Origin of the sequence: Peptoniphilus rachelemmaiella (assembly GCF_943169845.1) — a bacterium.
Taxonomy (GTDB): domain Bacteria; phylum Bacillota; class Clostridia; order Tissierellales; family Peptoniphilaceae; genus Aedoeadaptatus; species Aedoeadaptatus rachelemmaiella.
The window spans coordinates 1-41,271 of record NZ_CALPBW010000016.1 but is presented as its reverse complement, the minus strand read 5'-3'; the positions used below and the strand labels follow the sequence as shown (position 1 = coordinate 41,271).

General features: G+C 53.2%; 46 protein-coding genes, 1 rRNA gene and 1 riboswitch. Of the genes, 8 read left to right on the top strand and 39 right to left on the bottom strand.

The window, feature by feature from the left end:
- On the top strand, window positions 1–267 hold a 267-nt coding region (locus KO087_RS07560; protein ID WP_215508667.1), incomplete at its 5' end, for a transposase.
- A 71-nt stretch (window positions 268–338) separates the two neighbouring features.
- On the opposite strand, the gene KO087_RS07555 is transcribed toward KO087_RS07560, so the two are convergent.
- The 14 genes from KO087_RS07555 to KO087_RS07490 all read right to left on the bottom strand — a co-directional run bounded on the left by KO087_RS07555 (window position 339) and on the right by KO087_RS07490 (window position 12,813).
- On the bottom strand, window positions 339–1,019 hold the full coding sequence (locus KO087_RS07555) for a TMEM165/GDT1 family protein (protein ID WP_215508666.1): 681 nt from the start codon (window positions 1,017–1,019) through the stop codon (window positions 339–341).
- A 30-nt stretch (window positions 1,020–1,049) separates the two neighbouring features.
- Complete coding sequence (locus KO087_RS07550) at window positions 1,050–2,795, bottom strand: DUF4153 domain-containing protein (RefSeq protein WP_215508665.1); 1,746 nt, start codon at window positions 2,793–2,795, stop codon at window positions 1,050–1,052.
- Between the two features lie 9 nt (window positions 2,796–2,804).
- Window positions 2,805–4,379: a cardiolipin synthase gene (gene cls / locus KO087_RS07545; protein ID WP_215508664.1), complete on the bottom strand. Its 1,575-nt coding sequence runs from the start codon at window positions 4,377–4,379 to the stop codon at window positions 2,805–2,807.
- Window positions 4,380–4,570: 191 nt separating this feature from the next.
- Window positions 4,571–4,981, bottom strand: a complete 411-nt coding sequence (locus KO087_RS07540) for a F0F1 ATP synthase subunit delta/epsilon (RefSeq protein WP_215508663.1) — start codon at window positions 4,979–4,981, stop codon at window positions 4,571–4,573.
- On the bottom strand, window positions 4,978–6,435 hold the full coding sequence (gene atpD / locus KO087_RS07535; RefSeq protein WP_215508662.1) for a F0F1 ATP synthase subunit beta: 1,458 nt from the start codon (window positions 6,433–6,435) through the stop codon (window positions 4,978–4,980). Before atpD ends, KO087_RS07540 begins: the two co-directional genes overlap by 4 nt.
- A gap of 14 nt (window positions 6,436–6,449) precedes the next feature.
- A complete protein-coding gene (atpG, locus tag KO087_RS07530; protein WP_215508661.1) occupies window positions 6,450–7,307 on the bottom strand; it encodes an ATP synthase F1 subunit gamma in 858 nt (285 codons plus the stop codon).
- 9 nt (window positions 7,308–7,316) lie between these two features.
- Window positions 7,317–8,816: a F0F1 ATP synthase subunit alpha gene (gene atpA, locus KO087_RS07525; protein ID WP_215508660.1), complete on the bottom strand. Its 1,500-nt coding sequence runs from the start codon at window positions 8,814–8,816 to the stop codon at window positions 7,317–7,319.
- Window positions 8,817–8,827: 11 nt separating this feature from the next.
- Complete coding sequence (gene atpH, locus KO087_RS07520; protein ID WP_215508659.1) at window positions 8,828–9,358, bottom strand: ATP synthase F1 subunit delta; 531 nt, start codon at window positions 9,356–9,358, stop codon at window positions 8,828–8,830.
- A complete protein-coding gene (gene atpF / locus KO087_RS07515; RefSeq protein WP_215508658.1) occupies window positions 9,351–9,851 on the bottom strand; it encodes a F0F1 ATP synthase subunit B in 501 nt (166 codons plus the stop codon). The genes atpH and atpF overlap by 8 nt, the downstream gene beginning before the upstream one ends.
- 34 nt (window positions 9,852–9,885) lie before the next feature.
- Complete coding sequence (gene atpE / locus KO087_RS07510) at window positions 9,886–10,143, bottom strand: ATP synthase F0 subunit C (RefSeq protein WP_108831996.1); 258 nt, start codon at window positions 10,141–10,143, stop codon at window positions 9,886–9,888.
- Window positions 10,144–10,173: 30 nt separating this feature from the next.
- Window positions 10,174–10,899 carry a F0F1 ATP synthase subunit A gene (gene atpB / locus KO087_RS07505; RefSeq protein WP_215508657.1) on the bottom strand — a complete coding sequence of 242 codons (726 nt, stop codon included), beginning with the start codon at window positions 10,897–10,899 and terminating at the stop codon, window positions 10,174–10,176.
- Entirely contained in the window at window positions 10,896–11,282 is a 387-nt protein-coding gene (locus KO087_RS07500) for an ATP synthase subunit I (RefSeq protein ID WP_215508656.1), read from the bottom strand. The genes atpB and KO087_RS07500 overlap by 4 nt, the downstream gene beginning before the upstream one ends.
- Window positions 11,279–11,479, bottom strand: coding sequence for an AtpZ/AtpI family protein (locus KO087_RS07495; protein WP_251374965.1), 201 nt, complete (start codon window positions 11,477–11,479; stop codon window positions 11,279–11,281). The genes KO087_RS07500 and KO087_RS07495 overlap by 4 nt, the downstream gene beginning before the upstream one ends.
- Window positions 11,480–11,574: 95 nt before the next feature.
- Window positions 11,575–12,813 (bottom strand): DNA polymerase Y family protein, encoded by a 1,239-nt coding sequence (locus tag KO087_RS07490; protein ID WP_215508655.1) that lies wholly within the window; start codon window positions 12,811–12,813, stop codon window positions 11,575–11,577.
- A gap of 154 nt (window positions 12,814–12,967) precedes the next feature.
- On the opposite strand from KO087_RS07490, the gene KO087_RS07485 reads away from it, so the two are divergent.
- The 3 genes from KO087_RS07485 to KO087_RS07475 all read left to right on the top strand — a co-directional run bounded on the left by KO087_RS07485 (window position 12,968) and on the right by KO087_RS07475 (window position 16,089).
- Window positions 12,968–13,381, top strand: a complete 414-nt coding sequence (locus KO087_RS07485; RefSeq protein ID WP_215508654.1) for a helix-turn-helix domain-containing protein — start codon at window positions 12,968–12,970, stop codon at window positions 13,379–13,381.
- On the top strand, window positions 13,365–13,919 hold the full coding sequence (locus KO087_RS07480; RefSeq protein ID WP_215508653.1) for an ImmA/IrrE family metallo-endopeptidase: 555 nt from the start codon (window positions 13,365–13,367) through the stop codon (window positions 13,917–13,919). The genes KO087_RS07485 and KO087_RS07480 overlap by 17 nt, the downstream gene beginning before the upstream one ends.
- A gap of 64 nt (window positions 13,920–13,983) precedes the next feature.
- Entirely contained in the window at window positions 13,984–16,089 is a 2,106-nt protein-coding gene (locus tag KO087_RS07475) for a stalk domain-containing protein (RefSeq protein ID WP_215508652.1), read from the top strand.
- 127 nt (window positions 16,090–16,216) lie between these two features.
- On the opposite strand, the gene KO087_RS07470 is transcribed toward KO087_RS07475, so the two are convergent.
- The 21 genes from KO087_RS07470 to KO087_RS07370 all read right to left on the bottom strand — a co-directional run bounded on the left by KO087_RS07470 (window position 16,217) and on the right by KO087_RS07370 (window position 36,753).
- On the bottom strand, window positions 16,217–17,002 hold the full coding sequence (locus KO087_RS07470; RefSeq protein WP_215508651.1) for a hypothetical protein: 786 nt from the start codon (window positions 17,000–17,002) through the stop codon (window positions 16,217–16,219).
- A gap of 83 nt (window positions 17,003–17,085) precedes the next feature.
- The gene (gene pepI, locus KO087_RS07465; protein ID WP_251374964.1) at window positions 17,086–17,976 is read right to left on the bottom strand and encodes a proline iminopeptidase; all 891 of its coding nucleotides are present in this window, start codon (window positions 17,974–17,976) and stop codon (window positions 17,086–17,088) included.
- Window positions 17,960–19,060 carry a M24 family metallopeptidase gene (locus KO087_RS07460; RefSeq protein WP_215508650.1) on the bottom strand — a complete coding sequence of 367 codons (1,101 nt, stop codon included), beginning with the start codon at window positions 19,058–19,060 and terminating at the stop codon, window positions 17,960–17,962. Before KO087_RS07460 ends, pepI begins: the two co-directional genes overlap by 17 nt.
- Before the next feature lie 12 nt (window positions 19,061–19,072).
- On the bottom strand, window positions 19,073–20,428 hold the full coding sequence (locus KO087_RS07455; RefSeq protein ID WP_215508649.1) for a peptide MFS transporter: 1,356 nt from the start codon (window positions 20,426–20,428) through the stop codon (window positions 19,073–19,075).
- Window positions 20,398–22,182: an aminopeptidase P family protein gene (locus tag KO087_RS07450; RefSeq protein WP_215508648.1), complete on the bottom strand. Its 1,785-nt coding sequence runs from the start codon at window positions 22,180–22,182 to the stop codon at window positions 20,398–20,400. The genes KO087_RS07455 and KO087_RS07450 overlap by 31 nt, the downstream gene beginning before the upstream one ends.
- 146 nt (window positions 22,183–22,328) lie before the next feature.
- Window positions 22,329–23,078 (bottom strand): ABC transporter ATP-binding protein, encoded by a 750-nt coding sequence (locus KO087_RS07445; RefSeq protein WP_215508647.1) that lies wholly within the window; start codon window positions 23,076–23,078, stop codon window positions 22,329–22,331.
- Window positions 23,075–24,091 (bottom strand): FecCD family ABC transporter permease, encoded by a 1,017-nt coding sequence (locus KO087_RS07440; RefSeq protein ID WP_215508646.1) that lies wholly within the window; start codon window positions 24,089–24,091, stop codon window positions 23,075–23,077. Before KO087_RS07440 ends, KO087_RS07445 begins: the two co-directional genes overlap by 4 nt.
- A complete protein-coding gene (locus KO087_RS07435; RefSeq protein ID WP_215508645.1) occupies window positions 24,088–25,095 on the bottom strand; it encodes an ABC transporter substrate-binding protein in 1,008 nt (335 codons plus the stop codon). Before KO087_RS07435 ends, KO087_RS07440 begins: the two co-directional genes overlap by 4 nt.
- Window positions 25,096–25,135: 40 nt before the next feature.
- A riboswitch (cobalamin riboswitch) is annotated at window positions 25,136–25,295 on the bottom strand.
- Between the two features lie 142 nt (window positions 25,296–25,437).
- Window positions 25,438–25,641 (bottom strand): hypothetical protein, encoded by a 204-nt coding sequence (locus KO087_RS07430; RefSeq protein ID WP_215508644.1) that lies wholly within the window; start codon window positions 25,639–25,641, stop codon window positions 25,438–25,440.
- Window positions 25,642–25,705: 64 nt separating this feature from the next.
- Window positions 25,706–26,437 (bottom strand): TraX family protein, encoded by a 732-nt coding sequence (locus KO087_RS07425; protein WP_215508643.1) that lies wholly within the window; start codon window positions 26,435–26,437, stop codon window positions 25,706–25,708.
- 137 nt (window positions 26,438–26,574) lie between these two features.
- Complete coding sequence (locus KO087_RS07420; RefSeq protein WP_215508642.1) at window positions 26,575–28,311, bottom strand: S-layer homology domain-containing protein; 1,737 nt, start codon at window positions 28,309–28,311, stop codon at window positions 26,575–26,577.
- A 158-nt stretch (window positions 28,312–28,469) separates the two neighbouring features.
- A complete protein-coding gene (locus KO087_RS07415; RefSeq protein WP_215508641.1) occupies window positions 28,470–29,228 on the bottom strand; it encodes an S-layer homology domain-containing protein in 759 nt (252 codons plus the stop codon).
- A gap of 73 nt (window positions 29,229–29,301) precedes the next feature.
- Entirely contained in the window at window positions 29,302–29,676 is a 375-nt protein-coding gene (locus tag KO087_RS07410) for an SdpI family protein (RefSeq protein WP_215508640.1), read from the bottom strand.
- 95 nt (window positions 29,677–29,771) lie between these two features.
- The gene (locus KO087_RS07405) at window positions 29,772–30,539 is read right to left on the bottom strand and encodes a hypothetical protein (RefSeq protein ID WP_215508639.1); all 768 of its coding nucleotides are present in this window, start codon (window positions 30,537–30,539) and stop codon (window positions 29,772–29,774) included.
- On the bottom strand, window positions 30,532–31,227 hold the full coding sequence (locus KO087_RS07400) for an ABC transporter ATP-binding protein (RefSeq protein ID WP_215508638.1): 696 nt from the start codon (window positions 31,225–31,227) through the stop codon (window positions 30,532–30,534). The genes KO087_RS07405 and KO087_RS07400 overlap by 8 nt, the downstream gene beginning before the upstream one ends.
- Entirely contained in the window at window positions 31,214–31,591 is a 378-nt protein-coding gene (locus tag KO087_RS07395; RefSeq protein ID WP_215508637.1) for a GntR family transcriptional regulator, read from the bottom strand. Before KO087_RS07395 ends, KO087_RS07400 begins: the two co-directional genes overlap by 14 nt.
- Before the next feature lie 29 nt (window positions 31,592–31,620).
- Window positions 31,621–32,373 (bottom strand): ABC transporter permease subunit, encoded by a 753-nt coding sequence (locus KO087_RS07390; protein WP_215508636.1) that lies wholly within the window; start codon window positions 32,371–32,373, stop codon window positions 31,621–31,623.
- The gene (locus KO087_RS07385) at window positions 32,342–33,229 is read right to left on the bottom strand and encodes an ABC transporter ATP-binding protein (RefSeq protein WP_215508635.1); all 888 of its coding nucleotides are present in this window, start codon (window positions 33,227–33,229) and stop codon (window positions 32,342–32,344) included. Before KO087_RS07385 ends, KO087_RS07390 begins: the two co-directional genes overlap by 32 nt.
- Before the next feature lie 163 nt (window positions 33,230–33,392).
- Complete coding sequence (locus tag KO087_RS07380; protein ID WP_108832057.1) at window positions 33,393–33,848, bottom strand: MaoC/PaaZ C-terminal domain-containing protein; 456 nt, start codon at window positions 33,846–33,848, stop codon at window positions 33,393–33,395.
- 10 nt (window positions 33,849–33,858) lie between these two features.
- Window positions 33,859–35,418: an acyl CoA:acetate/3-ketoacid CoA transferase gene (locus KO087_RS07375; RefSeq protein WP_215508634.1), complete on the bottom strand. Its 1,560-nt coding sequence runs from the start codon at window positions 35,416–35,418 to the stop codon at window positions 33,859–33,861.
- 27 nt (window positions 35,419–35,445) lie between these two features.
- The gene (locus KO087_RS07370; protein ID WP_215508633.1) at window positions 35,446–36,753 is read right to left on the bottom strand and encodes a GntP family permease; all 1,308 of its coding nucleotides are present in this window, start codon (window positions 36,751–36,753) and stop codon (window positions 35,446–35,448) included.
- Between the two features lie 233 nt (window positions 36,754–36,986).
- Between KO087_RS07370 and KO087_RS07365 the strand changes: the two genes are divergently transcribed.
- Window positions 36,987–37,901: a LysR family transcriptional regulator gene (locus tag KO087_RS07365; RefSeq protein ID WP_215508632.1), complete on the top strand. Its 915-nt coding sequence runs from the start codon at window positions 36,987–36,989 to the stop codon at window positions 37,899–37,901.
- A 107-nt stretch (window positions 37,902–38,008) separates the two neighbouring features.
- On the opposite strand, the gene KO087_RS07360 is transcribed toward KO087_RS07365, so the two are convergent.
- The 3 genes from KO087_RS07360 to KO087_RS07350 all read right to left on the bottom strand — a co-directional run bounded on the left by KO087_RS07360 (window position 38,009) and on the right by KO087_RS07350 (window position 39,328).
- Entirely contained in the window at window positions 38,009–38,587 is a 579-nt protein-coding gene (locus KO087_RS07360; RefSeq protein WP_215508631.1) for a DUF3793 family protein, read from the bottom strand.
- Entirely contained in the window at window positions 38,577–38,996 is a 420-nt protein-coding gene (locus tag KO087_RS07355; protein ID WP_215508630.1) for a flavodoxin domain-containing protein, read from the bottom strand. The genes KO087_RS07360 and KO087_RS07355 overlap by 11 nt, the downstream gene beginning before the upstream one ends.
- Before the next feature lie 119 nt (window positions 38,997–39,115).
- Window positions 39,116–39,328, bottom strand: a complete 213-nt coding sequence (locus KO087_RS07350; protein ID WP_215508629.1) for a hypothetical protein — start codon at window positions 39,326–39,328, stop codon at window positions 39,116–39,118.
- Window positions 39,329–39,572: 244 nt separating this feature from the next.
- Between KO087_RS07350 and KO087_RS07345 the strand changes: the two genes are divergently transcribed.
- The 3 genes from KO087_RS07345 to KO087_RS07335 are packed head-to-tail and all read left to right on the top strand — an operon-like array spanning window position 39,573 to window position 40,757.
- Window positions 39,573–40,055: a DUF2975 domain-containing protein gene (locus KO087_RS07345; protein ID WP_215508628.1), complete on the top strand. Its 483-nt coding sequence runs from the start codon at window positions 39,573–39,575 to the stop codon at window positions 40,053–40,055.
- 8 nt (window positions 40,056–40,063) lie between these two features.
- Window positions 40,064–40,285 (top strand): helix-turn-helix domain-containing protein, encoded by a 222-nt coding sequence (locus KO087_RS07340; RefSeq protein ID WP_215508627.1) that lies wholly within the window; start codon window positions 40,064–40,066, stop codon window positions 40,283–40,285.
- Window positions 40,272–40,757 carry a hypothetical protein gene (locus tag KO087_RS07335; protein WP_215508626.1) on the top strand — a complete coding sequence of 162 codons (486 nt, stop codon included), beginning with the start codon at window positions 40,272–40,274 and terminating at the stop codon, window positions 40,755–40,757. The genes KO087_RS07340 and KO087_RS07335 overlap by 14 nt, the downstream gene beginning before the upstream one ends.
- A 385-nt stretch (window positions 40,758–41,142) precedes the next feature.
- Here the strand turns inward: KO087_RS07335 and rrf are convergent.
- Window positions 41,143–41,259, bottom strand: a 5S ribosomal RNA gene (rrf, locus tag KO087_RS07330).
- Window positions 41,260–41,271 lie beyond the last annotated feature (12 nt).

The window sequence follows — 41,271 nt, the reverse complement described above, 5'->3', positions numbered from 1 at the left end:
CAGAACGACAAAGAAACCGCCGCCACCGCCCTTTCAAAGTGGATGGAAGAGGCAAAGAAAGGCGGGCAAAAGGAATGGCGTTACTGCTTGCGCGCCTACAACAACTGGTTCGAGGAGATCACCAACATCTTTGATTACCCGTGGAGTAACGGCTACGTGGAAGGAACGCACAACAAGATCAAGACGGTGAAGCGCGTGGCCTTTGGAATGCGTAACTTTCATCATTTCCGCACGAAACTGCTTTTTGTTTGTTCAAAAGATAAGTGAGTGAGGGTGTGTAGGAAAACAAAAAGGAGCCTAGTTTTTACTAGACTCCCCAATGGTTGACATAGAACCTTTTATTTCCGTTCTTTTCGCCCTGTTCTCGCCCTTTTGTTTTGAATCAAGGTGTAAATAATGAGCCCCGCCAGCGCGGCGGCGTAGATGCCTATCCAAATGGGCGTTTTAAAGCCGTCGTTTACGGCGCCGTAAAGTTTCATGGTGCCGAAGAGGAGAAAGAGAAAGGCCGCCAGATAGCTCAGCGCCCTGTGGGGAATTTTCTTGCCCAGGTATTTTCCCACGAGGATGCCGAAAAGGGACACGAGGATCATGGAGGAGACGGTGGCGAGAAAAATCACCGCCGGACGAGGGCTGTTCATGGCCAAGGTCATGGCCATAAGCTGGGTCTTGTCGCCTAATTCGCCGACGAAAAAGGCCGATGCCACGGTAAGGAGAGGCCCCATGGTGGTGGCCTTTGCCTTCTCCTCTTCCTCCGCCTCCTCCGTTTTAAGGGCGGACAGGCCGAAGAATAAAAACAAAAAGCCGGCGACGAGTTGCAAAAAGACCATGTCGCCGACAAAACCGGCGATGAAGACGGCGGCCAAAATGGCCAGGCCGTGGTTTAATCCGATCCCCAAGCCGACGCCGCCGAGCACCGTCTTCGTGGGGTAGGTGGTGGCGAAGGCCAGGGCTAAAAATTGCGACTTGTCCCCCATTTCGCCGATAAACACCATGACAAAGGCTTCGATAAATTCACGCAAAACAATGCTTCCCTTCCCCTATTCTGAAACTTACTTTCCTTCCTTCTCCTTGAGCAGGACGCACAGGGAAATCCCCGCATCGGGATCCACTTTCCCTTGGGCGGAGAAAAATACCGTGCCCGTAATGTAGATCTTGTAGGCGGAGCGTTCCTTTTCCCCTTCCAAGGTCAGGTCTTCGGGCTCGATTTCTTCTTTCGTTTCGCGCAAGATGCGGATCTTTTCGCGAACGTCTTTTAAATCCACGCTGATCGATTCGGTGTCGTTTAAATGAATCACGACGCTTCCGCGGATGCGCTCTGTCTTCAGGCCTTCCGAGACCGTCGGATCCATTTCCCCATAGGAGTCGACGAAGTAGATCTTGTCGTAGCCGGAAATATCCATGCCCTTCGCCATATCCATGGAGTAATTCAGATCTGTCACCGGGCCGCCGTTATCCGGAAGAAAGCCGTAGATCCGCTCCATGGCCTCGGAGGAATTGGCATCCCGCAAATAGGCCACGTGGGACACGTCGTGGTTGCGGGTCAGGTACTCGACGATTTCCTGAATCTCCCGCTTTTCTTTCACGGAGAGGTTTCCGGAAGGCACCACTTCCCCGCCTTTTAACATATGATTGGCCGCGAGAATGCGGTCCAGCCGCATTTTCTGAGAGCGATAGGCCACGCTATCGGCGCTGATGGGCCCGCCGAAGACGGATACCAAAAGCACTGCCGCCAAGGTCATGGGGAGAATCATGTGCAGCTCCCGCTTCTGAACGATGAAGTGGACCATGGCAAAGGCCACCCACAAACCCAGGGCGAAAATCATGTAGCGATTTTCCGTGAGGCCGTATTGATGCACCCGCAAAAACCAGGCGTAGTACATGAGGCCCAAAAGGGGCAGGGCCGCCGAGGGCATCGCCTTGCGGAAGTAATAGGCGGCGGTGCGGTCCCGATTGTGGTCCACCATAAAGAGCACGAAGACGGCGAGGGCCATGGGCCAAAGAATGAGGTTCACCACGCTGGTGGTGGGCAGCTCCTGCAAAATAATAATCTTCGCCATGTACAAATAAAGGAGCAGGACGTAAAGGCCCAGGACCGGCGCAAGAATATTGTTAAATAAATTGTTGATCACGTGGATCCCGGCGCCGTAATGGCTTCGGCCTTCTTCCACGACGCTGAGGCGAGAGAGAAAAATTGCCGCCATAAAGGGCATAAAGCAAATGGTGACGAGATAGGTAACCGTCGTGGAGAAATCGACGACGCCGAAGAGGACGTCCGCCCCCACGAGCAAAAGGCACATGGCCGCAAAGAGGACAAAGGCGTAGAGATAGGATACGGCGATTTCCATGATAATAATGAGGACATAGGTGGGAAAGCGGCGTTCGTCGCGAATCTTTCCGCCGCAAAAGACCATGAGCCCGGAGGCGGCGAAGAGAATCAAGGTGGGCATGGCGAAGTAGATGTCTACCCCTTCTTTTCTCATGGACGCCATGCGAAAGGTGCTTATGACGAGAAAAAGCAAAACACCCATCCAGGTGCCCAGCAAAAGGGAATGGAAGTTTTCACGATCCCTGGCGGTTTCTAAGTACAAATAGGCCGCCGTGGTAAGGAAAAAGCCGATGACACAGAGGGCAGCCAGAAGATAGGGCGAGGTTTTAAAGGCCGTTGCATCGCCCTTATGAAGCCACAAACATTGAAAGATCGCCGCCAAAAAAGCAAAGGCCATGGACAGGGGGAAGCGGCGAAAGGCCTCCTTCCCCTGTTTAAGCTCCTGAGCGATCAAGTGAAGCAATTTCATAGCTACCTCCTACATAATGGGGGCGAAGATGCGGAGCACGCGGCCGGCGGCTCGTTGGAAGTAATTGAATTCCATACACATATCCATGGTAAAGGGCGTGCATTCCTTGAGGGTTTCCTGAAAGTCCGCCTCCACCTTTCGGGCCATAGCCTGATCGTAAAAGTAGGCGCCGCATTCGAAGTGGAGAAACAGGGAGCGGTAGTCGCAGTTAATGGTGCCCACCACGGCCTTCCGATCGTCGGAGACGAAGCTCTTGGCGTGGATAAAGCCCGGCGTGTATTCGTAGATCTCGACGCCGTTTCGGATCAGCTCCTTGTAGTAGCTGCGGGTTACACGAAAGACGATTTTCTTGTCAGGAATGTGGGGCGTAATGATTTTTACATCGGTCCCCGTGTGGGCCAGGTGAATCAAATCGCTCTTGGTCTCGTCGTCGAGAATCAAATAAGGCGTCATAATGTGCAGATAATTCACCGCCTGATTCACCATGTCGTTGTAGACTTCTTTTCCCACTCGGTTCTTGCCGTAGGGGTCGTCGCCAAAGGGAATCACATAGCCCGTCTTCTTGCCTTTGTATTCTTCTTCCGGAGGCATAATGTAGGGCCGGAAGCTTTCCGGATCGTCGGCGTTTACATCCCACATGGACAAAAACATATTGGTGAAGGAGCGCACCGCCGCGCCGTAGATCGTGACCCCGGTGTCCTTCCACCGGCCGAAGGGGGCCGTGAGGTTAACGTATTCGTCGGCTAAATTGATCCCGCCGGTAAAGGCCACCTTGTTATCGATGACCAAAATTTTTCGGTGGTCCCGGTGGTTTTGGTACAGACTCAACACCGGCACGATGGGCTTAAAGACCCTGGTCTTAATGCCCAATTTTTCCATGGCCTGGGGATAGTTAATGGGCAGCTTCGTAAGTACCGCCGTGCCGTCGTACATAAGGCGCACTTCCACGCCCGCTTCCGCTTTGCGTTTTAAAATGTCTAAGATGCTGTCCCACATGTCCCCTTGTTGGACGATGAAGTATTCCATGAAGATAAATTTTTCCGCCTTCTCCAATTCTTCCAGCATGCGGTGCCAGTAGTCTTCGCCCAGAGGGTAATAATCGCATGCCCCGTTGCGATAAATGGGGAAATCCTCCTGATTCCACAAAAAGCGGGCCGTGTTGTAAAAGAGGGGATCCGCCTGACGTGTCTCTTCCATGATTTCGGGATCTTGGTGGTAGTAAGTAAAGTTTTTCTTCTTCGATGTTTCGAATTTTTCGGAAAACCAGCGGCGCATAATGTCCCACTTGCTCAAAATATAGAGAAAGGCGCCGAACAGGGGCAGGACGATCATGGTAAAGAGAAAGGCCACTTTGTACACCGGGTCGTTCCGTCGGTCGTTGACGATGTGCAGCCCCACCCCTAAATCCACGACGAAAAAGACCCATTGAAGCAGGTCTTCGTGCTCTTTTAAAAAATGCCCCACGGCATAAATGACGGCAAACTGTATGAAAAATAAAAAGCCGTAAAGAAATAGGGTGGTCAACACCCCGGGCAGAGAATTTTTTATTCTGAAGTGATTGGTAAAATCCGCGAAATCTTTCATCTTGTCCTCTTCTCTAAATTCCGCACGGTATCGGCGTCTTTGTGCATTTATTATAACACGCCTTGAAAAGGCATACTAGAAGCCCTGAAGCGAGGAAGATTAAAAGACTTCATTGACTTTTCTACGTTTTCGGCCGATTGTCCGGGTCTTATTCCATAAAAATAACCGCCGGATGACTCCGGCGGCTCAAATTAGTTTTCCGCATTGTTTAAGCGGTTAATGGCTCTCAACAGGGAAAGCTTGGCTTCTTTATAGCTTTGGCGATTCACATCTTCCCCCTTGGTGCGGGCTTCTTGAATCCATGCCTCGGCACGGTCTTTGGCCTTTTGCGCCCGGGTGGCGTCGATGTCGTAGGTCCACTCGAAGGCAGTGGTGGCAATGGTGACCACATTGTCTTTCATGGACACGTAACCGCCGTGCACGACGCCGATTTTTACGCCGCCGTCCATATAAACCTTCATGGTGTTGTAGGCCAGGGGCGTGACGATAGGCGCCGTATTTTCCATGAGCATCATATCGCCTAAGATCCCGCGAACGATGACTTTGTCCACCTGCTTTTCAAAGCCGTCGGCGTGGGGGGTCACCAGGCGCAGGTCGATCATTGTTCATCCCCTTCTTTCGCTTCTTCCCCTTCGGCCTGAACCGGGGCGGCTTGTGCTTCTTTTTCGGCTGCCGCGGCTTTTTCTAAAACTTCGTCGATGCCTCCGACAAAGAGGAAGGCGGATTCGGGCACGTCGTCGTGTTTGCCTTCTAAGATTTCCTTAAATCCCCGCACCGTTTCTTCGATGGGCACATACTTGCCGTCGATGCCGGTGAATTGGCTGGCGACGCTAAAGGGTTGGGACAGGAACCGTTGCACTTTCCGCGCCCGGGCCACGGTGATCCGTTGGTCTTCGGACAATTCTTCCAAGCCCAAAACGGCGATAATGTCTTGCAGGTCTTTGTACTCTTGAAGCACTTCCTGTACCTGACGGGCCACGGCGTAGTGTTCTTCGCCGACCACATTGGGATCGAGAATGCGGCTGGTGGAGTCCAAGGGATCCACGGCGGGGTAGAGGCCCATGCCGGCGATGTTTCTCGAAAGAACGGTGGTGGCATCCAAGTGGTTAAAGGTGGTGGCAGGCGCCGGGTCGGTTAAGTCGTCGGCGGGAACGTAGACGGCTTGTACCGAGGTGATGGAGCCTTTTTTCGTGGAAGTGATCCGCTCTTGAAGGGCGCCCATTTCCGTGGCCAGGGTGGGCTGATAGCCTACCGCCGAGGGCATGCGGCCTAACAGGGCGGAGACTTCACTCCCCGCTTGGGTAAAGCGGTAGATGTTGTCGATAAAGAGCAGCACGTCTTGGCCGGCTTCGTCGCGGAAGTATTCCGCCATGGTAAGACCCGTTAAGGCGACGCGCATCCGGCTTCCCGGCGGTTCGTTCATTTGACCGAAGACCAGGGCGGTTTTGTCGATAACCCCGGAGTCGATCATTTCGTAGTACAAGTCGTTCCCTTCGCGGGTACGCTCGCCGACGCCGGTAAAGACGGATATCCCCCCGTGTTCCTGAGCGATGTTGTGAATCAGCTCTTGAATCAACACGGTTTTGCCGACGCCGGCCCCGCCGAAGAGGCCGACCTTGCCGCCCTTGGCGTAGGGGCAAAGAAGGTCGATGACCTTGATCCCCGTTTCGTACACTTCATTGGACGTGTCCTGATCTTCGAAGGTGGGGGCCTTTCTGTGAATGGGCATGGTTTCATCGCCCTTTAAGGCGTCTTTGCCGTCGATGGGCTCGCCCAATACATTGAACATGCGGCCCAGGGTTTCCTTGCCTACGGGCACGGAAATCGCCGCGCCGGTATCTTTCGCGTCCATCCCCCGCTTCAGGCCGTCGGTGGCGCCCAGTGCGATGCAACGCACCACGTCGTCGCCGATGTGTTGGGCCACTTCCACGGTAAGGACTTCCTCGTCGTTTTGAATTTTAATGGCGTTTAACAGATCGGGCAGGTGATCCTGCTCGAATTGGATGTCTACAACAGGCCCGATGACCTGGCAGATCGTTCCTATATTCTCATGCATACCGATACCTCTTCCTATTGCACAGCATCCGCAGCCGAGACGATTTCGGTGATTTCATTGGTAATCGCCGCTTGTCTGGCTCGGTTGTAATTGGTTTGCAGTTCGTCGATCATGTCGTGGGCATTGTCCGACGCATTTTCCATGGATACCCGTCGGGATCCTTGTTCCGAAGCCGCCGCTTCGATGAGGGCGCCGAAGATCGCCGTCTCCACATACATGGGGATCAGGTAATCCAGCACCGATTGGGGCGAGGGCTCGAATTCGATTTGCGTCCGAGGGGCGGGCGCATCGTCCTTCGCTTTTAAATCCTCGGAGGGCAAAACGGAGGAGACGCCGGCTTTGTAGCTGATGGTGGAAATAAATTTCGTGTAGACGATTCGAATGGCGTCCACTTCTTTATTTTCGTAAAGCTCCATGGCTACGGCAGCCAAGTCTCGGGCGTGGGAATAGCTTGGGTCTTCACTGAGGCCGGTGTAGGATTTCACGATGTCGTAGTTGCGACGTTCGAAATAATCCTTGGCCTTGTTGCCCACCACCAATAGCTTCGATCGACAGCCGTCGTCTTTTATGGCGCTTTCGGTAAGCCGCAGCACATTGGCATTGTAGCCGCCTGCCAGCCCCTTGTCCGAGGTAAGCACGATGTAGAGGATGGTTTCTTTTTCCCGCTTCGCCAGAAGGGGATGATCATCACCTACAATGGCCAAAATGCCTTGAATGTCGTCGACGACGGTTTGGAAGTAAGGTCTGGTTTTGGCAAGTCGAATGCGGGCGCGACGAAGCTTGGCCGTGGAGACCATCTCCATGGCCTTGGTAATTTGTAAAATACTGTTGATGCCCCGAATGCGCCGTTTAATTTCTCTCGTAGATGCCATAAAAACCTCCTATCGCGTCTGTTTAAACTCGACGAGGCTTGCTTTTATGGCGTCTTCGATGGCATCGGTCATGGTCTTTTGCTCACGCAAGTCTTTGATGAGTTCGGGATGGTGATTTTCCACATAGAGCAGGTACTCTTCTTCGAAATTCAACACATCGTCCACTTCCACATCCAAGAGGTAGCCCTTGGTGACGGCGTAGAGGATCAAGACTTGATGCTCCAGCTTCATGGGGCGGTATTGGGGTTGACGCAAAATGCGCATCATCCGTTCCCCTTGAGCCAATGTCCGTTGGGTTTCCTTGTCCAGTTCACTGCCGAATTGGGCGAAGGATGCCAGGTCTCTGTATTGGGCCAGATCCAATTTCATGGTGGAAGACACATTTTTAATGGCCTTCGTTTGGGCGGCGCCCCCGACCCGGGAGACGGAAAGGCCCGTGTTAATGGCCGGTCTCTGCCCTGCGAAGAACAGGTCCGTTTCCAGGAAGATTTGGCCGTCGGTAATGGAAATGACATTGGTTGGAATGTAGGCGGAAATGTCGCCTGCTTGGGTTTCGATAATGGGCAGAGCCGTAATGGATCCGCCGCCGCAAGCGTCGCTCATGCGGGCCGCCCGCTCCAGTAATCTGGAGTGGAGGTAGAAGACGTCGCCGGGGAATGCTTCCCGTCCCGGCGGACGACGTAAAAGAAGACTCATGGTCCGGTAGGCGACGGCGTGTTTCGACAGGTCGTCGTAGACGATGAGCACGTCTTTTCCCTGTGCCATAAATTCTTCCGCCATGGTGACTCCGGCGTAGGGGGCGATGTATTGAATCGGCGAAAGTTCCGCCGCCGTGGCCGCCACGACGATGGTGTGATCCATGGCGCCGTGTTGTTCCAATGTGTCGACGATTTGTGCCACGGTGGAGGTCTTTTGACCGATGGCCACGTAGATGCAAATCACATCGGTGTCTTTTTGGTTAATGATGGCGTCGATGGCAATGGCGGTTTTGCCCGTTTGCCTGTCGCCGATAATCAGCTCCCGTTGGCCGCGGCCGATGGGGAACAGGGCGTCGATGGCCTTGGTGCCCGTTTGCAGGGGCTCGGTGACGGATTGCCTGGTAATGACCCCGGGGGCGATTTTTTCGATGGGCATGGTTTTTTCGTAGGGGTAGTCGCCTTTGCCGTCGATGGGTGCGCCCAGGGCGTTGACCACCCGGCCCAGAAGGCCTTCGCCGACGGGCACTTGCACGACTTTACCCGTGGCCTTAACTTCGTCCCCTTCTTTAATGTCGCCGTCGCCTAATAAAACGACGCCCACATTGTTTGCTTCCAGGTTTTGGACCATGCCGTAAATGCCGCCGGGAAATTCGATAAGCTCGCCGGCCTTGGCGTTTTCCAGGCCCCAAATGCGGGCGATGCCGTCGCCGACTTCGATGACGGTGCCCACATCTTCCATGACCAAGTCTACATTATAATTTTTGATCTGCTCCCGTATGACGGCGCCGATCTCTTTTGATCTTAGATTCATGTCTCACCTCTCTATGGGTTCTTTCTCAAGCTGCGCCCTAAATCCTCAAGCTGCCTCGAGACGCTGCGGTCGATGACGCCGTCTTCGGTGATGATTTTCACACCGCCGATTAGGCTCGGATCGATTTTAACCTTCACTTCCACTTGGCCCGGGCGGTTTTTGCCGTAGGCTTTGCGAATGGCTTCCGCTTTTTCATCGGACAGGGACATGGGCGCGACGACGACGATCCGCTCGATGTTTTTGGCTTCGTAGCACAAATCTTCGTAAGCATCTAAAATGCGTACCAAGCGATTCGAGCGGCCGTGATCGGCCACGACGTAGAGCAAATTAAACAAGGGCTCGGGCAATGTGTCGCCAAACACTTTTTTAATTAACGCGTGTTTTTGTTCCGGGCGAATTTTCGGATGGGACAGGGCCATGAGGAAGGTTTCGTCTTTGTATACCTCCCGCACATCGTCCAGCTTATCCAACATATCCTCGCCGGATGCTTCCTGCACCTCATAGAGAGCGATGCTGTATTTGCTCAGGCCTTCGTCATACATGGTTCTTCTCCAAGTCTTCGATCAGGCCGTCTACCAATGCGTCTTGATTTTTTTCGTTGATATTGTCTTTTAACAGTTTTTCCGCGATCATCACGGCGAGGTCGGCGGTTTCATCGCGCACGTCTTTTAAGGCTTGGGCCTTTTCCAGGGCGATGTCTTTTTCCGCTTTATCGATGATCTTTGCCGCATGGGCCTTGGCTTCTTCCTCGGCGGATTTTTCCAAGTCGCGGCCCCGTTCTCTGGAGGCTTCGATGATTTCCGCCCCCTCTTTGCGGGCCTGTTGTAATTTATCCTTGTATTTGGCGCGAAGATCTTCCGCTTCACGCAACAGTTCCTCCGCCTCTTCGATTTCGGAGACGACGCTGTTTTGCCTTTTTGTCAGAAATTCGTTCATCGGCTCATAGACAAAGTGGCGAATGACGAGAAACAGGATAAGTGTGGCGCCCCATTGTGCCAACACATTCCATATGTCCGGCACGACAAAAATTTCCATAGGGACAACTCCTTTCGGTTCTCTGCGCCTTTAATCAGCCTAATAAGGGTTTGACGAATAATAAGATGATGGCGATGACCAGGCCGTAGATACCCGTGGTTTCCGCAACGGCTTGACCGAGAAGCATGGTTTGTACGATGTCCGCTTTCGCTTCCGGTTGACGTCCGACGGCGGCTGCCGCTTGACCTGCCGCATACCCTTGACCGACACCGGGGCCGATACCTGCAATAACTGCTAAACCGGCGCCGATGGCCGAGCAACCTAAGATGAACGCTTCACTGGTGATTTGCATAGTGTTTTCCTCCCTACACTTTTTATATGGTTACGACTGCTTTTTTGCTTTTCTCTCTGCGATTTCTTCCGGGGACGCCATGTCCGAGTTAATGTAAGTCATGGACAGCATGAGGAAGATGAAGGTTTGCAACATGCCGCTGAATACGTCGAAATAGCCGTGTAAGGGCCACGCGACGAGGGGAATAATAAATTTTGAGATCAACCCTATTCCCTGATAGACCAGACTCATAATTAACATGCCGCTTAATATGTTACCGAACAAACGGAAACTGAGTGAGATGGGATTAGCCAACTCCCCTAAAATATTAATGGGCGTTAAAATGGCGATGGGCTCGGTGTATTGCTTTAAGTAGCCTCCGATCCCCTTGGTCTTTACGGAGAAGAAGTGGATCATGGCAAAGGTAATTAAAGCGAGTGCCAAGGTGACATTGTAGTCGCTCGTCGGCGGTACAAAGCCCAAAAGCCCGGACAGATTGGCGCACACTAAGAACGCGCCCAAGGAGAGCATGTAGGGGGCAAATCCCTTGTTGTGCTCGCCCATGGTCTGCACGGTCAGACTGTTGACCGCCTCGACGAGAATCTCGACGATGTGCAGAAATCCCGTGGGTTTTTCCTTGAAGTCGGCTTTTTTTATTTTCGAGTGAATATATAAGCTGAGAATCCCGAGCACGAGCACGATGACGAAGGTCGTGAACAAGGATTCGTGGAGCCATATGGTCTTATCACCTGCGTGAAAGACGATGCCTCGTTTCAAAAGCCCCCTCCTTTCTTACTGCGAAGATAGTCGAACATGTTTCTGAAAAGTATCACGTACTTGACGGATAATAGACCGAAAAACGTCCCCACAAGGCTCAAATACTCCGCCTTGGCCGCCACCACCAGTACCGCGGCGTAAAGGGCGAAGCGAAACAGGTAGTGCATACCTGCATAGCGCGACGCCTGCGCCTCGGGTTTGTCCACGGCGCGGAGCAAGGTAAAGTACATGAGCTTAAACATAGCCATGGCAATCAGCGAGCCGAAGATCCAGCCCAAAACAGCGGGCTTCGGATCTTTCAAGGCCATAAGAAGCACCCCCGATACCACGAGGGAAAACCCCGCAGTGAGGGCGATGTATTCGTTGGTGAAACGATCTTTCATAGCTTCTTGCCTAAGCGAAGAATGTTCATGACGCCGGCGGCGATGCCCAGAAGGGTGAAAAGCAGAAGAAACAATCCGCTTCCCCCCGTTTTTTTGTCCAGCCACGCACCTGCGAGCATACAGCCTAATATAGGCAGAAGGACATTCAGCCCCACCTGTGTAATTAAAGCCAAGCCGGTGTAAGGCGACTTTTTCACGGACACCACCTCCTCTTCCTGTCTATCTCCTTATTTTATCGGATCTTCATGTCCTATTCAATCTATTTACCCTGTTTTCAGGAGTTTTTAAACGCTTATCGAAAGACGGGATGGGGCAAGGTGATGACATCATGGGTATGAATGGGCATTTTCGTATCGTTCAGGAGCCCTAAAAAAGTTATGGCATCCTCCCCGTAACGGCGACGAATTGTGTAAATGGCCCGGTCTAAATCCTCTTCTTTTTTCTTTTTTTCGCTATTTGAGAAAAAATCTAATTGCACCGCCGCCTTCCTCGGCACGAGATTCGTGGCCCTGAGGGTGACGGCGCGAATGGAACGTTTGGGATCCACCTTCTCCCAATAAAGATCGAAGGCGCTGTCTCTCAGCAAGAAAGAAGAGGCGCCGTCGGTGGGAAGCATGCGCTGAAAGGTCATGCTTCTTAAATCTTTATCCCGCAAATGAATTTCGACGCCTCGGGCCATAAGCTCCCCTTCCCTGAGCCTGCGCGCCACATTCAGGGCGAGAATCTGAAAGATCCGCCGCACCTCCACGGGGCTTTTTAAATCTTCCCGAAGGGTGATGCCGTTGCCCACGCTTTTTACGGGGAGAAGGTCGTCCCGATCCCGCACCGGATCCTCCTCCATGCCTCGGGCCTTCTTCCAAAGCTTCTCGCCGTTGATCCCCAGGCGACTTTTCAAAAGGGCCACGTCCGCCGCGGCCAAATCCCCCAAGGTGTGGATCCCCACGGCCCGCAGCTTCTCCTTCGTCTTGCGGCCGATGCCGATCATGGCGTCGGCGGGAAGGGGATAGACCTTCCGCGCCACGTCCGCCTCGCCGATGACCGTGACGGCGTCGGGCTTTTTCATGTCGCTTCCCAGCTTCGCGAAGGTCTTTGTAAAGCTCACGCCTACGGAGACCGTAATGCCCAATTCTTTTTTCATGCGCCGGCGAATGGCGTGGGCCATGGCTTCCCCTGTACCGAAGAGATGCACACTCCCCGTCACATCCAGCCAGCACTCGTCGAGGCCGAAGGGCTCCACCTGATTGGTGTAGTCGTAGTAAATGGCCCGGGCCCTTCTGGAAAAATCCAAATACACTTCGTAGTGAGGCGCCACCACGATGAGGTTCGGGCATTTGTTTTTCGCCTGCCACAGGGCCTCGCCGGTTTTGATGCCCAAAGCCTTCGCCTCCACGGACTTGGCCAGCACGATGCCGTGGCGATCTTCCACAGAGCCGCCCACCACCAGGGGCTTGCCCCGAAGGGCAGGGTTTCTCTGAATTTCAATGGAGGCATAGCAATTGTTCATGTCCGAATGTAAAATAACCCGTTTCATGGCGATCCTTTCTTGACAAAAGGCGCAATTCATTCTATGATTTACGCAATTCGATTTCCTATTTATTTCCATAATACGAAACTGTATTGCATATTTCAAGGTGCTTTTTCGCAAACACGCAATTTAATTGCGTTTATCTATTTCGAGGTGACCTATGACATTCGGAGAAAAAATTAAAACTCTGCGCAAAGCGCAAGGCATGACGCAAAAGGATTTGGCCGAGGCCCTGGGCCTTTCGTTGCGCACCATATCCAATTACGAAACCGGCGGCCTGCGCCCCCGCCACGACGCCACCTACGACGCCCTGGCTGCGCTTTTTCACGTGCCCAAGGCCCATTTCTTCACGGAAGAAGACGCCTTTATCTTAGCGGCCGAGGCCCGCTGGGGAGAAAGCGGCGCCAAAGACGCCCGGGAATTGGTGGACGGGGTTATCGGCCTTTTCGCCGGCGGCAAGCTGGACGACGAGGACAAGCAGGCGGTGTTTGAGGCCATACAGGAAGCTTATTTCCGCGCGAAGCTGGAAAGCGAAGCCCAAAAGGCGGGATCCTCCCATGACGAAGACGCATAATCGCTACCGCCACCTTTACGACGATGCCAATGGCCTGCGGGCACGCTACGGGACCGATCCCAAGGCGGCGCTGGAGGCTTTGGGCGTGGGCCTCGTGACCATGGCCACTTCCACAAAGCTTTTGGGCATGTACAAAATGGTGCTGAATAAGCCCTTCGTCTTTTACAACGACCGGGTGCCGGCGCCGATTCAGCGCATGGTCCTGGCCCACGAGCTGGGCCACCACCTGTACCACCGCCACCACGCCGAGAAGGAGGAGCTCATCGAGTACACCCTCTTTCACTTAACCGACGCCATGGAGCTTGAGGCCAATATCTTCTCCGCCCACTTCCTCTTAGAAGACGAGGCGGTTTATGCCATGGCCCGGGCGGGCTACTCCTACATGGACATGGCCCGGGCCTTTTCCGTGGACGTGAACCTTATGATCTTTAAGCTCAACGAAATGCAGCGCATGGGCTACGATCTGCCGCCGCTGGATCCGGCAGACAATCAGTTTTACAGAAAAATCGACGGCCGCAACCTTGCAGGTGATTTGTAACGGGATTAACACCCACAGAAAATCCCTTTTCCAGTACAATGGAAGAAAGAAAGAGGTGTTTTATTTGAACCGAGTTAAAAGGCAAATTTTATTTTTATGTACTTTGGCCCTGATCCTTCTCATTCCCCAAGGGGCACGGGCCGTCTCCTTAAGAGAAAACGGACGCACCACCGTCTCCCCCGGCGTCGTGCGCCGCGAGCTTTCCGCAACCATCGGCGGCAGAAACCACATCGTCGATGTGATCCAGGTGGATCTGAATAATCCCGGGGCGGATCTCGAGGTCATGGCCGGGGCGGGCAACTACACCCGCAAAGACACGGTGAGCCGCATGGCCGATCGCACCGACGCCTACGCCGGCATTAACGGCGACTTCTTCCATATGTCCAAGCAAGGCGCCCCCTTCGGCCCCTCCGTCGTCGGCGGCAAGCTTCAGTCTTCGCCTCTGGAATCCGTGGGCCTTTTCGCCTTCGGCATCGACAGCGGGAAAAACGCCTACATCGAAAGCTTTACCTTCAACGGCCGCGCCACCGCCCAAGACGGCGCCCATTACAAAATCAGCGGCTTAAACAAAACCGACTACATCATTAACCACACCCAAGTCCCCTCCCACAAAGACAGCATCCAATTGTACAACGACTTTTGGACCGCCCCCTCCCGCGGCCTGAGAGGCAGCGGCGAAGTCTTGGTCAATGGCAATTTCGTCGTGGAGCGCATCTCATTAGATAAGCCCATTCCCATGGTCACCCCCAAGGGTAAATACATTTTGCAGGTCAACGGACGAGCCAAAGACTTCATTCGAAACCACGTGAAGCCCGGGCAAAAACTCCGCTTGGATTACCGCGTGAGCCCGGACAGAAACTGGCGCTTTTTAATCGGCGGCCACGCCCTCTTAGTAAACGGCGGCCGGCCCCAACCCTACCTCATGGACGCCGCTTCCATCGACGGCTACCGGGCCAGAAGCGCCGCGGCCATTTCAAAAGACCGAAAAACCGTCTACCTCGTGGCCACGGAAGGCCGCACGAGCAAAAGCCGCGGCATGAAGCTCGATGAATGGGCAGCCACCGTCGCTGCTTTAGGCGTAGAAAAAGCCATTAACTTAGACGGCGGCGGCTCCACCACCATGGTGGCCCGAGGCCACGGGGATTTCAAAAACACAAAAATCGCCCGCCCCGAGAGAAACGGCGCCGAGCGGCGCATCGTCAACGGCATCGGCGTCATGAACAAAGCGCCGAAAACCGCCCTTTCAGCCGGCGAAATTGCAGGCCCTCGCCACTTGGTTCTGGGCGAAGTAGCCACCTACAAGCTGGGCAAAGCCTGGGACAGCAACTACCACCCCATTCATGTTGAAAACGTGGGCTACAGCTTAACGGACAGCACCTTCGGCAAAGGCGCCTGGATCTACAGCCGCTTCCTCTCGCCGAAGGTGGGCAAGACCAACATCGTCTTAACCACCACAGGCGGCGTCAACATCACCCTGCCCGTGGACATTCAAAGCCCCGGCGCATTAAAAAGCTTCACCCTCGCCGCCAAAGATAACGGCAACACCATTACCCTGGCACCGAAAGGCGTCACCAAAGCCGGCCGAAGCGTCGTCCTCGATCCCGCCCAAATCGCCTGGACCGTGGAAAGAGGCGCGGCAAAAGCGGATACGAGCAGCTGGAAAATGCCCGGCGGCGGCGTGAAAGAACCCGTCGCCATCTTCCGCCAGGAAAAAGCGGAAGGCGCCTATGTGCTCTACAAGGCAAACTTCGGCCCCAACACGGCGAGCTATGTGAAAGAATCTCCGGGATACGCGAAAGTGCGCATGACCGTGGGCAAGAAAAACTTTACCTTCGCCGGTGAAAACCGCACCATGGACACGACGCCAGTGATTCAAAAAGACCGCACCCTCGTGCCCCTGCGCTTCTTAATGGAATCCTACGGCGCCGAAGTGAGCTGGGACAATGAAAACCGCACGGCCATCGTAAACTACAAGGGCCACACCATCGGCCTACCTGCGGACAAAAACGAAGCCACCATAGACGGCAACACCGTCGCCCTGGATGTGGGTGCCACGATTCGAGATGACCGCACCCTCGTGCCCCTGCGCTTTATCGTGGAAAACATGGGCATGGAAGTGTATTACGAACATTCCGACCGCTCCATCTCCATCTTCCAAAAAATCAATTAAAGCCTTTAGAGCAAAAGGAAAGCACCCGATGACGGGTGCTTTTTTTGCGAAAGCCGCGACAGAAGAGCGCCCTTGTGATGAAGAATTTCTTCCCACGAAAAAACGCCGCTGTTAGCGACGTTTCCATCTACCCATCGTCTTCTTTTTTCTCTTTCGGTTTTGTATTGCCGAAGAGAGCTTTGAAGGCGGCTTCTTCTTTTTCTCTCACTTTTTCCAGGCGCCCTCGCTCTTTCATTAAGTCTTTCCTGCGGGCTTCTCGCCCCTCGGCATCAAGGACTCCCGCAAAAGGCGGCCCCTTTCTTATGGCGGTGATCCCATCTGCATACCGATCCCGCAGATTTTTCAGTCGGGCTTCTTCTTCCAAAAGGCTTCCGGGAAGCGAGTCTCCCTCGTCTCTTTCCGCTTCATCTGCAAGTTTCCTCAGGGCTTTTTCATCGCCTGCTCGAAAGGCATCCGCGGCTTTTTCCATAAGCCCCTCGTCACCGGCTGCGGGATTCAGATCGGGATGCAGGGCCTTTATGAGCACCATCATCAGCCCCCGCAGCGCCTCTTCCTTCGCCGCGGGCCGGGCTTTCCATGCCCGGGCTTCCGCCAGCAAGGTCTTTTTCCGACTCAGCTCCCCTTCCCATTGGCCCAATATTTCGTCCATTTGGGCTTCGGCGATTTTTCCCGCCACGGTACGTCCCGCCAAGCGCCTCTCTCTTTCCCGGGCGAGGACGAGAATGCGGCAGCGGGCTTCGAGGATGTCAATTTCCACATCGTAAGATGCCAGGCGATCCGCCATTTCAATTTCTCGCCCCACGACGTGGATAAGGTATGCTTTTGTGTAAATGGCCTCCGCCACGGATTGCCTTAAATCGTCGATGGACGCTTTTAATTCCCTCACCCGAGGCAATTCGATCATCTCTCCCACGGCGCACCCCCTTTCGCGCCCATTATAACAGGAAGGGTGCGAAGATACAAAAACGAGGCACCGGGTGGCGCCTCGCGTAAGTATTATTCGAAATCTTTCAGCCAATCCGCCATGAGGCGGAAGTAGCGTCCCTCTTCTTCAATAAAGGCCATGTGCCGCGAGTCGCGGAAGAGTTCCCAACGGGCATTGGGCAGTTCGTCGGCCATGCTCTTGGCGATGTAGGGGCTGCACAGATCCATTTGGCCGCTGGTCACCAGGGCGGGCACGGTGATTTTTCCCAATTGCCCCCGGTAGTCGTAGCGGGCCAAGGTGCCCGTGGGGCCGAATTCGTTGGCGCCCCAGGCGGTGGTATACACTTCCCCGGCGTTTTTCTTTTCCCGCTTCAAATACTCGGGGCTCTTTTCATTCACTGTGGGGCCGCAGTACAGCGCCATGAAGCGGTCCAGTGCCTTCAGGTAATCGGGATCGTCGTATTTGTCCGACGCTTCGGCCTGATTAAATATCGCCCGCTCTTTTTTGGTCATAAAGCGGTAGATGCGCCGCCACTGCTCTTCCCGCCACAGGGCGGCGGAGTGAAGGGTGGATGCCAGAATCAGGGAGAGGACGCCTTTGGGATCCCGCTCCATCATGTAGGAAATGGCAAGCATCCCGCCCCAGGATTGGCCGAGGAGGTGAATCTTCTCGAGGCCCAGATGCTCTCTTATAGCCTCCAGCTCGTCCATCCACACCTCGGCGTTGTAAAGCTCGGTGTGGCCCGGGGTGGCGGATTCGCCGCAACCGATTTGATCGTACATAATAATGGGCCGATCCAGCGCCTCAGCAATCTTGTCGAAGCCTTCGAAATAATTGTGGGTACTTCCCGGCCCGCCGTGAAGGAGGAGGAGGGGCGCCTTCTTCCCCTCGGGATTCGTGATGCGGTAATAGGTTTCGAAGCCTTTAAAGGCCATGCGCCCTTCTTTAATTGCGACCATCATCTTCCTCCTCTACAACAATGAGATCTTTTGTCACTTGATTTAAAACTTCGCAGCCCTCTTCGGTGATGAGGACCAAGTCTTCGATGCGCACGCCGATGCCTTCATCGAGCAAATAAATCCCCGGTTCCACGGAAAAGACTTGCCCCGGCTGAATCACGGCGTCGTTGGCCGAGGACACGTCGCCTACTTCGTGATCTTCCAGGCCGATGGAATGGCCGGTGCGGTGGGTGAAGTAGTCGCCGTAGCCCTTGGATGTAATGTAGTCGCGGCAGGCTTTATCCACGTCGCACATGCGGTTACCGGGCTTGGCGGCGGCGATGCCCCGCAAATTGGCCTCTTTCACGATTTCGTAGACTTCCCTCGCCTTGTCGGAGGCTTCGCCGATAAAGACCGTGCGGGTCATGTCGCTGGCGTAGTTTTTATACATGCCGCCGATGTCCAAAACCACGGAGTCGCCTCGCTTGCCCTTTGAATCGTCGGTGGCGTGGTGGGGATCGGCGCCGCCCCGGCCGTAAGCCGTAATGGGATCGAAAGACATCTCCGTCACGCCTCGCTCGGCGAAAAGCTCCCGCACTTTGGCGTCCAGCTCTTTCTCCGTAAGGCCCTTTACCACCCAGGGGATGAGCGCTTCCATGACTTCGTCGCAGATTTTTGAGGATTCACGCATAATCTCTTGTTCTTTTTCGTCTTTAATTCGGCGCACGTCGTCGACGAGAAGGGAGCCGTTCACGTAGCGCTTCTCGGGGAAAATTTCCTGAAGGCGCAAAAGGAAGTGGCTGGGCCAATTCTTGTCGATGCCGACGGTGTCGCCCTCTTCCATGGCTTCGGCGAGAATCGCCACGCCGTCGTCCACATCGTTGTACCAAATTAAATCCACGCCCACGTCTCCCTCTTGGGGAAAGAGTTCGTTGATCACGAGCTTCGCCCCGCCTTTTGCGTGGAGGTAGAGGACGAGCATGCGCTCGCCGGGGACGATTTTTCGCCCGAGGAGGTAGAAAATGGCCACGGGATCGGAAATAAGCAGGTGGTCCATGCCGCGGGCTTTCATGCCCTCTGTGATTCGCCGGATCCGTTCTTGATTCATAAAAGGCTCCTTTCAGTTTAATTGATTGTCATCCTCCACCAATCGGTTCAGCTTCGGACTGAATGCCAAGAGGAGGAGGCCGCCAAAGGTTATAATGGCGGCGATGATAAAGTAGGTTTTTGCAAAGGGAAATTGCAAGGTAAATTCGTAGAGGTAGCCGTAGGTTTTCGCGGAGATAAAGATGGCGAAGACCCACACGCTCATTAAGGTGGAGAGGAGGCGGGCCGGAGCGTATTTAGAAATAAAGGCATTGCCCAGTGGCGCAAAGACCATTTCACCGAGAGACAAGATAATGCCAAAGGCCACGATCCACAGAAGGCCCGCTTGATTTTCCCCTCGTGCCACGTCGGCCACGGCGAAGATTCCGTAAGCTGCGCCTAAAAGGAGCAAACCGAAGGCGGTTTTCTGAAACATGTTGAAGTCGCCTTTTTCGCTACGCGCCCGCTTCGCCCAGTACATGCCGAGAGCCGGCCCCATGAGAATGCAGCACAGGGAGTTCAGGGCGTCAAACCAGGAGGAGGGAATGGTGAAGCTGCCCACCATCCAATTGGCGGCGGGATTCTCTCCTGCCCAGTGGAAGTACACGGGCAAATAGGCCAGGTGCCAAAACACCCGAAACAGGATGGAAAAGAAGGAGACGAGGACGATGGCCCCCACCCGCTTCTTTTCCGCGGGGGCGAGGGGCGCCTTGCTCTTTTCTTCTTTTTCTTTTTTCTCGTCGTATTTAAAGGGCTTCTTTCCCGTGTCCCCGAGGAAGTTTCCCCCGAGGACAAAGATAAGCGCCGCCGCAAACAAGACCAGGGCGCAGACCAAAAAGCCGAAGGCGTAGCCCCTGCCCATGACCAAGACGCCGATCATGGCCGTGCCTAAAAAGGAGCCGATGTTGGCGATGGCGTATTGGGTGGAAAAGGCTTTGTCCAGAAGCTTTTCGTCTTTAAAAAGCCGGCCGGTAACGGCGTGAATTTGGGATTTAAAGAGGCCGTTTCCCAAAGACACCACGAGGATCATCCCGTTAATCATGGCAATGGAGTCGGCCTTGTAGCCGAGAAGATACCCCGCTCCCATAACCGCCATGCCCACGGGAATCAAGTACCTGGCGCCGATAAAGCGATCGGAGAGGATGGAGCCGATAAGGGGCGTGATGTAAGTCATGGCCACTAAATTGGCGCTGACTTTCGCCGCATCGGCCTTTCCCATGCCCAGGCCCCCTTTCGCCACGGCGGCGGCCACCATAATGGTCATAAGCCACTTCACGGCGTAAAAGGCGAAGCGCTCCACGGCCAGTGTGGCGGAAGCCAAATAAAAGCCCCCGCCCATGGCGGTATTTTTGTCCCTTATTAAATTGCTCTCGTGTATTTCTTCAGCCATCGGGCCTCCTCGTCGGTTAAGTGGGGGGAAATGGTGTCGTAAACCCGGCGGTTGTACGCGTTCAAGTAGGCGATTTCTTTTTCATCCAAGAGGGAGAAATCCACGGCGTCCAAATCGTAGGGAACCAGGGTAATGGGCTCGAAGCAGAGCCATTTGCCGTATTCGTTTTCGCCGTCTTCTTTAACCACCATGCAGTTTTCCGTGCGAATGCCGTGTTTGCCGGCGATGTAGAGGCCGGGCTCGTCGGTAATAATCATGCCGGACTCGATTTGATGGTGCTCGTTTTTCGCCACATTTACCCGGTGGCGAATGCCCGCCGGGCCTTCGTGCACGTTTAAGAGCTGGCCGATGCCGTGGCCCGTGCCGTGATTAAAGTTCAGATGGGCGTCCCAGAAGGGCTTTCTCGCCGCGTAGTCCAGGGAGTAGCCGCAGGCGCCGTAAGGGAATTTCGCCATGGCCAGGGCCAAATGGCTCTTTAAGACCAGGGTGAAGTGGTACACTTCTTCTTCCGTTAATTCGCCGAGGGCGATGGTGCGGGTAATGTCCGTGGAGCCTTCGGCGAAATTGCTCCCCGTGTCGGAAAGGTAGAGTCCCTTTGGCTCCAGGGGAATGTCGCTCTCTTCCGTGGCGGCGTAGTGGACGATGGCGGCGTGTTTGCCGTAGCCGCTGATCGGGGCGAAGGAGGGCCACATATAGCCTTCCTGTTCCTTGCGGAAGGATTCCAGTTTATCCGAGGCGCCGATTTCGGTGATCTCTTCCTTGCCGATGGCATGCTTCAGCCAATACATAAACTTCACCCAGGCGATGCCGTCTTTCACGTGGGCGATGGCCATGTTCTTTACTTCCACGGGGTTTTTCATGGCCTTCATAAGGATGGAGGGATTGGCCCCTTCCACCAAGGTGTTGTCCGCGGGAATGCTTTCGTAGAGGGCGTAGTTCATCTTCGTGGGATCCAAAAGAATGGTCTTTCCCGACAATGCCTTCACGTCGTCGTAAATGCTGTTGTAGGGCCGAAGGCGCACGTTCAATTCCTTTAATTCGGCCTTGATTTCATCGCTCAATTTGTTTTCGTCGATAAAAAGCACCATCTCATCCATGGTAATCAGCCCGTAGCAGAGAAGGATCGGCGAGTATTTAATGTCGTCGCCCCGCAGATTCAGCGTCCAGCACACGTCGTCTAAAGAGGCGACGATGTGGGTGTCTGCGCCTTTTTGCTTCATGGCTTCCCGAATACGGGAAAGCTTCGATGCGGCGCTCTCCCCGGTAATGGATTCATCTAATTTAAAGGCGGGCTTGTTCGAAAGGGCCGGGCGATCGGGCCAAATTTCTCCCACGAGATCCATGTTGTAGGTAATGGAGGAGGATTTTTTTTCGCAAATGGCCTCGTAATCGGCGCCGTCGGCCACGGAAATGGTGCGTCCGTCGAAGCCCAGGGTGCCTCCGACCGGCAGCTTGTCTTCAATATATTCTTTAATCGCGGGGACCTTAGGCTCGCCCATTTTCATAAGGCGAATGCCGCTGCCCTTTAATTGTGCCTCCCCTTGGAGGAAGTAGCGGCCGTCGGTCCAGAGGCACACCTCATCCGCCGTAGCCACCAAGGTGCCGGCGCTTCCCGTAAAGCCGGACACATAGGCCCGTGCCTTAAAGTATTCGCCCACGTATTCACTTTGGTGAAAATCTTCCGAGGGCACGATGTACAAATCTATATCTCTCTCCCGCATAAGGGAAAGTAATTCTTCTACTTGTTTTCTCAACGCTGTCTCCTTTCATACACCTTTCTATAATAGACATATTATATAGCTTGCCCCATGCCTTGTAAATGAACGGGCGACGGCTACAGAAAGGGGCGATTTCTCATTTTCCGCACAAAAAAACGCGGATTGCTCCGCGTTCTTTTTCATCAGGGCTTATTAAACACTACCACCGGCCGGCTTTGGGCCTCATGCAAGGTGCAGGGCGTGGTGTAAAGGGCTTCGATCATGGCCGGGGTCACATGTTCCGGGGCTTCGTCGAAGAGCAGCTTCCCTTCTTTTAAAGCCACGATGCGGTCCCCGTAGGCCAGAGCCAGATTGATGTCGTGTAGAGCTGCCACCACGGTGTGTTTTCTATCCTGCACCATACTGAGCAGCTTCAGCTGGTAGTAAATGTCCAAATGATTGGTGGCTTCGTCGAGAAGCAGGTGGTCGGTCTCCTGCACCAGCGCCCGTGCCAGCACGGCCCGCTGCCTTTCGCCTCCGGAGAGGGCGCGAAGGGAGCGCATGGCGTAGTTTTCCATGCCCACGGAGGCGAGGGCCTCCATTGCCATGGCGCGGTCATCCTCCGTGTCCCGTTCAAGCAAACCCTTGTAGGGCGTGCGGCCCATAAGCACCATGTCCATGACCGTCATGTCGAAGGCCATGTCGTTAAACTGACCCACGACGGCCAGCCGCTTGGCGTAGTCTTTTCTGCTCATGGCCCGAGCTTCGATGTCGTCGAGAAAAATCTTCCCCTCGTAGGGCAAAATACGAGCCATGGCTTTTAAGAAACTGCTCTTCCCGGAGCCGTTGGGCCCGATTAAGGCCACGAGCTCCTTGTCGTGAATGGTGAGGGAAAAATCCCGAAGCACCTGCTTTTTTCCATAGGCGACGGAAAGGTGTTCCACGCGTATCACGAGTGCACCTCCCGAGAATTTTTCACGATTAAATAGACGAAAAAGGGCGCCCCCACCACGGACACCACGACACCGGTGGGCAGTTCCCCGGCGGGCAGGGCGTTTCTCGCCGCCACATCCGCCCAAAGGAGGAGGCTCGCCCCCAAAAGAATCACGCCGGGGATGAGGTGGCGATGGTTGGTGCCCAAGAGAAAGCGGGCCATGTGGGGCACGATAAGGCCCACGAAGCCGATGGTGCCCGAGGTGTAGACCACGAGGCCCACGAGAAGGGACACCGCCACAATGTAGGCGCTCCGGAGCTTGGCCAGATCCTTGCCCAGTGTGTAGGCCACTTCATCGCCTAAGAGCAGCAGATTTAAATTGCGGCTTTGGGTGGCGAGAAAAATGCATAGGGCGAGGATCACCGGCCCGATAAAGGCGATTTGATTCATCTTCGCGCCGGACAAGGAGCCCATGAGCCAGAAATTCACTTCCCGAATGGCGTCGCGGTTTTTCGCCGTGTAGACCAAAAGGGTGGCGACGCTGGATGCGGCGGCGGAAAGGGCCAGGCCCGAGAGAATGAGCCGCTCCGAGGTGGCCCGCCCGCCGATGCGGGAAAGAATCATGACGCCCACGGAGGTTAAGAGGGCGAAGATAAAGGCGCTGATACCAACGGCCACATTGCCCAAGGCGCCCATAAGGCCGAGGACGATGGCCAAGGTGGCGCCTAAAGATGCCCCGGAGGATATACCCAGAATGTAGGGATCGGCGATGGGGTTTCCCACCACCGCCTGCATGATGAGCCCGGAGACGGCGAGAGCCACGCCGGTTAAGATGGCGAGGAGCACCCGGGGCAGGCGAATGTCCATGACGATGGCATAGGCCACGTCGTCGCCGCCCTTGCCGAAAAGGCCGCGGCTTAAGGCGTGGAGAATCTCCCCGAGACTTAGATCCGCATAGCCCAGGTACAGCCCGCCGATCACCGACGCGACGAATAAAAGCGTAAGCCCCGCGAAAATCACCGAGCGCTTCATGATTCGGGATAGAGGCCCTTAATCATGGTGTCGATGCCGTCGGCGGTGCGTACGCCGGAGGCGTAAACTTCCGATAAGCTGACGGGATAAACCCGATTGTTTTTAATGGCGGAAAGGCCTTTTAATGCGGGCAGGGATTTAAAGCGATCCAATTCCTTATCTTTAACCTTGTCTTCGCCGAAGTAGACGACGAAAATCACGTCGGGATCTTTGGTCAGCAGGGCTTCGGAGCCGAAGCGATCTTCGTCCATAACCAGCTTCGCGCCGGCTTTTTCGGCGATTTCGCCGCCCACGGTTTTCGCGCCGTAGTTTCTGAAGAGATTGTCGTCTTCGATTTCAAGAATCGCCGCCTTCACCGGTTCCTTACCTTCACGAAGTTGTTCCGTTTCGGCCAGGCGATCCTTCATGGACTGTACGATGGCTTGGGCTTCTTTTTGTTTATTGAAAATCTTTCCTAAATTTAAAATATCTTCGTATTCATTTTCCAGGCTGTCCACCTTCACGGCGCCGCTGTTTTTCAGAATATAGGTGTTCACACCTTTATCCTGCCAGTCTTTTACATTGCCCAGGGTTTTGTCCCCGAAATAAGACGACCAGGAAATAATGAAATCCGGCTTGGCGGCGAGGACCGCTTCCTTCGACGGCGCGTCTTTTACATAGTCCACCTTGCTGAAGGCGTCTTTGTACTCGTCCTTGACGTCGATGTCCAATTGAGCGGCGAGAACCATTTTGTCCCCGAGGCCCAAGGCCAGCATGTTTTCAATGGCCGATTGATACACGGCCACAACCCGTTCCGGTTCCTTTTCAAAGGTTTCCTCGACAGGATTGCCCTGGGCATCCACCGTCTCGATGGTTACCGGATAATAAGCATCCTTTGTTTCCGCCGCGGCGTTCGTATTGGCCGCAGCCTGATTGTTTTCATTCTTGGCGACATTCTCTCCCCCGCCGCAGGCGGTTAAAAGGAGCAACGACGCGAGCAACAAGACGTTCAGAATCTTTTTCATAAAGACCTCCTATCTTGTATGGACAACTCCATACCTCGTGAAGAAATTTTTTCCATAGGCAGGTATCCTGACTTCTGACCTCAGGCGACGTTCCATCCTTCCCGTTAAGTGAATGGGCGTCTCGGCCGTTACAGTGGCGGGACCGCGTGCCGCAAGCAACTTCCCTTTTAATCCGAAGAACCTATGTCCCTATTATACCTGGGGAAGGACGAAAAAGCAGGAAAGAATGCAAGGAATTTTAAGGAATAAAAAATCCCAAGACGGGCTTGGGATGGTGGTTTTGGAATTAAACAGATAGCTTATTTGTTTTCGCCGGGATTAAAATTACGCCATGAGGATGACCTATGCTCTTTCACTGTCGCAAATCCGCGCCTTTACGCGGCCGAAGACCTCATCGGCGTCGTAGCGAAGCGCCGTCTCCTTCGCCATGCGATCCGCCTCATCCAATTTCGTTTCTACATCTTCAGAGAGCGCCGCATTATGGGCCATGCTCGGTACGCTACCGTAACCACTTTCCGTTAAGTAATCGAGATGTGTCGTAACCATAGCAAATCCTCCTTGAGTCATTTTATCCTTATTTGTTCATCGGATCAATAATATGCTTCCTCCCCTAAATATTCAGTGCCACGCGGAGAAGGCCCAAGATCAGAATGTGCACCGGATAAAAGGCGTAGTTGAGCCACTTATACTGCTTGCCCCGCTGACCGTTGTAGGTGAGGGTGGCAACAAAGCCCAGGACGGAATAAAGCTCTTTTATAATGGAGAGATAACCCAGGGCCGCGCCGTAGATGGGCTTTTCGTAAAAGAGATAGAACAAATAGGCCACGATAATGGCGTGGTAATCGTAATCCAGGCTGAAGAACATGGCCACAGCACACATAGCCGCCACCACGACGATGGATGCCCCGTACCAAAGGGCCGCGGACTTTTTCGACAGCCGCCCCTTGAGCTCATCCACGATCCAAATAGTGACGAGAGACAGGGCGAGAGTGAACATCATATTGTTCCAGTTGTTATTGAAAAGCTCCCGGGAGGTAAAGAGATCGAAGGGCACTTCCGATACGACGGCAAAGAGCAAGAGATTGATTAGGTATTTTTTTCGGGAGCGAGTCTTGAAAAAGCCCTCCACGAGAAAAAACATAAAGAGCGGAAAGGCGATTCGCCCCAAAATGCTCAAAAGATTGCTTACATGGAGCAAAGGCCCCTTTCCGTCTAAATAAGGCGTAATCAGCGCGTTGTTGACGTGGTCCAACAGCATGGACAAAAAGGCGATGTATTTTAATTGGGCGCCGTTTAATACCCGCCAAGACGTCGGCGGCCGGCCCGTTTTTATCATTTCCATAAAAATCCTCCTTTATTAGAATTTCAGAAGGCTTTATTTTACCCTACCGATTGAAATCTGTCCATCTTTTTCGTCGATACAATGGCCGATTATAGAGAAAAACCCGAGATCCTCCTCGGGTTTTTCTTTCTTTACAACTATTGACGGCGCAAGATTTCGGGGATTTGGCCGTTGCCTTTGTTTTTATCCGTGTTGTAGCGGACGAATTCTTTGTTGAAGCGGCGGCCGATTTCGCGGTTCATTTCCCTGCAGTCGCCGACAAAGATGCCGTTTTTCAGCGTGGCGTGGACGTAGATATCCCGTCCGTTGTTTTTGCCCATGTACAGGCCCACGTGGTTGTAGCCTAAATAGAAGTTCGGGCTGTAGTTAAAGATAATGTCGCCGGGCCATGCGTTGGCAAAGTTGGCCGGATAGCGCATGCCGCCGAATTTGTAGGCGGCTTCGTATTGCACGCGGGGCAGTTCGTAGCCTCTGTGCAGTTTAATGTTGGTGTCGTTGGGGCCCGGGATGTGGATGCCGAAGGCCTTGTGGGCGGCGTAGGTGAGGCCGACGCAGTAGACGCCTTTGCCGCTGTCAAATTCAAAGCCGTACCAGCGGAAGGGTTGGCCTTCGAAGGCGGCGGCGTAGTTAGCGATTTCCTGTCCTCTGAAGCGAAGTTCCTGATTGGGGCCGGTGAGCCAGCCGTTTTCCAGTTCTTTCGCCGAGGGGCCTGCCCAGTAAACTTTGCGTCCGTGTTGGCCGCCGGGGCGCTTGCCGATCTTGAGCTTGCCGTCTTGGCCGAACCAGTACACCCCTTCGCCGGTGGAGAACATACCGTTTTTGTACATGCGGTAGTTGGCCGGGGAGAAGTAGTAGAGTCCGTCGCCCACTTGTTTCCAGCCGCGAACTTTTCCTTTTTCACGGTCGATGTAGTAGGTTTTGTTGTCTCTGCGGATAAAGCCCGAGGTGAGGGCGTCGTCCGGGCCGAGCAGGTAGGCTTGATCGCCGATGGTAACGTAGCCGTCTTTAAAGGCGTTGCGACTGAAGCGGGCGCCGGTTTTTGCATTGACGATGTAGAATTTTCCGTCTTCCTGTACCACTTTGCCCACAAGGTCCGCTGCCGGTTGCGGTTGGGGTGCCGGTTGCGGCGCAGGTTGAGGCGTGGGTTGGGGCTCCGGTTTTTCCACCGGTGCCGGCACTTGGCCCGTGGCCCGCAGGATCAGCGCCATGGCTTCGGCGCGGGTCAGCTTGCCTTGGGGCTTAAAGGCGTTGTCTTCGTAGCCGGTAATGATTTTGCCGTCGGTTAATTGGCCGACGGCCCAGGCGTAGCGCGGCGTCACATTCGCCTTGTCTCTATAGCTCAGGGCGTCGGCGCTGTTGTATCTTTCCGTCAGCGTGGCAGCAAAATTGTGGATGGTCTCTACATTTTCTTTCGTCAGACCGGATCGTGCGCCCATATTTTTGAGCATGGTACCCATATTGAGCACGGCCGCCGCTTCTTCGCGGGTAATGGGGTCGTTAGGGCGCAGGTTCGGTCCTAAAAAGACCAAATCCAAGAGCTGCGCTTCTTCCGCTTGGCGGATCGTCGTATCGGCCCAAGCTGCCTGATTTAAATCACCGTAGGCCGATTGTGCTTTCGCGCCTACTTTTTCCAGGCCCGCCATGCGGTGAACCATGGCGATGTATTCCGCCCGGGTCACCGATTGATTCGGGCGCATGGTGCCGTCGTCGTAGCCTTTGATCCACCCGAGATCCGCGGCTTTGATCATGGTTCCTTCCGACCAGTGGCCGGCAAGATCCGGGTAGCTTGCGCCGAATACGCTGAAGCCCGTAGCCAGGGTCATAACCAGGGACAAAAGCAGCACCGTCCATTGTCTCTTCATCTGTCTTTTCATTACTACCTCCTTTTTATTTATATAAATGAATTATACCATCTTTAATTGAAATATGTTCTTATTTATGTAAATTCATCTTCAAATCTTTTTTTGCGGCTCTTTACCGTCTTCCCACGAAAAAAGCCAAGGCCCGAAAGAGGCATTGGCTTTCAATGGATTTATTTTTTCAGAAAGGGCAGATTTTTCGCCCAGGTGCCGTTAAAGATCATGTGGAAGGCATTGCCGCGATTGGCGGCGTTCAAGGGATCCTGATCCTTCAGGGGCTTTTCTTCCCCTTCATTGGCCTTGGGCTTTTCTTCGTTGGCCTTCGGCATTTCTGCGGGCGGTTGCTCTTTCACTTTGGCATTGTAGACCATGACGAAGACATCGCCTCGGGTGGCGGATTTGTTGGGATCCAATTCACCGATGCCTGCACCGGGGCCCACGATGTTCATCTCTCGCGCCCAATTGATCCAGCTTGCGGGCCAATCGGCCTTGGCTGCGTCGGCGAGGGTGAGGTCGGCTTTGGAACCTGCCACGAGAATTTTCATCATTTCGGCATTGGTAATGTGTTTTTCCGGGCGGAAGGTACCGTCGGGGTAGCCGATAATGGCGCTGACGCCGCCGGGATTTTTCATTTGGCTCGCCACGCGAATAAAGCCGTTGGCCCAGTGGCTTGTGGGGACGTCTTTAAAAATTGCGGCTTTTTCGGCGGCTTCAGCTTGTTTGCCGTCGATTTTTACGAGCAATGTGGCGATTTCCGACCGCTTAATGGGCGCATCCAGGCCCAAAGTGCCGTCGGGATAGCCGGTCACCACGCCGGCTTTTTGTAAGTAGGCGATTTTTTCGTCCCGACTTGCGGCAAAGGCACCGCGGGCAGGCAAAATCAGCCCCGTGGCGAGAAAAAGGACCGCCAACAATCGACAAATTCGTTTCATCATATCCTCCATTCATTATTTCTTTGTTTTAGCCTAACACAGGATAAAGAAAAGCACAATGTTCAAGCACGCCCTACGCCTTCCGCCGGCCCTCTTTGTCGAAGGTGCGGCGCAGATCCATTTCCGTGGCGGCCACGGAGGCCAAGAGGTAGGCGGTTTCAAAGGCGGTATAGATGCCCAACACATCGGCAAAGGCCGGGCGGCGAAGGGCGAAAATCAACACGATGAGGGTGATCAGGGCGAGGATCCTGCCCCATCTCCGCCACCTTTTGGCGCAGGCGGCCTGGGCGTAGTCCCAGGTGTCCTGATTTTTCATGGACATGGTGGTGCGATAGCCGTAAGCTGCGTTAATGGTTTTCGGCGGATGATCCATCATGGTGCGACCAAAAAAGATCATGATTCCGGGAATTAAAAATACGGCGAAAGCCATAAAGACTTTAAACCCCATAGGCCCTCCTTTCCCTCCAATCTGTTTTACAAAACTATTTTATCAACAATGGGTGCAAAATAAAACGAGGCCCGAAAGCCTCGCTCGTTACATTTTTATGACACGGAAAGTTTCTTGTCGTGGCTGTGGATGCTTCTCAAAAAGAGCACCACGGCGGCGATAAGCATAAGCCCGCTCAACACAAGAGATGTTCTGAAGAACAGCCCGGCGACTTCTTGAACCATGAGTTCTTCATTTATAAATACTCTTTGGCTTCCCATCACATTCATTACCGTACTGACCACAACGTTCATGGCTATTTGCACGCCGACATAGAGCATAATGGGCCCGCCGATGCCGAAGCGGCGGAAGGGCTTTTCGCTCCCCACACTCGTGACGAAGACCCAGACGGCCGCGGCTAAAAGCATGCCAGCGATTACCATGAAGGCGAAGCCCGCCGAGTAATTGACGTTCGGTTGTTCGAATAGGGCGGCAAAAAATCGACATATTTCCATTTCCTCTCTTACGCTACGAAAGACTATGGGTCCGAAATAGGCTAAAGAACACAGACACGCCACTACTACCACGATGATAAACCACAAGCCCCGGCCGCCCATGGCCTCTTTTCCCGTCAAGGGAAGGGCCGCGAAAAAACTGCCGTAGGTGCCGTACATGCGCTTGTAATCCCTGATACAAAGCCACAGAGGAAGGATGCTCACGCCGATAAAAAAGGCCGTGAAACCGACAAAGATGGCGACGGCGCCGACCGTGCTCTCTTCTCCAGTGTAACCCCCCAAGAGGAAACCGCCGGGAAGGCTCAATGCCACCATGGCGAGAAGAATCCATTTGTCTCGCTTGAAATAATAGCTGATGAGTTTAGACATCGTACACCTCCCTGAAAATCGCTTCCAAATCCTTGCCGTAGCGGCCGCGCAGGGCCTCCACATCTTCGTTTAAAAGCACCTTGCCCTCTTTTAAAAACACTGCCGTGTCGATAATGGGCTCAATGGCATCCACCATGTGGGTGGAGATGATCAAGGTCGCCTCCGTGTCGAAGCCGTCTAAAATTCCATCGATGACGTTCTTCCGCGCCAGGGGATCCACGCCGCCGATGGGCTCATCCATTAAGTAGAGCCGCGCCTTCCTGGAAAGGGTCAGCGCCACTTGGAGCTTGTCCTGCATGCCCTTGCTCATTTCCCGTATGCGGCGGGAAGGCTCCAGGTCGAAGGATTTCAGCATATAAAAGGCCTTCTCTCGGTCGAAGTCGTCGAAGAAGTGGCCGTAGAGATCCACGCAGGCCTCGGCGGTTAAGTCCTTGGGCAGAGGCAGGTGATCCGGCTGGTAGCTCACCATGTTTTTCGTGATCTTGCCGATTGCTTCGCCGAAGATTTCCACCTCGCCCTTGTAGCTCATCTCCAGGCCGGCCAAAATGCGAAGAAGGGTCGTCTTCCCCGCGCCGTTGGGCCCCATAAGCCCTACGATGTGTCCCGGCTCCAAGGATAATTCCAGTTTGTCCAAGACGTATTTGCCCCGGTAGTCGATGTCGATTTGTTTGCACTCAACGGCCTTCATGAGACCCTCCTTTCTCCCAACGCTTGTTCAGTAATTTTACCGCTGTCTCCTGGGACATGGACAGATCCGCCGCCACGCCGATCAATTGATCGCAGGCGTCGAAAAAGGCGTCCTTGCCCAACGTGTCGATGGTGTCTTTATTTTCCGTCACAAATTTCCCCCGCGTTCGATCCGTTTCAATGAGCGCTTCCCGCTCCAGTTCCTGTAGTGCCCGCTGCACGGTGTTTGGATTCACACCGTAAATCTTCGCCAAATTTCGCACCGATTCCAATTTCTCTCCGGGAATCAGCTCCCCGGCGGCGATTTGCTTTCGAATAGTTTCGTAAAGCTGCAGATAAATCGGTCGATTGCCGTCAAATTCCATGGGCCCTCCTTTCATCTGTGCTGCTTCTTCTACAAATCACTTCGTTCAAATTTCCTTATGCCTATGGTGTTCAATAATAAGACCAATCCCCAGTTTAGTGCCATAAACCAAATAAAATCGATTCCCTTTCCGCTATCTATCAATTTCTCTAGGTGATACATGGGAGATCCCAATTGTATCCCCGGGAATGATTTTAAATACACGAAAACGACAAACAAAACAATAAATACGCCGATGGAAACGTGGGATTTAACATACATGCTGAGACTTTGTACTAAGCTAATCGCCAGTATATACAACGAACCGGTTGCAACGATCGTCATTAGATCAGAAAGATAATGCGCACTGATCAGTTTTCCGTCGGCTATTGGAAGATTCGCCACCAGCAAATAATAACATCCAATCGAAAATACTATGAACAGCGCTGTCACGGCCCACCAGTAAATGGATTGAGCATAAAACTTCGACCGGTAGATGTTGCGCCTGTTATTGACGCGATCTAGCATCATAGAAAGACTTCCGTTTTCAATTTCTCCTTTTAATATATTCGCACTGTTGATGGCGAGAATGAGAAATATAACGAAGACCATATAAACCAAGGTGTACATATTGTCGGCAAATGTTAGCCCATTGATTAGCTCCTTGCTGTTATACGTCACAATCAACGAATGATTGTGTACGCCCAACCCGTAAAACAAGGGCAATAGGAACATGAAGAACACCAGCAGATTCTCTTTTCGCCTTAACTGCTTAAATAGCTCGAACCGTACAAGCGTCTTCATCATTCCCCTCCTCCAGCAACTTTTCCAATGGATTGATTACCTTTTCAACACTCAATATGGTAGCGATCGAGCTAATGTAGTGTAGCTTCTCGTTCATGTTTTCCTCTGTGATCACCAGCCTATGCCGATCTAATTTTCTTGCGTAACGACTATCGATTTTATCCGTGTCGTCAACATTCAACATGACGGCGCTTTGAATATGAATGTCACCATCATAGTGCTTAACTCCGTCTCTAATCACAATGAGACGATTGCATAAAGACTTCACTTCGTCTAAGTTGTGGTCCGAAAAAATCACCGCCATTTTCTGCTTCTCTGCCATCTCCTGAATGAGGCTTTTTACCATCCCACGGCCGTGAATATCCAATCCCACAAAAGGCTCGTCTAAAAGCATGACGGTTTGGGCGTTAAGCAAGGCTTGTGCAAATCCGAGCCTCTGCTTCATTCCGAAAGAAAATTCCTTAATCTTCTTTTTCTCCACCCCTTCCAAGCCAACCGTGTTTAGCACGCCCTTGATTTCAGTATTTATTCTTTCTACATCCGTTATTCCGTTTAGGTACAGAATGGATTCCAAGTTTTCATACGCTGTCATGTATTCATAAAAGTTTGGATCAACGGAGATGCCGAACTTTTTCCGATGCAACGAATCTATGGCGACCTCTTCGCCTTCGTAGCCTATTTTTCCGGAATCGGCGTGCGTGAGGCCGGCCAATATGTTCAATAAAGTCGTTTTACCGGCGCCGTTTACGCCGATAAGGCCGACAATGTCACCCGCATTTAATTGCATCGAGAAGTCGAAAAGTCCCCTTCCATTTCCATAGTCCTTGGTTAAGGACGTCACATCCATTAGGCTCATCTTTCCCTCCTCTCACTTGTGCTACTTCCTTAATACAGTCATATTGTATCGCCGTCTTAATACAGTGTCAACTCTTTTTTTGAAATTTTTCTTCGACCGACGAATTTTCGCGCACAAAAAAAGATGCCGGCACGCGCCGACATCTCCTGTGACCAAATAATTCCTATGCTTTTGCCTTCATCATAATCGCCCAGGGGGATTCCGTAATCAAAAGGCCGTCTTGATTGACCAGGCGGGCCTCGAAATTCACGACGCCCCGCCCCGGTTTCGACGAGCGCTTTACTTCCACCGGCTCCAGCTCCAGATGCACGGTGTCGCCGATCCGTAGGGGATTTTTGTAGCGAATGGTGAGTTCCAAAAAGGCGACGGTGGTGCCGTCAAAAATGCCGATCATATTGGATAGGCCCGTCATAATCGACGCACCCAACATGCCGTGGGCCACCCGCTCTTTAAAGGGGCCTTTTTTGGCGTATTCATCGTTGGTGTGAAGGACGTTAAAGTCGCCGGAGACGCCGGCGAAGGTGGCGACGTCGGCCTCGGTAATGGTCCGCCCTTGGGAGACGTAGACTTTTCCTATTTCAAACTCTTCTAAATACAGTCCTTTCGGTTCGTAATTCATTTTCTCCTCCTTATCTGCGGGCGGGCTTCAGGCCCATGGGTGCGTCTTTGAAAATAATCGGATCCATGGGCTTTACATCGTCGGCGACGATGGGTTCAAATTCCATTTGATCGATGATGTCTTTTTGAATATCCACCCCCGGCGCCACTTCCGTAATGACCAGGCCGTCTTTTGAGGGCTTCATGACGCAGCGATCCGTAATAAAGGTGACGTTTTGGCCCATCTCCAAGCCGTGCTCGGCGCTGTATGTGATCTGATCCAGTTCTTTCAAAAACTTTTTGCGCTTGCCTTCCTGCTCGATGATGAGCTTGCCGTCTTCCACCCGCTCTTTCAGTCCGCCGGCGGTCATGGTGCCGCAGAAGTAGATGTCTTGGGTCGATTGGGAAATGTCGATAAATCCGCCGGCACCGGCAATGCGCATGCCGAAGCGACTCACATTAATGTCGCCCCCGGCGTTGACTTCCGCAAAGCCCAAGAAGGCGCAGTCCAGGCCGCCGCCGTTGTAGAAATCGAATTGCTGATTCATGGGCAGGCCCACCATGGCGTTGACCGCCGCGCCGAAATTGGCGCCGCCCAGGGGAATGCCGCCGATCATGCCGTCTTCCAAGGTGAGGGTAATGTCGTGTCCGAAGCCTTCTTCGTTGGCAACGATGCCCACGACCTCGGGAATGCCGATGCCCAGATTCACCACGTCGCCCGGGGCCAATTCCATGGCCGCCCGACGGGCGATGATCTTGCGCTCGTTTAAGGGGTAGCTCGCCGCTTCTTCCATAATTACGCGAGATTGCCCGGCAATGGCGGGGTCGTAGAAATTCGCCGGCGTCTGGCGATGCTTCGTCTCCGGCTTTTCACTGAGGACCACGTAGTCCACAAAAATCCCGGGGATGATCACGTCGTTGCGATTGATGGAGCGGGAATCGGCCATGTACTTCACCTGCACGATGACCTTGCCGCCGGATGCTTTCGCCGCCATGGCGATTTCCCGCGCATCCACCACCGAGGCCTCTTCTTCGAAGGTGATGTTGCCCAGCTCGTCGGCGGTGGTGCCGCGGATCAAGGCTACGTCGATTTGCGGCGCCTTGTAGTAAAGGTACTCTTCGTTATCCAAGGTGACCAGTTCCACCAAATCTTGCTTCGCCGCATCGTTGATTTTGGCCCCTTCCACCCGGGGATCGCAGAAGGTCTTCAGGCCCACTTTCGTGAGCTCTCCGTGAAAGCCCGAGGCGATGTTGCGATACATTTTCGAAACGACGCCTTGAGGGAAGTTGTAGGCCTCGATTTCGTTGGCATTGGCTTGGTCGATGAGGCGCTGATTGTTTGCGAAGTGGCCGGTAATGTAGCGCTTGATCATGCCGGGATGGGAAATTTCGTAAATGCCCTCGTCGGTGTTGTTGCCTATGCCCGCCGCCTGAAGCACGGTCATGTTCTTCGGCGCGCCTTCTTCTTCGAAGCGCTCGCCGATGGCCGTTAATAGTTCAGAAGGGGTGGTTTGGAGCAAAAAGCCCGAGACGATTAAGCCGTCGCCGTCCTTAATAAGGGCTGCCGCTTCCTTTGCATTGATTCGTTTCATAAACTGTCCTTTCTTTTCACAAGGGGATTAACAAACGCCCATAAAGGCCAGGATCAGGGCGCAGATCAGCCCGATCAACGGCACGACGCAGGTGGCAAAGAAGATGCCCGGGTAGCCTTCTTTAAAGGTCAACCCCGTCACCATAAGGAAGGTCACGTTGGGGCCTGCGTGAGGCAGGGAGTCCAAGACCCCGGCGGCCATGGCGCCAATTCGGTGGAGCAATTGGGGCTCGATGCCCATGCTTAAAAAGTTTTGCGCCATACTGTCCATAAAGATCGTGATTCCGGCGGAAGAGGAGCCGGTAATTCCGGCGATAATATTTACGGCAAGGGCCGCGGAAATCAAGGGGTGGAAGGACAGGCCCGTGGCAAAGGCGACGAATTGTTGAAAGGCCGGTACCAATCGAATGGCGCCGCCGAAGCCTACGATGGATGAGGTGTTCATAATGGCGCTGATGGAGCCTTCGCTGGCCGTGCGCAGGGCTTCTTTCGGTTCCGTTAAGCGCTTTCTGAACAGAAGGAAGGTTAAAATCGAGCCCAAGAGAAGAGCGATGACCACGGAATACACGGAGTCGATCTCGATGCCGGAGAAGCGAATCCCGAGAATTGTGCCCACGATGGCGACGATGGGGATGACGGAAAGGCCGAAGGGCGGCAGGTCGTCCATATTGACGTCGCTTAAGCCGATGGCTTTATCTTTTTCTCCCAGAGCGAATACTTCGCCGTTGGCCTTTAGTTTTTTAATGTAGGCCGTGAAAATAAGCATGCCCACCGTAAACATAATGAGGGCGCAAATCGCACCCAGCATCGGCGCCGCCGTGGTGGTGGTGCCCAAATACTTTGTGGGAATAATATTCGTGAGCGCTGGTGTACCAGGCAGGGTCGTCATCGTAAAGGAACCGGCGCCCAGCATAATGGCCCCGGGAATCACTCGCTTGGGAATGTTTGCCTCTTGGAAAAGCACCAGGGCAATGGGATAGATGGAGAAGATAATCACGAAAACCGATACGCCGCCGTAGGATAAAATCACCGACGACAAGACGACGATCAGCAATGCGTGTTTGGCTCCGAAAATTTGGGTGAACTTTTCCGCAATGGAAGACGCCGCCCCCGATTTCGATAAAAGCTCGCCGACCAAGGATCCCAGGAGGAACATAATTAAGTAATTTGCGATAAATCCCGTCATGGCCGGCGCGTAACCATCCATAAAACCGGGCCAAATGTCGAAACGGTTGAACAAGAAAATAACCAGCGATGCGAACAAGGATACCGGCAACACGTGATAGCCTTTAAATACCATGACCACCAGTATGGCCAGAGCGATCAATAAGCCCATAGCTCCCATAGAATAATCCCTACCTTTCCATAATCTGACGATATGGCAAATCGGCGATTTTGCCGCGGATGACCATAAAAAATAGAGTGAATGCCTATCGCCCTCGTTGAATTTTGTTTATAATGAACTATAAACAGTGTATCAAGAGCCACTTGTTATGAAAAAGACGAATATGTAATGGTTTTCATAATCTGAACTTATATGTAATTTGCATTTTATTTATGGAGGGTGCCATGATCGATCTCCAACGAATCGCCTATTTTATCGCCATCGTCGAACACGATTTTAATATTACCAAGGCCGCCCAGGATTTATTTATTTCCCAGCCGGCTTTAAGCAACGCCGTAAAAACCATGGAGCGGGAAAGCGGGCTCTCCCTCTTCGAACGAATCAAGGGCCGCTACACCGCCCTGACGCCGGGAGGAAAGTATTTGTACGAGGAGGGCAAGCTGCTTTTGGCCCGCCACGAAAAAATCATGGATCAGCTGCAGCGCATCGGCAATCGCTACACCCATTCCGTATCCATTGCCGCGCCGCCCTTTCTCTTGCGGACCTACATGGCTTCCATACTCTTTTCGTTGCAGGCACAATTTCCGAAGGTCGAATTTATCTTTCACGAATACGATCAGGAGGCCATTAAAGAAGGGATGTTAAACCTAAGCGTCGACATGGCCCTCATGACCGAGCCCAACGACTTCGACAGCGTCGGCATTCGCACGACGCGAATCGATCACCGAAAATTTGCTGCCATTCTTTCAAAGGACCATCCCCTTGCTGCAAAAACGATTTTGCAATGGGAAGACATCGCCCAATACCCCCTCTCCATCCCGGGCAATCGCTACGCCACCTATTCCTTAATACAAAACGCCCTTCGCGCCCGTGGGTCGGAGCCGCGCGTGGCCTTGGCTGGATCCGTATGGGACTTTCAGGTCACCACCCTGATCGGCACGGACTACATAAGCCTGATGCCTGAGATCGTGCGGGACTTCTTTACGAAAGAAATGGTGAACAATCTCCTCATGATCCCTATTCAAGATTCCGTGGATTGGCGCGTGGTGTTCTGCGAAAATTCTGCTGCCCACAGCAACGACGCCATTAGCGCCGTGCGCCGCTACTTGCTGGACATCTTGCCCCGGGCCCTCGAGTGAGCTTTCGCCAAATACAAATCCCCATGGTCAAACCATGGGGATTTTCCATGAAAAAACGGACGCCTCAGCGTCCGCTTTCATTCAGAATATAGGAAGGTGTCATTATTTTAGTATTCTTGCATCGCTTTATTCATGACAAAATATTTCGCTAAGTCAAATAAGAAAAAGCGCACTTTCGATAACAAGATGTTTTCATAGCATTTCCAGTAACCGACGAATCGATGGCGTCGCCTTTGGCTAAAGGCTTCCACGTCGGAGACGGGGTAACCGAGAAAGATGCCGATTTCGTCGGGACAGCCAATTAAAAACCGTGTTTTTAATTCCGCAATGGCTTCGTCCGCATTGGCGTAATCATAGCCGCGATTCTTTAAGAAAGCTCGGCATCGTTTGTCTGTTAGTCTGTGTTCAAGTCGTTTTCGATCATAGAAGTAGAGAAGCAAACTGCCTTTGGGGTTTTTCAGTTCCGCGTACGCAAGGGGTATGGCACGCTTGATACTTTCGTCCTGGGCCCAACACCGGCTAAGATCTCTTGAAGGATTGACTAAGTTAACCAGAGTTCCGGTTTTTCCGCAGAAAACCGTGGGCGCCGTATAGGCTTTTAAGATTGCTTCCAAATAGTCGCGATCGTTGCATGTATCGCATTTGTTTAGGTAACGAACCGTGGAGTCATTGAGCTTACGCTTCACATAATGCGCGAGCACTGTCTTCGCACTCCTTCAAGCCGTCTGCATCCGGCTCTCCTTTACAAATGACGGTGGCGACGTAAGCGGGGCCGAGTCCTCGAACTTCGTCCTCCCAAGTTTCCATCCATTCGCCGTCCGCCCAATCGTAGGAGCCAAACAGTAGCACATATTTTCCTTTCAACAGAGGATTTACATCATCCATTAAAGGACGCATTGTCGTTTCTTCCAGCTCTTCTGCACCCATAGCCGGACATCCGAATGCAATTCGTTCCGCATCCTTTACGATGGCCTCTGTTGCGTCGGCAGCTTCAATTAAAGAAGCTTCTTGACCGGCGGCTTCTAAGCCCTTGACGACTGCCTTCGCCATGGCTTCTGTGTTGCCGGTCCCCGACCAATAAATGACAGGTACCATAATTCCCTCCTTTCTACCTTGCGGCACGTTCACGCTGCACGCATTGGCATAAACGACAGAATCACCTGATATGTACCGCAAAGAAATGATTTGATAATTCATATCGTTTACATTGATTATTATAGCGGTACCTCGGAACTTTTGCAAGGGTTTTTTGAAACTTTTTGAGATTTATTTTCAATGGTCTCTTTTTCGGCTTGATTCCGCCATTTTTCGCTCGGATTTCTTTTGGCTTTATCGACTTTTTTTCCGCTTTTCTTTTTAATCGTCCTTTGTGCCTGTGGACCCATGGTTTTTATCTTGCCGGATATTTGGTTTTCGCTTTTAATCACCCTACCTTGTCTGCGATCCCGTGGTCTTTGCCTCCCGATTTTCCCATCTTCTCCTTATTCTTTTCGGATGTGGCTATTTCCCCAACCTGCCGATGGGTTCCCTTCTTTTCTCATCCCTTCTTCGATTCCCTCCCTGCGACTCTTTAGCCTGTGCCGGCGAATTCGTTCACGTTTCTTTGCTTTTTTCGATAAATATTTATTGATTATCGATAAGTTTCGGGTATACTGAAAGCAGGAGGTTGACATGAAACGATTACAAACCACATTTATCGCCGCGACTTTAGCGGCGGCCATGCTATCGACGAGTGGCTTCTTCGCTCTCATCGGATCCATTTTAGGAAAGGCATGGGTTCTTAAAGACAACACATTTACCATTTTCGTTCCCCTGATTCCGGCGTGCCTCGCCTTTTGGGGCGCAAGTGGCGCCTTTCTTCTCGCGGGGCTTGCCTTCGGCCTTTACACCACCTATTTGTACGCCAAGGGTCGCCTCTTTACGCCGGCCATGGTTCGCGGCCTGGAGCGGGTGGGCCTGTGCTTTTTAGGCGCCTGCCTGAGCTTTTTGCTTCTCGCCATTTACTTGGCCGTGAACCTGCAGCTCGCCGCCCTCTTTCTGCTCTTTTTCCTTTTGGCTGCCCTCCTCGCGGCGGCGTCCCTCTTTTTCTTCCTCTTGGCCGATGCGGTAGACGAAGGCCGCCATCTGCGGGAAGAAAACGACCTGACCATTTGAGGTGTGCCATGATTTGTGTGGATTTAGATTTAATGCTCGCCAAACGAAAAATGACCCTCACGGAATTATCTCAGGCGGTGAATGTGAGCTTGCCCAATCTCTCCATTTTAAAGACGGGAAAGGCCAAGGCCATTCGCTTTTCTACCCTCGCCGCCATTTGCCGGGCCCTGGATTGCCAGCCGGGAGATATTTTGCGCTACGAAGGAGACGATGAACATGACGCGGACTAAAGGACTTAAAATTATAGGCGCCCTCTTTCTTGTGGGCCTCGCGGCGATCTTTATCTTTTCCGACGCCACGCCCCGGACGCTCAAGGCCATAAACGCTGCTTTTGGTACCCACGTCACGAGGCGGGCCGTCTGCGTGGATGCTGTAAAAAAGCCGCCGGATTTTCTCGGCGACGGCGTGAGCTATTCGGTTTACAAATTAAATGGCGAGGACATGGCGCAGCTGAATCAGGATTTGAAAAAGGCAAAAGCTTTTTCCGCAGAGAGCGAGGTCGGAAGGGATGTGGACTCGGCGTTGAAATGGGCGAAACAGGTGCAACCGGGAATTAAAGCGCCTGCCCTGTCTTGGCCTCAATGCCGCTACTACTTCGTGGATCGCTCCCCGGGCGGGGCGGGGGATTATCTGTCCAACTACGAGGCCTTGGTGGTGGATGAAGAGAATCTGCTTATTATGTATCTGGTCTACGACACTTAAAAGAGATCCCTCGTCAGTGTACCTGAAAAGAGGGCTACCGCACTTAAAACGGTAGCCCTCTTTTTCTTTTACACGCACAAAAAAACACACGCCGTCCTAAGATCAGCGTGCGTTTTTTGTGTGACCGGCAATTTCCTACTCTCCCAGGTCGTTACCAACCAAGTACCATCGGCGTTTAGAGACCTAACCCCATTTTGCGGACCGAAGGGACGAAAAATGGATGGTAGGTCCTATGTCAGGATGGCCCGGCGGGACGTGCGAAGCGCGTCGCCCGGTTGCCATCTACGGCCAGAGGCTTGCCTCTTCTGTCGTGTGTTGCCACTATTTCTATATTTAAGTACAAAAAAACACACGCCGTCCTAAGATCAGCGTGCGTTTTTTGTGTGACCGGCAATTTCCTACTCTCCCAGGTCGTTACCAACCAAGTACCATCGGCGTTAAGAGGCTTAACTTCTGTGTTCGGCATGGGTACAGGTGTGTCCCTCTTGCTATCGTCACCGGACGAACCAAGTGC

Excerpts from the sequence above, each read along its gene's own strand:
- pepI (WP_251374964.1), bottom strand. The coding sequence starts at position 17,976 with ATGATGGTCGCAATTAAAGAAGGGCGCATGGCCTTTAAAGGCTTCGAA.
- KO087_RS07380 (WP_108832057.1), bottom strand. The coding sequence starts at position 33,848 with ATGAATTACGAACCGAAAGGACTGTATTTAGAAGAGTTTGAAATAGGA.
- KO087_RS07400 (WP_215508638.1), bottom strand. The coding sequence starts at position 31,227 with ATGAAGGCCGTTGAGTGCAAACAAATCGACATCGACTACCGGGGCAAA.
- atpH (WP_215508659.1), bottom strand. The coding sequence starts at position 9,358 with ATGTATGACGAAGGCCTGAGCAAATACAGCATCGCTCTCTATGAGGTG.
- cls (WP_215508664.1), bottom strand. The coding sequence starts at position 4,379 with ATGAAAGATTTCGCGGATTTTACCAATCACTTCAGAATAAAAAATTCT.
- KO087_RS07420 (WP_215508642.1), bottom strand. The coding sequence starts at position 28,311 with ATGAAAAGACAGATGAAGAGACAATGGACGGTGCTGCTTTTGTCCCTG.
- KO087_RS07460 (WP_215508650.1), bottom strand. The coding sequence starts at position 19,060 with ATGAATCAAGAACGGATCCGGCGAATCACAGAGGGCATGAAAGCCCGC.
- KO087_RS07500 (WP_215508656.1), bottom strand. The coding sequence starts at position 11,282 with ATGAAAGATCGTTTCACCAACGAATACATCGCCCTCACTGCGGGGTTT.
- KO087_RS07540 (WP_215508663.1), bottom strand. The coding sequence starts at position 4,981 with ATGATCGACCTGCGCCTGGTGACCCCCCACGCCGACGGCTTTGAAAAG.
- KO087_RS07395 (WP_215508637.1), bottom strand. The coding sequence starts at position 31,591 with ATGGAATTTGACGGCAATCGACCGATTTATCTGCAGCTTTACGAAACT.
- KO087_RS07550 (WP_215508665.1), bottom strand. The coding sequence starts at position 2,795 with ATGAAATTGCTTCACTTGATCGCTCAGGAGCTTAAACAGGGGAAGGAG.
- KO087_RS07405 (WP_215508639.1), bottom strand. The coding sequence starts at position 30,539 with ATGTCTAAACTCATCAGCTATTATTTCAAGCGAGACAAATGGATTCTT.
- atpG (WP_215508661.1), bottom strand. The coding sequence starts at position 7,307 with ATGGCATCTACGAGAGAAATTAAACGGCGCATTCGGGGCATCAACAGT.
- atpE (WP_108831996.1), bottom strand. The coding sequence starts at position 10,143 with ATGCAAATCACCAGTGAAGCGTTCATCTTAGGTTGCTCGGCCATCGGC.
- atpD (WP_215508662.1), bottom strand. The coding sequence starts at position 6,435 with ATGCATGAGAATATAGGAACGATCTGCCAGGTCATCGGGCCTGTTGTA.
- KO087_RS07370 (WP_215508633.1), bottom strand. The coding sequence starts at position 36,753 with ATGGGCTTATTGATCGCTCTGGCCATACTGGTGGTCATGGTATTTAAA.
- KO087_RS07490 (WP_215508655.1), bottom strand. The coding sequence starts at position 12,813 with ATGAAACGGGTTATTTTACATTCGGACATGAACAATTGCTATGCCTCC.
- KO087_RS07410 (WP_215508640.1), bottom strand. The coding sequence starts at position 29,676 with ATGGGGTTTAAAGTCTTTATGGCTTTCGCCGTATTTTTAATTCCCGGA.
- atpA (WP_215508660.1), bottom strand. The coding sequence starts at position 8,816 with ATGAATCTAAGATCAAAAGAGATCGGCGCCGTCATACGGGAGCAGATC.
- KO087_RS07355 (WP_215508630.1), bottom strand. The coding sequence starts at position 38,996 with ATGGTACCTGTCATTTATTGGTCGGGGACCGGCAACACAGAAGCCATG.
- KO087_RS07340 (WP_215508627.1), top strand. The coding sequence starts at position 40,064 with ATGATTTGTGTGGATTTAGATTTAATGCTCGCCAAACGAAAAATGACC.
- KO087_RS07375 (WP_215508634.1), bottom strand. The coding sequence starts at position 35,418 with ATGAAACGAATCAATGCAAAGGAAGCGGCAGCCCTTATTAAGGACGGC.
- KO087_RS07415 (WP_215508641.1), bottom strand. The coding sequence starts at position 29,228 with ATGAAACGAATTTGTCGATTGTTGGCGGTCCTTTTTCTCGCCACGGGG.
- KO087_RS07345 (WP_215508628.1), top strand. The coding sequence starts at position 39,573 with ATGAAACGATTACAAACCACATTTATCGCCGCGACTTTAGCGGCGGCC.
- KO087_RS07430 (WP_215508644.1), bottom strand. The coding sequence starts at position 25,641 with ATGGTTACGACACATCTCGATTACTTAACGGAAAGTGGTTACGGTAGC.
- KO087_RS07365 (WP_215508632.1), top strand. The coding sequence starts at position 36,987 with ATGATCGATCTCCAACGAATCGCCTATTTTATCGCCATCGTCGAACAC.
- atpF (WP_215508658.1), bottom strand. The coding sequence starts at position 9,851 with ATGGAAATTTTTGTCGTGCCGGACATATGGAATGTGTTGGCACAATGG.
- KO087_RS07455 (WP_215508649.1), bottom strand. The coding sequence starts at position 20,428 with ATGGCTGAAGAAATACACGAGAGCAATTTAATAAGGGACAAAAATACC.
- KO087_RS07385 (WP_215508635.1), bottom strand. The coding sequence starts at position 33,229 with ATGAGCCTAATGGATGTGACGTCCTTAACCAAGGACTATGGAAATGGA.
- KO087_RS07480 (WP_215508653.1), top strand. The coding sequence starts at position 13,365 with ATGACGAAGACGCATAATCGCTACCGCCACCTTTACGACGATGCCAAT.
- KO087_RS07425 (WP_215508643.1), bottom strand. The coding sequence starts at position 26,437 with ATGGAAATGATAAAAACGGGCCGGCCGCCGACGTCTTGGCGGGTATTA.
- KO087_RS07485 (WP_215508654.1), top strand. The coding sequence starts at position 12,968 with ATGACATTCGGAGAAAAAATTAAAACTCTGCGCAAAGCGCAAGGCATG.
- KO087_RS07390 (WP_215508636.1), bottom strand. The coding sequence starts at position 32,373 with ATGAAGACGCTTGTACGGTTCGAGCTATTTAAGCAGTTAAGGCGAAAA.
- KO087_RS07435 (WP_215508645.1), bottom strand. The coding sequence starts at position 25,095 with ATGAAAAAGATTCTGAACGTCTTGTTGCTCGCGTCGTTGCTCCTTTTA.
- KO087_RS07335 (WP_215508626.1), top strand. The coding sequence starts at position 40,272 with ATGACGCGGACTAAAGGACTTAAAATTATAGGCGCCCTCTTTCTTGTG.
- KO087_RS07440 (WP_215508646.1), bottom strand. The coding sequence starts at position 24,091 with ATGAAGCGCTCGGTGATTTTCGCGGGGCTTACGCTTTTATTCGTCGCG.